At 38.1% G+C, this 57,671-nt stretch carries 52 protein-coding genes and 1 riboswitch (1 of these 53 running past the window's edge); all 52 genes read right to left on the bottom strand.

Annotated elements, in window-relative coordinates; genetic code table 11:
• Nucleotides 1-644, bottom strand: partial view of a diacylglycerol kinase gene (locus J2Z23_RS18055; protein ID WP_057985432.1) — the 5' portion only. Its footprint begins 274 nt before the window's first position; 644 of the gene's 918 nt are visible here — the first part of the coding sequence; it begins with the start codon at nt 642-644; its stop codon lies beyond the left edge, outside the window.
• Nucleotides 645-1,308: 664 nt separating this feature from the next.
• Entirely contained in the window at nt 1,309-2,925 is a 1,617-nt protein-coding gene (locus tag J2Z23_RS18050) for an extracellular solute-binding protein (RefSeq protein ID WP_057985430.1), read from the bottom strand.
• 72 nt (nt 2,926-2,997) lie between these two features.
• A complete protein-coding gene (locus J2Z23_RS18045; RefSeq protein WP_057985428.1) occupies nt 2,998-3,879 on the bottom strand; it encodes a carbohydrate ABC transporter permease in 882 nt (293 codons plus the stop codon).
• Nucleotides 3,880-3,898: 19 nt separating this feature from the next.
• Nucleotides 3,899-4,858 (bottom strand): ABC transporter permease, encoded by a 960-nt coding sequence (locus J2Z23_RS18040; RefSeq protein WP_082881328.1) that lies wholly within the window; start codon nt 4,856-4,858, stop codon nt 3,899-3,901.
• An 803-nt stretch (nt 4,859-5,661) separates the two neighbouring features.
• The gene (locus tag J2Z23_RS18035) at nt 5,662-6,678 is read right to left on the bottom strand and encodes an ABC transporter ATP-binding protein (protein WP_209974754.1); all 1,017 of its coding nucleotides are present in this window, start codon (nt 6,676-6,678) and stop codon (nt 5,662-5,664) included.
• A complete protein-coding gene (locus tag J2Z23_RS18030) occupies nt 6,675-7,667 on the bottom strand; it encodes an ABC transporter ATP-binding protein (RefSeq protein ID WP_209974752.1) in 993 nt (330 codons plus the stop codon). Before J2Z23_RS18030 ends, J2Z23_RS18035 begins: the two co-directional genes overlap by 4 nt.
• The gene (locus J2Z23_RS18025; protein ID WP_274387280.1) at nt 7,667-8,530 is read right to left on the bottom strand and encodes an ABC transporter permease; all 864 of its coding nucleotides are present in this window, start codon (nt 8,528-8,530) and stop codon (nt 7,667-7,669) included. The genes J2Z23_RS18030 and J2Z23_RS18025 overlap by 1 nt, the downstream gene beginning before the upstream one ends.
• A 10-nt stretch (nt 8,531-8,540) precedes the next feature.
• Entirely contained in the window at nt 8,541-9,539 is a 999-nt protein-coding gene (locus J2Z23_RS18020) for an ABC transporter permease (RefSeq protein WP_209974748.1), read from the bottom strand.
• 12 nt (nt 9,540-9,551) lie between these two features.
• Nucleotides 9,552-11,450 (bottom strand): ABC transporter substrate-binding protein, encoded by a 1,899-nt coding sequence (locus tag J2Z23_RS18015; RefSeq protein WP_209974746.1) that lies wholly within the window; start codon nt 11,448-11,450, stop codon nt 9,552-9,554.
• A gap of 99 nt (nt 11,451-11,549) precedes the next feature.
• Nucleotides 11,550-12,404 (bottom strand): AraC family transcriptional regulator, encoded by an 855-nt coding sequence (locus J2Z23_RS18010; RefSeq protein WP_209974743.1) that lies wholly within the window; start codon nt 12,402-12,404, stop codon nt 11,550-11,552.
• A 1,162-nt stretch (nt 12,405-13,566) separates the two neighbouring features.
• Entirely contained in the window at nt 13,567-14,085 is a 519-nt protein-coding gene (locus tag J2Z23_RS18005) for a hypothetical protein (protein ID WP_209974741.1), read from the bottom strand.
• 877 nt (nt 14,086-14,962) lie between these two features.
• Nucleotides 14,963-15,661, bottom strand: coding sequence for a class I SAM-dependent methyltransferase (locus J2Z23_RS18000; RefSeq protein ID WP_057995335.1), 699 nt, complete (start codon nt 15,659-15,661; stop codon nt 14,963-14,965).
• 32 nt (nt 15,662-15,693) lie between these two features.
• A complete protein-coding gene (locus J2Z23_RS17995) occupies nt 15,694-16,134 on the bottom strand; it encodes a GNAT family N-acetyltransferase (protein WP_209974739.1) in 441 nt (146 codons plus the stop codon).
• A gap of 512 nt (nt 16,135-16,646) precedes the next feature.
• A complete protein-coding gene (locus J2Z23_RS17990) occupies nt 16,647-17,177 on the bottom strand; it encodes a GNAT family N-acetyltransferase (protein WP_057985420.1) in 531 nt (176 codons plus the stop codon).
• Between the two features lie 111 nt (nt 17,178-17,288).
• Nucleotides 17,289-18,305 (bottom strand): aminoglycoside phosphotransferase family protein, encoded by a 1,017-nt coding sequence (locus J2Z23_RS17985; RefSeq protein ID WP_057985418.1) that lies wholly within the window; start codon nt 18,303-18,305, stop codon nt 17,289-17,291.
• Between the two features lie 207 nt (nt 18,306-18,512).
• Complete coding sequence (locus J2Z23_RS17980) at nt 18,513-18,692, bottom strand: hypothetical protein (protein ID WP_057985416.1); 180 nt, start codon at nt 18,690-18,692, stop codon at nt 18,513-18,515.
• A gap of 436 nt (nt 18,693-19,128) precedes the next feature.
• On the bottom strand, nt 19,129-19,617 hold the full coding sequence (locus tag J2Z23_RS17975; RefSeq protein WP_057995331.1) for a GNAT family N-acetyltransferase: 489 nt from the start codon (nt 19,615-19,617) through the stop codon (nt 19,129-19,131).
• 210 nt (nt 19,618-19,827) lie between these two features.
• Nucleotides 19,828-19,962 (bottom strand): hypothetical protein, encoded by a 135-nt coding sequence (locus J2Z23_RS22660; RefSeq protein WP_274380119.1) that lies wholly within the window; start codon nt 19,960-19,962, stop codon nt 19,828-19,830.
• A gap of 484 nt (nt 19,963-20,446) precedes the next feature.
• Nucleotides 20,447-21,337 carry a LiaF transmembrane domain-containing protein gene (locus J2Z23_RS17970; RefSeq protein ID WP_057985412.1) on the bottom strand — a complete coding sequence of 297 codons (891 nt, stop codon included), beginning with the start codon at nt 21,335-21,337 and terminating at the stop codon, nt 20,447-20,449.
• A complete protein-coding gene (locus J2Z23_RS17965; protein WP_064468148.1) occupies nt 21,334-22,422 on the bottom strand; it encodes a hypothetical protein in 1,089 nt (362 codons plus the stop codon). Before J2Z23_RS17965 ends, J2Z23_RS17970 begins: the two co-directional genes overlap by 4 nt.
• Complete coding sequence (locus J2Z23_RS17960) at nt 22,415-22,894, bottom strand: hypothetical protein (protein WP_057985408.1); 480 nt, start codon at nt 22,892-22,894, stop codon at nt 22,415-22,417. The genes J2Z23_RS17965 and J2Z23_RS17960 overlap by 8 nt, the downstream gene beginning before the upstream one ends.
• A complete protein-coding gene (locus J2Z23_RS17955; RefSeq protein ID WP_082881321.1) occupies nt 22,891-23,433 on the bottom strand; it encodes a sigma-70 family RNA polymerase sigma factor in 543 nt (180 codons plus the stop codon). Before J2Z23_RS17955 ends, J2Z23_RS17960 begins: the two co-directional genes overlap by 4 nt.
• A 64-nt stretch (nt 23,434-23,497) precedes the next feature.
• On the bottom strand, nt 23,498-24,370 hold the full coding sequence (locus J2Z23_RS17950) for a D-alanyl-D-alanine carboxypeptidase family protein (RefSeq protein ID WP_057985404.1): 873 nt from the start codon (nt 24,368-24,370) through the stop codon (nt 23,498-23,500).
• 250 nt (nt 24,371-24,620) lie between these two features.
• Complete coding sequence (locus tag J2Z23_RS17945; protein ID WP_057985403.1) at nt 24,621-25,418, bottom strand: endonuclease/exonuclease/phosphatase family protein; 798 nt, start codon at nt 25,416-25,418, stop codon at nt 24,621-24,623.
• Nucleotides 25,419-25,524: 106 nt separating this feature from the next.
• Nucleotides 25,525-26,325: an arylamine N-acetyltransferase gene (locus J2Z23_RS17940; protein WP_064468147.1), complete on the bottom strand. Its 801-nt coding sequence runs from the start codon at nt 26,323-26,325 to the stop codon at nt 25,525-25,527.
• 177 nt (nt 26,326-26,502) lie between these two features.
• The gene (locus J2Z23_RS17935; RefSeq protein ID WP_057995322.1) at nt 26,503-27,054 is read right to left on the bottom strand and encodes a thioredoxin family protein; all 552 of its coding nucleotides are present in this window, start codon (nt 27,052-27,054) and stop codon (nt 26,503-26,505) included.
• A 165-nt stretch (nt 27,055-27,219) separates the two neighbouring features.
• A complete protein-coding gene (gene gatB / locus J2Z23_RS17930) occupies nt 27,220-28,647 on the bottom strand; it encodes an Asp-tRNA(Asn)/Glu-tRNA(Gln) amidotransferase subunit GatB (protein ID WP_064468146.1) in 1,428 nt (475 codons plus the stop codon).
• A 12-nt stretch (nt 28,648-28,659) separates the two neighbouring features.
• Complete coding sequence (gatA, locus tag J2Z23_RS17925) at nt 28,660-30,105, bottom strand: Asp-tRNA(Asn)/Glu-tRNA(Gln) amidotransferase subunit GatA (RefSeq protein ID WP_057985395.1); 1,446 nt, start codon at nt 30,103-30,105, stop codon at nt 28,660-28,662.
• Nucleotides 30,106-30,121: 16 nt separating this feature from the next.
• Entirely contained in the window at nt 30,122-30,412 is a 291-nt protein-coding gene (gene gatC, locus J2Z23_RS17920) for an Asp-tRNA(Asn)/Glu-tRNA(Gln) amidotransferase subunit GatC (RefSeq protein WP_057985393.1), read from the bottom strand.
• A 545-nt stretch (nt 30,413-30,957) separates the two neighbouring features.
• Complete coding sequence (locus J2Z23_RS17915; protein ID WP_057985391.1) at nt 30,958-32,121, bottom strand: CamS family sex pheromone protein; 1,164 nt, start codon at nt 32,119-32,121, stop codon at nt 30,958-30,960.
• Between the two features lie 360 nt (nt 32,122-32,481).
• Nucleotides 32,482-34,491, bottom strand: a complete 2,010-nt coding sequence (ligA, locus tag J2Z23_RS17910; RefSeq protein WP_057985389.1) for an NAD-dependent DNA ligase LigA — start codon at nt 34,489-34,491, stop codon at nt 32,482-32,484.
• Between the two features lie 344 nt (nt 34,492-34,835).
• A complete protein-coding gene (gene pcrA, locus J2Z23_RS17905; protein ID WP_318249163.1) occupies nt 34,836-37,052 on the bottom strand; it encodes a DNA helicase PcrA in 2,217 nt (738 codons plus the stop codon).
• Nucleotides 37,053-37,111: 59 nt separating this feature from the next.
• Entirely contained in the window at nt 37,112-37,795 is a 684-nt protein-coding gene (gene pcrB / locus J2Z23_RS17900) for a heptaprenylglyceryl phosphate synthase (protein ID WP_209974760.1), read from the bottom strand.
• Nucleotides 37,796-38,355: 560 nt separating this feature from the next.
• Nucleotides 38,356-38,652: a YerC/YecD family TrpR-related protein gene (locus tag J2Z23_RS17895; protein WP_057985383.1), complete on the bottom strand. Its 297-nt coding sequence runs from the start codon at nt 38,650-38,652 to the stop codon at nt 38,356-38,358.
• A 270-nt stretch (nt 38,653-38,922) separates the two neighbouring features.
• The gene (locus J2Z23_RS17890; RefSeq protein ID WP_057985382.1) at nt 38,923-39,951 is read right to left on the bottom strand and encodes a DUF3048 domain-containing protein; all 1,029 of its coding nucleotides are present in this window, start codon (nt 39,949-39,951) and stop codon (nt 38,923-38,925) included.
• Nucleotides 39,952-39,995: 44 nt separating this feature from the next.
• Nucleotides 39,996-41,738, bottom strand: a complete 1,743-nt coding sequence (locus J2Z23_RS17885; RefSeq protein ID WP_064468142.1) for an adenine deaminase C-terminal domain-containing protein — start codon at nt 41,736-41,738, stop codon at nt 39,996-39,998.
• A gap of 472 nt (nt 41,739-42,210) precedes the next feature.
• On the bottom strand, nt 42,211-43,485 hold the full coding sequence (gene purD, locus J2Z23_RS17880) for a phosphoribosylamine--glycine ligase (RefSeq protein ID WP_209974737.1): 1,275 nt from the start codon (nt 43,483-43,485) through the stop codon (nt 42,211-42,213).
• A gap of 426 nt (nt 43,486-43,911) precedes the next feature.
• Nucleotides 43,912-45,444 (bottom strand): bifunctional phosphoribosylaminoimidazolecarboxamide formyltransferase/IMP cyclohydrolase, encoded by a 1,533-nt coding sequence (gene purH, locus J2Z23_RS17875; protein WP_057985378.1) that lies wholly within the window; start codon nt 45,442-45,444, stop codon nt 43,912-43,914.
• Nucleotides 45,441-46,028, bottom strand: coding sequence for a phosphoribosylglycinamide formyltransferase (gene purN, locus J2Z23_RS17870; RefSeq protein WP_057985376.1), 588 nt, complete (start codon nt 46,026-46,028; stop codon nt 45,441-45,443). Before purN ends, purH begins: the two co-directional genes overlap by 4 nt.
• On the bottom strand, nt 46,025-47,068 hold the full coding sequence (purM, locus tag J2Z23_RS17865) for a phosphoribosylformylglycinamidine cyclo-ligase (protein WP_209974735.1): 1,044 nt from the start codon (nt 47,066-47,068) through the stop codon (nt 46,025-46,027). The genes purN and purM overlap by 4 nt, the downstream gene beginning before the upstream one ends.
• Before the next feature lie 56 nt (nt 47,069-47,124).
• Nucleotides 47,125-48,549 (bottom strand): amidophosphoribosyltransferase, encoded by a 1,425-nt coding sequence (gene purF, locus J2Z23_RS17860; RefSeq protein WP_057985372.1) that lies wholly within the window; start codon nt 48,547-48,549, stop codon nt 47,125-47,127.
• Nucleotides 48,525-50,747, bottom strand: a complete 2,223-nt coding sequence (gene purL, locus J2Z23_RS17855; protein WP_209974733.1) for a phosphoribosylformylglycinamidine synthase subunit PurL — start codon at nt 50,745-50,747, stop codon at nt 48,525-48,527. Before purL ends, purF begins: the two co-directional genes overlap by 25 nt.
• Before the next feature lie 149 nt (nt 50,748-50,896).
• Nucleotides 50,897-51,559, bottom strand: coding sequence for a phosphoribosylformylglycinamidine synthase subunit PurQ (gene purQ, locus J2Z23_RS17850; protein WP_209974731.1), 663 nt, complete (start codon nt 51,557-51,559; stop codon nt 50,897-50,899).
• A complete protein-coding gene (gene purS / locus J2Z23_RS17845; RefSeq protein WP_064468137.1) occupies nt 51,556-51,813 on the bottom strand; it encodes a phosphoribosylformylglycinamidine synthase subunit PurS in 258 nt (85 codons plus the stop codon). The genes purQ and purS overlap by 4 nt, the downstream gene beginning before the upstream one ends.
• Nucleotides 51,814-51,899: 86 nt before the next feature.
• Nucleotides 51,900-53,078, bottom strand: coding sequence for a 5-(carboxyamino)imidazole ribonucleotide synthase (purK, locus tag J2Z23_RS17840; protein WP_082881326.1), 1,179 nt, complete (start codon nt 53,076-53,078; stop codon nt 51,900-51,902).
• Entirely contained in the window at nt 53,065-53,553 is a 489-nt protein-coding gene (gene purE, locus J2Z23_RS17835) for a 5-(carboxyamino)imidazole ribonucleotide mutase (RefSeq protein ID WP_057985364.1), read from the bottom strand. Before purE ends, purK begins: the two co-directional genes overlap by 14 nt.
• A gap of 175 nt (nt 53,554-53,728) precedes the next feature.
• Nucleotides 53,729-53,829, bottom strand: a riboswitch (purine riboswitch).
• Between the two features lie 75 nt (nt 53,830-53,904).
• A complete protein-coding gene (locus J2Z23_RS17830) occupies nt 53,905-54,093 on the bottom strand; it encodes an NETI motif-containing protein (RefSeq protein ID WP_057985362.1) in 189 nt (62 codons plus the stop codon).
• A complete protein-coding gene (locus J2Z23_RS17825) occupies nt 54,090-54,632 on the bottom strand; it encodes a DUF2179 domain-containing protein (protein WP_209974730.1) in 543 nt (180 codons plus the stop codon). Before J2Z23_RS17825 ends, J2Z23_RS17830 begins: the two co-directional genes overlap by 4 nt.
• A gap of 144 nt (nt 54,633-54,776) precedes the next feature.
• A complete protein-coding gene (thiW, locus tag J2Z23_RS17820; protein WP_209974728.1) occupies nt 54,777-55,277 on the bottom strand; it encodes an energy coupling factor transporter S component ThiW in 501 nt (166 codons plus the stop codon).
• The gene (gene thiE, locus J2Z23_RS17815) at nt 55,264-55,938 is read right to left on the bottom strand and encodes a thiamine phosphate synthase (protein ID WP_209974726.1); all 675 of its coding nucleotides are present in this window, start codon (nt 55,936-55,938) and stop codon (nt 55,264-55,266) included. The genes thiW and thiE overlap by 14 nt, the downstream gene beginning before the upstream one ends.
• Nucleotides 55,931-56,761, bottom strand: a complete 831-nt coding sequence (thiD, locus tag J2Z23_RS17810; protein ID WP_128738553.1) for a bifunctional hydroxymethylpyrimidine kinase/phosphomethylpyrimidine kinase — start codon at nt 56,759-56,761, stop codon at nt 55,931-55,933. The genes thiE and thiD overlap by 8 nt, the downstream gene beginning before the upstream one ends.
• Before the next feature lie 29 nt (nt 56,762-56,790).
• Complete coding sequence (thiM, locus tag J2Z23_RS17805; protein WP_064468133.1) at nt 56,791-57,546, bottom strand: hydroxyethylthiazole kinase; 756 nt, start codon at nt 57,544-57,546, stop codon at nt 56,791-56,793.
• Nucleotides 57,547-57,671 lie beyond the last annotated feature (125 nt).

The raw sequence follows: 57,671 nt of genomic DNA, 5'->3' as shown, positions 1-57,671 counted from the left end.
TCATTAATAGAGGAATCAGGTGCCAACTTTTCAAAGCCTCCAACAGAATTGGTGAGCCCCACTAAGAAAAGCATGATTTCTCCCTCGAATAGTTTCCCATCATATTCAATGGTTGCTTCTGCCGCTCGAATAGACGGAAGCATTTCAATTCCCTTCAAATAGTAGGCAAGTTGTCCAAGGACAGTCTTTAATCGGCTTGGGACTTCATATGTAAGCTCCGTCAGACGGCCTCCTCCAGCTATATTAATGAAATAATGATCATTCATTCGACCAATATCAACGGGAATAGTATCATTTTGAATGATCACATCCACAGCTGCATCAATATCTCGGGGGATATGCAAAGCTCTGGCAAAGTCATTCGTTGTTCCAGTTGGAATCACACCGAGTTTAGGACGGTATTTTTGCTCAGCTAATCCATTCACTACCTCATTAATCGTTCCATCCCCACCTGCAGCGATGACAACATCATATTCTCTTTCCACTGCAATTTTTGCCGCTTCAATCGCATCACCTTCTCCTGTTGTGGCATGACAGGAGGCTTCATAACCTGCTTTTTCTAACTTCATTAGGACATCTGCAAGACTTCGTTTGAAAATTTCTCTTCCAGAAGTCGGATTATAAATAATTCGTGCCCTTTTCAATCTCATCACCCATTCATAGAAATAGCGTAAATCCTTAATAGGAAGAACAGATAAAGGCGCAATTTATATGCGCCACTCCGTTCTGACCTATATCTTGTAGGTCTCCGATAAGTAAACATTCTAAGAAAGTAAAGACTGTCGCTTTACTTTGACTATTTTATGGAAAATCGCGGTTATATAACATTGCTGGATTCAGCCTAACAAGTTTTAAATCCACCGTAACCTACATCTGATACTTTTACACTTTAATAGGCACTCGTGTGCAATGCCTCTCTTACTTACGCATAGTATTACCATGTCTGTCGACCTTATCATACCTTTTTTAGGGAGTAAAATCCACTTTCGTGTAATTATGTTGATAAGTCGACATTCCTATTCATTTATAAGATACACAGGTTAAATATGTAAGTTTTAATTGGGAATGATAATTTTGCAATAGGTTAAAAAATTAATTGTTGCATTTTGTTTTCTACTTCTATATTACCTAGTCAAAAAAGCAAGCTTTGAACATCAAAAGAATAGGATTGGTGAGCCCCCTAAGTGTCATTAACACTAGGGGCCCACCAATCCTCCCGCGGAAAGAAACTATTTTTCCGGAACGATTTATTTGCACTGAGGACCAATTTAGTTCCAAGTCCTTCGTTCCAAACTTTTTTCTCCTAATTTACTCTGCCATATATCGTTTGTACGCTTCATTTTGTACTTCCATGTAATTGTCTAAGCCCATTTTCTTCACTTGCTCAACATACTTGTCCCAACCATCAAATGACTCTTCACCTGTGATAAACTTCGCTTCCATTTCATCCATATACGTTTGCAGGTCAGCACCTTCAGATTGCAAATATCTGTTCTCTTCATCTGTAAAGTTAAAGCTATTCCAAAGTTCCTCGATCACATAAGGACTGGCTTTTTCTCCAGCTGCCAACGAATTTGGTAGCGTCTCAGAACCATTAAACCAATCTGCCTTGACATAACCTGGGTAACTTCCACCAAGCCATGTAAAGTTTTTCGCTAAAGCTTGGTCATGGGTTAATCCATCGGGATTATCAGTAATATCCTTCGTATATTCTAATGTTCCATCCTCTAGTTTTTCATAGGTTTCTCCTTCTTTCCCCATGAAATAGAAGGTTGCTCCTTCCTCACCAAAGAAATGATCAATCCATCTTACAGTAGCTTCTGGGTATGGATTTTTATCCGTAATGACAAACGCTCCTACATGGACCATTGGCACTTTTAAATGTGTATATAACTGGTCTCCATGCGGCCCCTTTAAGGCTCCTAGCCCAATAAAATTATCATCATTCATTAATGTGCTAGGATTAGGTACAATCGTTGCTCCTAAGCGATTATCGGCTCCCTTAGCATAAAGTTGGGTACTATCTTGAGTAAACACTTCTGGGTCAATTAAATCTTCTGTATAAAGCATATTCACATATTCCAATAATTCTTTATACTTATCATCCAAACGGAAGAAACGAAGTTCATTTGTTTCTGGGTCAATATCAATATGTTTATGACCTAATCCACGATTCCCTAATCCCCAAGCACCTTTAAGCTGATCAAGAAGAGCTCCTGTCCCTGTGGCACTAAATGGAATTTCATCCTTTTCACCATTGCCATTTAAATCTGTTTCTTTTACCGCTTTTAAATACTGATAAAATTCTTCTGGTGTCGTCGGCTCTTCCATATCTAACTTTTCAATCCATTCTTCTTTAACCCACAAAGGTGTTCCAATCAACATAGGCAGAAAAGAAGGGTCATAGAAGGAAGGAAATGAATAAATATGTCCATCAGGCATTGTTAAGCCTTTTTTCACATCAGGATTTTCTTCTAAAATCTTTTTAAAATTGGGTGCATATTGATCAATTAAATCATCCAAAGGGATAAAAACACCTTGTTTGCCATATTTAGCTAAATCTGCAGATGACACTCTTGCCGAATAAAATCCATCAGGATAATCACCACCGGCTAGGGCAAGGTTTCTTTTCTCTGTTAAACTCTCAAAAGGAACTAACTCAAAATTGACATTAATTCCAGATTGCTTTGCATACTCACTCCAAACTAATGTTTCTTCAAATTTATCGCCGTTGGTTCCTGATTTTCCCGTAAAGAATGTTAAATCGATGGGCTCCTTTACAATGGGAAAACCTGATTCATTCAATATATCTTCCTTTGATACATCTTTTCCAGCTGAGCTTGTATTTTCATTATCATTACCACATGCTGTCATTATGAGTGTGAACACTATTAATAGGATTATGATTATTTTTTTCTTTCTCATCCACTTTCTCCCCTTCATTTATATTTTAGACTTCATCTATGTAGTATTGGCATCCCCTCCTCTATGGTAAGCTCAACCTTTCAATGCACCGATCATGACGCCTTTAACAAAATACTTTTGTAAAAATGGATATAATATTAACATAGGTAAACTTGCGACAATCACGACTGAATATTTAATGCCTTCAATTTGCATTAAATAGCGAGCCACCGTATCATCTGTAACTTGTGCCATATCGGACATATCCTCTTTTATTAACATGTCCCGTAAGAATAGCTGAAGAGGGAACTTGCTTTGATCTGTTAAATAAATCAATGCATCGAAGAAGGCGTTCCAATGTCCTACTCCATAGAATAAAACCATTACTGCAATAATCGGTTTTGATAAAGGGAGCAATATTTTTATTAAATATTGCATGGTTGTACAGCCATCTATTTCAGCAGATTCTCTTAATTCTTCGGGAATCGATTGGAAAAATGTTCGAATAATGATGACATTATAAACTGAAACAGCTCCTGGGATGATCACTGCCCAAATTGTGTTCAACATTCCTAAATCTTTAATCAATAAGTATGTAGGGATCATTCCTCCACTAAAAAACATGGTAAATACTAGAAAAATGGTGATAAGACTTCTCCCTGCGAAATCCCTTCTCGACAATGGATAAGCAATCATTATCGACAGCAACAAATTAATGATAACGCCGAATACGGTATAAAAGATTGTATTTCTGTATCCAATTAAAATTTTGTCATTTTGAAACACCTTAATATAGGAGTCAAACGTAAATCCTTTAGGAAATAGCCAAATTTCTCCTTTTAGAATGGCTGATGGATCACTAAAGGAAGCACTTAAAACATAAATAAGTGGATAGATTACGATAATCGCCACGATAGATAAGATTCCATAAACAAAAACTCCAAATAATCTATCACCAAAACTTTCTTTGACCATTTCATCAACCCTTTCTTAATTACCAAAGACTAGTTGAACTAGTTCTCTTTGCAAAATAATTAACCATAATTAATATGATAAAGTTTATGCCAGACTCAAACAGACCAATTGCAGTAGAATAGTCGTATTGCGCCCCTAAAATACCAGATCTATATATATGGGTAGCAATCACATCTGATGCTTCCATATTTAGGTCATTTTGCATTAAAAACACTTTCTCAAAACCAACACTTAGAACTTGGCCCGACTGTAAAATAAGCAAAATTATAATAGTTGGTAAAATTGCTGGGATGTTTACATACCAAATTCTTTCAAGTCTACTAGCACCATCTATTTTAGCTGCGTCATGAAGTTGGGGATCTACCGCCGAAAGAGCTGCTAAATAAATAATTGAACTCCATCCCATTTGTTGCCAGACCCCTGAAAAGACATATGTAGTTTTGAACCAACTGGCCTCAGTCATAAAAAATATAGGCTCTCCTCCAAATAGTTCAATTAATTTATTTACAATTCCATTTGTGGGCGATAAAAATAGAAACAACATTCCTACCAAGACGATGACAGACAAAAAATGAGGAGCATAAGTAACAGTTTGCACAAACCGTTTAAATGCACTTTTGCGTACTTCATTTATTAATAAAGCGAGAATAATTGGCACCGGAAAGCCAACCACTAATTGGTAAACACCGATACCTAATGTATTTTTAATTAGTCTCCAAAAATAATGACTGTTAAAGAATCTTTGGAAATGTTCTATTCCGATCCATTCACTACCAGTGATCCCCTTAGTCGCAATAAATTCTTTAAAAGCAATTTGAACACCATACATAGGAAAATATTTAAATACTAAAAAATAAATAATAACCGGGAAAACTAATAAATATAGAATAAAGTTTCTCTTTAAAGATCTTTTAACTCTTTTTATATTGTTTTGCAGTTTATTGATTTTAATGGGACCGTGAGTCCTGTTGGCAGTCATAACCTTTGCCAAACCATTCACCAACTCTCCTAGTATTTAATAAAATGTGTTCTCCGTAAAATAAACCTAGTATTCTTATAGTTTTACTATAATTTTACATTAACATTTCCCTCGCTCACAAACATTCATTAAATAATGAACATCGCGCAACCTGTATTCATTGATTTACTTATATTTTAAACTACTTCATTTAATTTCCAGTAAATCATTTATAAATTGTTTGTTAAGGTTCTATAAATCGAGTTTAATCTACAAAATTCGCGTTGTTTGTTAGCTGCCAGTAAATCAAATGCTATGTTTTAGAAGCAGCAACTTCATGATCTATGGTTGATTTCCATTCCTCCCTCCTGACAATTTTGAAAAGGGCTTACAATTCATAAAAAAAAGAGAATCCGAAAATGGACCTTTGGCTTAGACTCATTGCGCCAAAAATCTTTCGGGATTCTCTTCATCTCCATCCAAGTTTATGAACTTTTCTTATAAATCATAATATTACTATTGTTAAAATTTGTCAATTGATTTTAACATAACCATTAAAATATTTCCCCCGTTCCCGTACCTTTCATCCTGCCAAAAATAAAGGACAACATAATGTGAATAACTTTCTCTTAATCCTTCAGATCTTTTCCTCTTTTAACAATTCCTTCTCTTATTTATGAAACGACTAAAGATAGGTATACCACAGACAATACAAGAATTGATGACAAGTGTGACACAAACGAGTTTAAATTCAACGGTTGTAGGTTCTGTAATAAAAATAAGGAGACCACTGAAAACGGCAAGAATTACGGCAAAGTGAAAAATTAATTTGAAGAAGCTGTTAAGTGCCATTTGGGAATCCTTTCTGCATGGTGACATGCCACTAATCCATGACTCACTTTACGTAAAGTAGGGCATTCTTCACTACATGAGTTCGTTGCATATGGACAACGTGGGTGAAAAGCGCAACCACTTGGTGGATAAACAAGATTTGGCACTTCAAGACTTTTTAACGGTAATTCCCTTTTTGCTTTCGCCACGTTTGGATCAGGGATCGGCACAGCGGATAACAGCGCTTGCAAATAGGGATGTTGTGGATTGCTCATGATATCCCCTACTGAGCTCAGCTCGACAATTCTTCCCAAATACATTGCAGCAAGACGACCATTCTGGGCAATGAAGCGAGCCGTTGCTAAATCATGAGTGATATAGACAAATGCAATATTTAACTTTTTATTTAATGTAGACATTAAGTTTAGGATTGATAGTCTTAGAGAAACATCTACCATTGAAACAGGTTCATCCGCAACGATTATCTCTGGATCAAGTGAGATCGCCCGCGCCATAAGCACACGTTGTCGTTGTCCACCACTTAACTGATGGGGAAATTTTGCCAGAAATTGCTCAGCTGGCTTTAGTCCAACCGTTTCCAACAATTCGATTATTTTTAGACGGATTGCCTTTTTCCCTTTCGCTTTTTTATGCCGCATAATTGGTGCAGCTAAAGACTGCTGTATCGTTTTCGCAGGATTTAAAGCAGCATACGAATCTTGTTGAACAAGTTGAATATTTGTACGAAACTGCCTCATTCTTTTTTTATTTAATTGATTAACATCTTTCCCTTTGTAGTAATAATTACCTCCTGTTGGTTGATGCAGTCCGGAAATAACTTTACCAAGGGTCGTTTTGCCACAGCCACTTTCCCCTACCACAGCAATGACTTCCCCAGGATATACAGTTAGATCGATATTTGATAATGCCTTAATCGTTGTATTTTTTGCTTCTTTATCTTTATTGGGAAAATGCATGCTGATATTGTCTAATTGAAGCAACGGGTTCATTTTGGAGTGGTAACCTCCTTCTGTTCGGGATCAAATAAATGACAGGCAGGTCGATAACCAGCTTGCAAACGCAATAACTCAGGTTCTACCGTTTTACATTGACTCATCACATGTTCACAACGGGGATGAAAAGGACATCCCTTAGGCAATTCTAAAAGATTAGGAGAAGCCCCAGGAATAGGCTTAATCTCCTCTAAGTCATGAATAAGTGATGGAACAGCTTGAAGTAAGCCAATTGTATAGGGATGTTTGGGAGCTTCAAAAATTGTATGAATATCGTTAAACTCGACAACCTTTCCGGCGTACATTACCCCAAGATAATCGGCCACTTTTGCGACAACCGCGATATCGTGAGAGAGAAGTAATAATGTAACACCCAATTCCTTATTAATTTTCTCGAGAATGGAAAAAATATAGTCTTGAGTGATGACATCAAGAGCTGTCGTTGGTTCATCAAGAATAACAATCTTTGGCTCTAATAATAGACTAAAAGCAATCATGACTCGTTGCTTCATTCCACCACTTAATTCATGGGGAAACGAGCGTAATATTCGCTTTGGTTCTAGTTTTACATACTCGAGTAATTCAATCGCTCTTTTTTCAATCTCTACTTTTTTTGCCTCTTTTTGATGTGCACGATAGGTTTCAATAAATTGCTCCCCAATGGTCACAACAGGATTTAGTGAGTTTTGTGCTGCCTGAAATACCATGGACACTTGTGACCAGCGATAATTTCGCAGTTTTTTCTCTGACATTTTCATTACGTCCTGACCATCTACTTCGATCGAATCTGCCGATATTATGCCAGGTGCTGACACCATTCTAAGTAGAGTCGAGGCAAGAGTAGATTTCCCACTACCACTTTCACCAACAAGAGCCGTTATTTTCCCTCTTGGAATACGTAAAGAGACATCACGAACAGCCTGAACTGTACCTGCCCTCATCGGAAAAGAAACATCAACATGCTCAAATTCAATGATCGGCTCCATCAAGCATCACCTCTCGTTCTAAGCCTTGGATTTAATGCCTCATCAAGTCCATTTGCAAAAAAGATCGTTCCTAGTTGAAACAAAGCCAGGCAAACAATTGGCGATAGAACATACACATATCCGTTTGGATTAAATATTCCACCAGTTTGAGAAATAGCTAGATTTAACATTTGTCCCCAGTTGTTTGGAGAATACGGTGCTAGGCCTAACATCATAATAGCAACACTTCCAACAATAGCTCCGCGCATAATCATAATGAAATTAATGGCCAAATAGGAAACAATATTGGGCATTATCTCTTTAAATATGATATGAGAAAGACCTAAATCCATCACTTTACAAATAACAATAAAATCTCTTTCCTTTAATGAAATTACTTGTGAACGTACTGCTCTTGTAAGTCCTGGCCAACTCCACGCGCTTAGAACAAGAGCAAATGATAATGGATCTTTAATTGATAAAAAGGCCGCTAGAATGATAAATACAGGCAAAGATGGGATTGTTAAAAATAAATTTGTAATCATCATTAATGCTGTATCTAACTTACCACCAACAAGCCCTGAGACCATTCCAAGTACGGCCCCAAAAATTAATGTCACCACAGCGGCTAGTAAGCCAATTAGCAGAACTTCTTGGGAGCCATGAACAATTTGCGACCATACATCCCTACCACCATAATCAGTTCCAAGCCAGTGTTCAAAACTAGGCTTTTGATAACGATTCTGGTAATCCACCTGTGTATCTAATTTAAAAATGGACGGGCCGATCGTTGCCATTAAGATAAAAAAAATAGTCATGATTAAACCAATACAAGATCGTCGATTCGTCAATATTACTCGAAAAAAATCACTAATCCCTTGCATGGGTTCACCCCTATTCTTCGATCCGTATTCTTGGATCTAATTTGCTATAAAGTAAATCAGCAATAAAATTGGCAATGATCATTGTAATGGCAATGAAAAGGAGAATTCCTTGCATAACAATATAATCACGCTGTTTTGTCGCTTCAGCCATAAAGTAGCCAATTCCTGGATATTGAAACAAATTCTCCACAAGAATGGCGCCACCAAGCATTCCGCCTAAAAAAACAGCAAGCTGAGTGACAAGTGGGATAATGGCGTTTTTCCGCACATATTTACTTACAATCAACTTCTCAGGTAGCCCTCTTGCTTTTGCAGCTTCTATATAGTCATCACCTAGAATACTAACGGCGCTCCCTTTCATCATCAATGCCCACTGACCAATTAAAGTAAGGACATAAGTTAGAATCGGCAAGGCACCATAATAAAAGATACTGCCGATAAAAGGAAGATTAAAACCTGGTGCTAGATAGAAATCATAGGCTCCGTTAATCGGAAACCATCCTAGCCCATATGAAAAGACAATTAATAAAATAATCGCCAGAATAAAATCAGGAATGGCATTGGTCACAACTGAATAAATAGAAATAACAGGATCAAGCCACGATTTACGATTGTACGCCATTTTCACCCCGAGATAGACACCAATAATAAAGCTGACAACAAGGGCAATGCTCGAAACAAAAAGTGTCCATGGTAAAGCTTTAGCAATGATATCATTCACACGAAGCCCTTGATGCACCATGCTATAACCAAGATTTCCCTGTAACAAATTACCGACATAACGGGTAAATTGTTGGAGTATCGGTTCATTAGGATCATAATTAATCATATTGGCTACTCGTGCATAGGCTTCTTCAATGGTGATATTATATTCAATCGCATAATCCCTCGCCCATTGATCAATCGCATTACCTGGCGTAAGCCGCAATAAAACAAAGGTGATAACGATGGCAAGAAAAATGGTGATGAGGGCACTTAGCACACGTTTCAGAAATATTCCTCGCGTCAATGGAAAACCTCCTCACTCTTTCGGGCGGTATTGTCCTTCAATAAAAGGCTGTATACCAGAATTGAAAAAGTTTGTTTTTAACACTTCACGCATTTCTTCGTCAGTTTCTGGTACAGGAATATTGCGATCATATGGTTCAATCTGTGATTCAAGCGGTAAGCCATCCAAATGAGCTTGATTTAACCATGTTCCTGTTACATTCTGAAACAAATTAATGCCATATGCTTCTTCATTGTTAATCCAAGCTAATCGAGAAAACCACTCAGTATATTCTTCTTCATCCATATATGGAATCTGTTGCATGACCTCACGAACATCAAACTCAACACGATCATAACTTTTTAATCGCAAATTAATTTTTCCACGTTTCTCAGGATCCTTGTGATCATCCTCATAGCGGGGCATATGCATCATACGAGCGATATTCCCTTCATATACTTCACGGATAGATTGCCAAGGAAACATAAAGCCCCATGCAACATCTACCCAATCAAGTGACATCTCATATAGCCCTTCATCCTTAATCACATTATCGAAGTAAACGGTTCCATCAACTGCCATTAAACGAGTCGGCATTCCGAAAGCCGTTAACTGCTCTGCTACAATTTGCCCTGGCATTAGGCCGTTTTGCCACGCAGCATTAACACCAATCACAAAATTTGGACGCACTCCATCTGGATCACGCCAAACACCATCCCCATCACGACTCCAACCTAGATTTTCTAATATCTCTTCCGCCTTTTCCGGATTATACGAATAATCCCGCATATCCTCAATCACCTCTGGCTTTAGCCAGTTTTCTTTATCTGATGGCACAAGCCCTGTAATCGATGTCCTTGGTTCCCTTCCATATACATTGCCGACTTCCCTTGCTTTTGACCGGTCAATCGCATAGGTGATCGCTTGCCTGAATTCTTTCTGATCAAATGGAGGACGATCTTGATTATATAAAATACCGACTGATGCTGGATCAAGCATTTTAAAATGGACAAGATCTTTATTGGCCGCAAGTAATGATTCAAGAATATCCTGTGGAGGAGTACCATCGAAATAATCAATTTGTCCTGAACGTAATAAAGCAAAGCCTGCTGCTCCTTCAGTACCTGGATTTTTAATTGTTACCTTATCAAATTTTATTTTCTCTGCCAGGTAATAATGTGGAAACTTTTCTAGTAACATATCTGAAGATGTCACACGACTTATCGTAAAAGGTCCTGTTCCGATTGGTAATTCTGGTCCTGCAACTAGAAACTCTTGCCAATTTTCATCTAGCTTATTCTGTAAATCATCATCAATCTTCAAACCAAATTTCCCTTTTTTAAGAAGCTGTTCTTCCTCTGTGTAGGCCGATGCCTGTTCTAATAGCTCTGCAGCCCGATCCACATACTTTCTATAAATATGATATGGAATCGTTGCTTGTTTATCTTGACCTAATAAAAAGGAGAGAACGATTTCATTTGCCTGTGGTTGCAACCAGTAAATTCGTAATGTTTTCTCATCCACTAATTCAATTTCCTTCATATACTGTGTGACTTCCGCCCCGTTGTTAAGCATATAGAAAGCCCAAATATCTTTGGATGTTAATGGCTCACCATCATGCCAGACGGCATCTTCCACTAATTTCACCTCTGCATACTCATCGTAAAAATCAATCGACTCAGCTAAACGCAAATGTTGCTCATTAGAAATCCGTACATTTTGCACCAATCCCTCAAAAACGAAATTCGTTGCTTCCCCAATCCCACCATTAGCAAAATAATTCCCTTGGAATAAAGGTGGACGTGGCCAACTCCCACTCCATTGCATAACAGCCTCACCAGAATTTGCTCGTGATGAACTACAACTTGAGAGAATGATAACAGTGAGTAGAATTAGAGCTCCCACATAAATCTTCCGAATAATCGTAGCCAAGGGTACGCCTCCCTCTGTTTGGACTGTGCCCAAAAGTATAGCAGAGTTAAAATTTAAAAGTTATCGGAAACGATTACAAAAAAAATAAATACAGCTATCTTATTTTTGCTTTCGACGGCTGTTTTCCTTATTGATCTTTATATTTGAGTTTCTCCATTCCAATGGAGTCATACATGTACGTTTCAAAAAAGCTTCATGAAATCGGCTTGAGGAAGAAAAACCGACTTCGGATAAAATAAATTCAACGGGCCTATCCGTATGTTCTAGTAAATGTTTCGCCTCATTAATACGTAACTGAATAATATATTGCTTTGGTGTTACGCCTGTCCGTTCCTTAAATTTTTTTCGAAACATACTCTCTGATAGATAAAATTGGTCTGCCAATTCTTTTATCTTAATAGATTGAGTAAAGGTCTGATGAATCTTTTGTAATACGTCTTCAAAAGTGACCGTTTTCTCCTCTTCTTGCACGCTCATTTGAGATTTAAATTTTGATAAAGCCAGTAACAAAAGTGTTTCAATTCCATTCCGTTTCAAATCTACTGCCAAACTACTATTGGATGACAATTTACATGCCTTTTCAACTTGTCTAATAGCAGAATTGGCTCGTACTAATTCATCTTTACATAGAGAGACATGCACAATCATATTTTCACAAATCCGTGAGAAAAGAAAATGACAATAAGAGGGAAGCTTTTCCGTAAATAGATGAAGGGATTTTACATCCCAGGCTAACGTACATGCAAACCCGTGCTTTAGTCTAGGTGGAATCAGAAGAAGATCACCTTTATAGACGTCAATTTTCTGACTGCCTGCAGTATAAAATCCCTTGCCTTCTAACAATAATGTAATTTCAGCAGTTGGATGTGCATGAGTATGATACATAATTTCATCACCATGTCTCAAAACATCTCGAGAATCAAATGAAGTGATTCTTTCAATGAAGTCCGTCATCATAAAAAACGCACATCTCCTTATCATGATCTTGTATTATCCAGAATATTGGAATAGTGTTTCTTCCCAATATAAGGACACACCTTTTTTGTAGAATTGGTATAATGCAATTCTTAAAGCTAGAGATAGTTCTTTACGTTGATAATTTCGATATTTAAGCATGTTTTAACCTTCATCCCAAAACAACAGGGATTTGTCCTTAGTTGGCAAATCCGAAACTTCTGCTTCTATTATTTCAATCCATTGCCTCAAAATACTAAAGGTATTAAAGTAATAAGGAAATTCACCTCCCCTTCGTATTGAGGAAAATTCCTTTAGAAACTTAACTTTTTTCTTATTCACTACTTTAAATGTATAATCGCAATTACTTAATTTTATTCATTTATCCAACAGTAACGACAATAATCCCCCATACGGCGGATAAGAAGAAGGGTAGGTAGTGTGGAGTTTAGGCTATGGCATCTCTACTCTAACGATCTTATGATCTCCACCTCCTTATTTAGAATCCTGGAGGACTGTTCAGTTTCCATAATTATATGTATCTCCTTTATCATCAACAGCATTTGAAATAATAAAATCATCATCCTTGTACTTTTCCACAACTCAAGAACAAGTGAAGATGGCACTTTTTCGGTAAATATTTCTTTAATACAGATTTTAAGATCCAATCCGAACGACGTTGATTTACGCTTCAGGTGGACGCTTTCCGGGGAAGTGCGGTGAGCTTCCTGGTCGCTATATATGCTCCTGCGGGATCTCACCGATCACGCTAATCCCCCAGGAGTCGCCACCTTCTGCTCCAATCAACTGAGTTAGGGAAATTCTATTTTTCTATTGGGATTATATCCATTATTTCTTTTATTTATGTACATTGACTCTCCGTTCAACCAAGGGGCATGATCCTCTTCGTTGTGCTCAAAGTTAACATCACCAAAACTTACTTCCTCTTTTTCATTTCGGCCTTTTTTCAACTTCTTCGTCTACAAATCCTGTAATTAACACTACACTGCCATCAGAGTACATACTAGATAATTCAGCAGCACCATTTTTCGTAATGTCTTGATTTGTTTAGTGATGGCATTTTGATGTGCTGGATCAATAGCTGTTGGATTGTTTAGTTAAAGGAAGATTCAATCATTTACAATAATTCCGAGAGCTTGAATTAGAATGAGTTCGCGATTTCCATCATCGTAGACAATGGGTTATCTAATAGTCTCTCCTCAATACTTAATATATAAGTCCAATTATTTTTCTTAAACATAAAGGTAATTAGGCTCTTTCCGTCCTTTCCTGATGTTAAGTAATTGGCTTGTGTTCCGTCTTTTAGGAATACTTGAGAATCTATATCTGAAAGTAATTCCGTCTCATTTTTAGAAGGAATAACATTTATAATGTAATTAAAATGCTGCTTCTCACTTAAATATTCAATCTCAAGATTTTCATTTTCTTTATTAAATCTTCCAAAAGAATGAGTAAAATCTAATGGCGGCAACTTTTTTGGTAAACCTAAGCTTTTCTTATAATAAGATTCAGTTTCCAGTATTGCATCTGAAACAGATTTATAACTCAAATCACGATAATCCTCTTCTATACCCTTTTGCTGAATTGCTTTCGCGATAGTCCATCCACTGAAATTAAGTGTAAGCCCAAATAATAAAATAATTAGCTTCTTTTTAGTCAATTATTCTATTCTCCTTTTGTATTTATAACATATTCGAATTATTAACTTTAAAGTATATTTCGAATTTGATTTATAAATGCAGGGATAAAACAGGGGGTTTCAATCGGATTAATTTTAGAAAATGATTGTATTCCAATAAAATGCGAGGATCTTTGATTATGAAATGTAGAATATTACCGAAGGTCAATATAAATGGTGCAGCTTATTATATAAGTCCTTTTTCTTCTGTTCTACTTTCTTGATTTTTTTAAGAGTAATGATAGATAAAATCGCCAACAGAATATACTGTTCTTGGTACTTTTCACTTTTAAAATTATTTATAATATCCAAAACGGGCACTTCCTTTTTTACCCTTTTATCTTCCAGGGAATTTTGGAATATTTATGACTATAGAAAAAGTTTGTTTATCTAGTTTCTCATTTGAATAAAACAAATGTTTCGGTGTTACCAACCCATTCTACAGTTACTTTAACAACCTTTATTTTAGAGTACAAATTATTGTCTCCTGTAATTGCCGTTGCATCTATAGTACCTTTTTCTCCAATGGATGAACCGATCGAACCTCCTGATAACCTTCTTTCAGATACACTTTTGCCGACATTTAGGTTTCAAATGTACAAGTAACTACCCCTATAGAGTCCACGTCAATGGCCTCGTCTTTATATTTTAATTTCCCTTCTACGGCTACAATTCTCACTTACAATCTTTTAATCTTTGCTTCAATACCAATTGTGGATCGTCCTGCATTATAAGTTTATTTGTAATTGTCCATTTTCACCTCACTTATTGAACATATTTATTATTAATCTACAACAAGAACGTAACCTATCAGAATCTCACCAAATCTCCATAGCTTAAAACATGATTATTGTTGCTTTTAACAATTAAATTTCTGGGCGACAATGCCAAACAATGAGGGTACAGAGGATGTCGAACCTTTAGTTAATGGTTCATTTAAATGGATAATGGAAAACCCCGATTCCAACAACTTATTTAAATACTCCGATATTGGTTGATGGTATGCCCCTAAAGTAGAACGGAGTGTTCCCGAACCTTTTGATTTCCAATGCTGAGCGGAATAGGAGGAAACATTTCTTGAACCATCCTCTAGAGGGTAACTAAAAGGTGATTGGAAACACGGGTGCATTATTACACAAACAAATATTCCTTCGGGAACTAACACACGATAAGCTGATTTAAATACAGATTGAAAATCGGGAACATCCATCAACATTAGATTTGAAATAGCTACATCAAAGGAATTATCAGCTATTTGTTTAAGTTTCATAGCATCATCACATACCCATTTTATTGCCCCTGATTTATTCCGTGCCAATTCTAAAAGTTTATCACTAACATCGATTCCAGTAACTGCTGCTCCAAGTTTGCTTAATCGAAAACTAAGTTCTCCTTGACCGCAGCCGAGATCACAAATTTTTATTTTTGAAGGATCAACATATTCATATAGTTGTTCCAAAACGAATTGATAAGAAGTTTCAATTATTCCAGTTTTTTGACTAACCTCATTGTCAACAATAGAATTGTACTGTGAAGCCCATTGGTCATAATTAGACATTTGACTCTCCTCCTTATCTTATGTTTTAAAATTTATAAACTTAAATTCTTCTTAAAGACATAGCTTACTTTGTCATAATCCATTTTTCCCTCATAAAATCGGTGGGCATCTGCTCGCTGTAATCCTGATGATAAGGCAACACTTTGATAACCGTTTTCTTTAGCCCATTCATGTACATAGGATAGAAGTTTATCACCATATCCATTTGAACGTTTATTATTATCAGTAACTAAATCGCATACCCAAACAAAACGTCCGTAATAAAGGGTTATCATTGGCTTAAAACCCGTAACTGCAACAATTTCTTCTTGGTCATACAAGGCAAACAATCTGTACATATCCTTTTCTTTAGCCTCTATTACCAAATCAAGATAGGCTTTTTCATCAAGATGTGTGCGTAATTGATTTATTACTGGGAAAGCTTCAAGTATTTCCTTTTGAGATTGAAGTTCGCTGATAGTTATTGCGTCCATTGGCAATTTCCCCTTTTAATTTTATTTCGCAATCCGACCTATTGTTGAAAGGACCAAATCTTTATATCGGAATTGCGTCCCATTGCGGTATAATCCCCTTTGTTATTCAACTTTTAATAATAAAATCTGTATATGGCTTTCCATCAACTGAAACGGGAATTTTCCAAAATTCACCTTTATCAAATGCTAGCTTTGCCCCACTTTATTTGTTCTTAATATCAGCTTCATAAATTTTTACGGCTTCTTCCTCGCACCTTTTCCATTAACTTTTACAATCCAAAATTTGTTCTAAACTTCATGCAAGGTCATATTATCATTAGAAAGAGTCGGGCTTGTTTCCCAGTCACCTTTGCATTTCCTGAACATCCCGATAAAACAATCCCTATAAAAACCAATCAATAGCCTAAACCTCTCGCCATTTTCCCACTCCCTGAATAGTCTTAAATACAGATTACTACCTCACAATCTGGCCCGGTTCTAAGATTAAATAATTGGAAAACAAGTTTATCGCATCAAAAATAGCGTCTAAAATTTTTTGATTTGTATTGTCTATCGAATTCAAAATAAATGAACTCATTATCATTAGGTGACCTTCCAACTTCCTGAAATCCTAATTTTTTAAATACCTTCATGCTTATTCTATTCGTTTCATCTATCCCTGCGTAAAAAACATCTACTTTTTGACCAACAATGTTTTCTACGTTCATTAGTAGATTAGATAAAACCCTTGTGCCGAAGCCTTGATTTATAAATTTTGGGTTAATCGCTATGGGATTAATTCCAAGAACTAGTCTATTTTGATCATCCTTAAAGTAATTTAGTATTAATAATCCAATTGGCCTATGATCAATCTCCACTACCTTAAAGTAATCTGCGATGTTTGATGTCTCAAATGGATGATCCTTATACCAATTGTAGTCTTTAGAAACAGGTTCATTAAAAAATGCATATGAATTTATTAAATTAGCATTTTCACTATAAGATGATAATATCCAATCATCAATCTCCTTATCTTCATTAATGTTATAATTTCTCCATTTCAAATTAATCTCCCCATCTAATTAACGCCCAATTTAATTAATTCAAATATAAAACGGACAATACACAAACTTTTATCCAATTGTTTCATTTAATAACCCAATAATTATATGTATCTATATATCTCTCATCTCATGGATGTTTTGTAAGGTATGAAGGTGCATTGATTTATCTTCGGGCGACTTAGCGAATTTATACCACTCCACAAGCCTGTATCCGAACATGGCAAGAATTAGTTCATAGATGCAATGATCGGAGATATGGGACACATCCGCATATTTCGAAAAACCCCTGTAATACGCTGGAATGCATTTTTGGTAGTATTCAATCATATGACAGACGTCCGCTTCATCCGTTATTAAACTTGCAATATCCTCACCCATGTATCCCCATCCAGTGGTATCCCAATCGATAAGTACGATTTTACCGTCTGAAAAGAATATGTTTTCCACCCAAAAGTCTCTGTGACAAAGCACTATTGGTAGCTTTTCAATTCGATTGAATATTTCATCCGCGTTGTTATCTAAGTCTATGAGCATTTTACATAGATGCTTCGGAATCTCGCAGTCATCGGAACGTATGTAATCATACAAAACATTCCATGATCGATAACGCAGATAATTGTTTTTCGTAAACTCAACCTTGCTTAAATTGGGTAAATTCTGCAATATATCTGGTCGCTCAGTGTACAATTTCCCTTGAAATCGTCCCAATTCCTCAGCTATACATTCAAACATTTCTTTGGTTAGATTTAGGCCTGACACACCATCAATATATTCCATCCACAGTTGAATCTCATCGCCATTTATTTCGGCGTGATAACACTCCGGACAACGGAACGAATTGGATAAAACCTTTTTGAAATCTGTTGTATAAAGGTCGTATTCCCTCCTCCATGAATCCGGATCACCATAACGCTCAAATTTTTTCTGTGTTTTCAAAACCATTTTATACGGAAGGTTTTCACCATCAGAAGTTTCAACTCTACCTGTTACAAGCCGAACATCCCCAATTGTCCCGCCTTGCAACTCTTTGAGTTGATAATCTGCGCGGATTATCGTCTTGTCGAGCTTTTTACTTAAAACAAGCGCCAATATTTCAGGATTTATGAACCTTTCAACTTGATTGTTCATTTCTTGTATCCTCCTTCTTACATTTTATGTTACATAGCAATTGATCATCGGCAAAGGCAGCAAGAACTGCGCAGCCAGCCTCCGACTGATTGCGACATTATTTAAGTTGACACTGTGTGAATACTCTACATCATTAAATTCCGCGTTGAACTGGTCGTCCGCACTGAACGCCTGAGTTCAGGGATATCAGGCATATCCATATAACCCTTATTCATCTCCGAATTTTCTTATAACGAACGCAATAATAGCAATAACTGCACCCGCAAACATTAAAATAAAGGTGAAATGCTCCCAAGGCGTATTGGATAAACCATTATGTCGAATTATACCGTTAGCAATCATAGAACCTAAGCAATTTATGAAACCACACCATTCTATAAATTTCATTTTTGGTATGTCCCCCTCCAAACGCTAAAACCTAGTGCTAGGTCCATATATTTCCTAATCAAAGCATTTCCTTATGAATTATTTTGGCTAGATTAGCAATATTGGATGCAATACCTCCATTATAGTAAACCCTTTCAAAACCGAGGGAGTTTAAATCAACAACACCAATATTTTTTCAATTTTAATTTCTATCCCTGTCTTTCAAGTCTCCTTTAATAGTCTCTGATACACCCTCAAGTAATTTTAAGGCTTCCCCATTATATATGGACCCTCATTTTTATTTATTACTAAAAGTTTTAATCTCCCTATGAACACCGTATGCACCACAATTCCTATGAAAATTGGTTTATTTCTCTAGAAACTACATATTCTCCATTCCATAAAAATCCATTAAATCCAAAAGTTATTCTATAATCGCCACCATTACTTGAGGATACTAATTAATAACTTTAAATGAAAATATAGTATCTCCTTCTTCATTTTTGTTTTCTATGTAAGTACTATTTGTATATTTATAGATTACTTTTTTCCAAAACAGTTGAGCAGGTTTGTTTTCCTTTATAACAGATACTTCCCAGTTTTCAATATATTTTTCAAATAAATTTATAGCGGCTGTTCGCCCTACACCCATTTTCCTATACTTTTTCATAACAAAAAATTCAGCCAAGGAATTATAAATATCCATACTGCTATCATTCGTAATCTTTCTTACTAAAGCAAATCCAGCATATTTCCCATCAACTTTGATAAAGAACGGAAATCTGTTAGGCTCATTCCAGTAATTATCTAAATACTTATAATCATATAAACCAATCTCATTTACATCATCGTTCGTAAATTCACTGAAATCATAATTGTATAATTCGATAAGATGTCTTAAAACGGTTTTTTTCTCATAATCTACTTGCTCAATACTAATATTCATAGCGAAGAACCCCCTCCTTAAAACGAATTTTTGAGTGAACTATCATTTAAAATCCCACATAAACTTTCATAAAGCCATTTCAACCAGGTCATCTGGAGTAATTCGTTTTGTTTCCGCAATTTTATTGGAAAATACTTCAAAACTCTCAAAAGTTTCATCACTAATAATATAATTTGGCTTTCTATCGGGTTTTCGCGGAGGCAGGTTGTTTTATTCAAATTCCAAGTCTTTTTCAAAGCGTGTTCGCTGTTTATATAACATTTTTAAATATTTTATTTCCTCTTTTGTCAGTAGATCATCGGGGTGAATCCGCTTCTTTTTCAAATCATTATTAATTTTATCCATCTACTTTATCCCCTCTACTAATTAATTTCATAATGTCTCCAGCTTTTTAAAATTATAACAGGCGCTTTCAAAACGTTCTATAATCTGACCTATTGTTTGATTTTTGTCATTGTATATACAGTAACCAAGGGAAGTATTGTTTTAGCGGTACTTCTTCTATTATGCTGTATTCCAATAATATATTCGAATATTAAAGCTAGCACACACTATTATCAAGGTCATTACAAGCAGGCATAAACAAGGGAAAAACAGAATAACTGGGAAGTCTCGCTATCGGACGTGATATTGCGGGGGAATAAGATTGCTACAACTGGGAGGTTTTATGATTCAACATGAGCGGAACTTCCTTAATAAGCTGTTAAAGACCAGAAACCCGCAGAATGCAAGTTCATAGGCGTTACGTCAGACAGAAAGTACTAGTGCGGAGCGGAAAATACTAAGTTCATTCTACAACAGTGGGGATAGGAACCCCCACTGATTGAAGTCATTGTATTTGAACCTGATTGGATCCTTGGATTGTTAGCTGATGCTCGCCTTTTCCAAATTTCCTGGATGCAGATTCAATTAAATCCTCATCTGTCTTTTTTATTTTTTCCCAATCCTGCTCTTCTAGACTATCAATGTTCTCTAGGTTTAATGCTAGATTAGATGTTTTTTCTATATTTACGTGAACGAATTCTGCACCGTCAATCTTCCAATTACTAAGTAGATTTCTTGGAGTTATAGTGATAGGTTGCCAATTGCCTTTCAGCTCTAAAGCAATATTTTTCGGAACTAAGAGTGTAGCTTCTACGGCATCCATTGATCGATAAAAATGGTTATAGGGAACATCTTTCATTTTGATGTAAATTGTGTCGCCTTTTTTCTCGATCATCGCATAATCAGAGACCTTTTTAATTCTTGTCTCATCGCCAAATACATCTCCATGAAAGGTACCGAATAGGGATACTTCTTGTTGATCAGTTGCCTCAATCGTGAGGGCGAATGGTCCTGCATCTACTTGCATCCGCTCGATTCCTTTTAATTCATTTTCCTCATATTTCGGCAAATCCATTTCGCGGACTTCTGCTGAAACAATTTTTTGAGTAAATTCGAATAATCCGGAGGAGTGGAGAATGGCCATTCCAATTCCAGTTGTTCCAATGATCGCGATAAATATAATACTGATAAAATCGTATTTAACCCGGCTGTTTTCTGACTTTGCGATGAATAAGTAGAACAAAATCTCAATCCCCAAAACAATAAATAGTATTGGCCACCATGACATTAAAACAAGGGCAGGATCCCATCCTAAAAATTGCTGTAATAATAAAAATACACCAAGAAAAACTAAGGCTCCTCCCATGGAAAAGGAGCCAACACGCCATGTTCTCATTTTGCTTCCTCCTGTTTCTGATTCGACTTCTCTTTTTTCCCTGTTAATAATTTGATTCCTCCTCCAATCAGCAAGAGACAAATAAATGCCGATTGAATATATTCACGGAACCAATAAGTGATATCAATCGAGAACCATCTATGGATAAAAGGTTCAGCAACAGGTAAGATCACATTGACCCCAATATAATAGAGCCCTAGAACAATTAAGCCAATTCCTACCCATCTTTGGTGATTCAAGAAGAAGGAAATAAGTGGAACATCTTCATGTGCTAATTCCTGTTCTGATTTTCCCGCTTTTTGTAAGCCATCAAAAAAGCTAAAGAACCAAATGATCGGAACGATGAACAGAAAGATCCCTAGTCTTAGTACGTCTAAAATATAGATGGAGAATAGAAATGCTGCCATCAATTGGATACCGCGTTTTTGCAATCCTAAATAGAGATGTCCTGCTCCAGGTATAATCGCTAATAATGTTGCGATTGCTTTACTTTTTCTTCCTTCAACATTACGATTTTCAAGATCTTCCAAAATGGATTTATCCTCAAGCTCTTCCCCTCTTTGCTTTTTTTCCAACTGTTTCAAAGCGTCAAAGAAACCAAAGAACCAAATGATTGGAAGTGCAGCTAGAAAAATGAGAAACTCACTTCTTCCTGTCATTAATGTGACAAAAAAGATCATAATCCCTGCTCCGAAAAAGGCGACTAGTAATGTCATTCCCCGATAAACTAGACCAAGTTGAAAATGTCCTAATCCTGGAACAATTGAGAGGATAATGGTGAAGAAGCGTTCGGAATCATGAGGCCTTTCTTCAGATTCATTTGTTGAATTTCTATTTTCATGCTGATAAAGCTTCGATGCCGTAATAACGGTATCGACAAAATTAATGATATATAACAACAAGGCTCCAAATGAAAAGAGAAGCAAAACATCATTACCAAATATCATGGCAAGTGTTATCGTAAAAATCGGGATGATTATCACGGTTGCTGTATAGAATAGTCCTCGCAGTACTTTTCCTAGATACATTAACCCTCCGCCAGGAAAAAAGGCGAGTAAAAAGGCAATAAACGGATTTTTATTCATTTTGTTTTCCCTCCTTAAATTGAGCACCTAGTTCAAATTTATTTATAATCGAACCTCGTTGATCGAGAAAGCTTTCAACAAAGGATTCAGTGTGACGTGATTCTTTGTCTTCTACGGTATCTGACATTTTCAACAACTGGGAAAAGACCCCTGTTGACATTAAAATCATCGTCATTGCTACGGCAACAGCATAATGGATAAAAGTTTGTTTTCGCGAATGATGGATGCGACCCTTTTTCTCCACCGTCTCTGTTGGCTCGTTCATCTCATAGATTTGTTCCATTATCGAATTTGTAAAACTCTCTGTTTCAGATAAATCAAGCCCCTGGGTATCATTCGTTTCCACTGCTTGTAAATATAATTCCAAACAATGATCACAAAGATATAGATGGTTTTCATATTGAGTACGTGTTTCCTCTTCAAGTTCATCTCGCACATATTGCAGCCAATTTTCAACGCTATAGTGCTTCATGAAAAATCATCCTCCTTCCAGTGCTTTTTCATCCATTGTCTTGCTCGATATAATTTAACCTCAACTGTTTTCACCTTTAGATCCGCATCTTCCGCAATTTCTTGATACGTTTTTTCTCGTAAATAAAACTCTTCTACAATATCACGGTAATTCACTGGTAATTCTTTCAATCGTTCCCTTAACAAATGTCTGCGTTCCTTTTGGATCACAAGTAGTTCAACATTTTCCGTTGGGGGAGTATGACTGCTTTCTTCATATTCAACTTGCTGATCTTCTTTTCTTCTAACTTTCTTCCGTTTTATATCGATCGCATGATTAATGGCAATTCTTGTCATCCATGTCTTAAAACCTTGATTCTCATATTGGGGGAGAGAAGTATAGATTTTTAAGAACACTTCTTGGGTCGCATCTTCCGCATCTTTCTCATTACGAAGTACGCCATAGACAGTATGGAAGATCAAGTTTCGATATTTCTCCACAAGTATGCGAAAAGCATGATCATTTCCATTCTTTATTTTTTTGATGAGTACATCATCCAACTTCTCTCCCCCCTTCATTGCTCTCTATGTATATAAACGTCCGTTTCAAAAGTATCCCTACACTTTATGGGATTAATTTTTCAAAACCATAATCTAGTAATGCAATAGAATCTTCCCATACCCGCTCTTTCCCTGAGTCGAGTACTACGGTAATAAGGGATTGATCCTGTTCTTCCGCAGCAGATACAAGACAATAGCCAGCTTGATCTGTGAACCCTGTTTTTAATCCTGTTGCTTTTTGATAATAATAAGGGCTGTTCACATTTAATAATTGATTACGATTTTGATAGGTATGTGTTTGACTAGAATAGGTTGGCTTGGCAAGTAGCTCCGTTAAGATCTGCTCTTTTTTTACTGCAACAGCTATTTTCGCTAAATCCTTGGCCGTACTATAATGATTCGGATCATGTAGCCCATGGGGATTCACAAAATGGGATTGGTTAGCCCCTAACTCAATGGCTTTCTCATTCATTAACAGGGCAAAATATTGGATCGAGTTAAGTGCAGTACGATCTGTGTCTTTCTCCTTTTCCGCAATATACACAGCCAAAGTTCTTGCCGCATCATTACCTGATTGCATCAGCATTGCCGCCAATAAATCTTCTACTGTGAGTATTTGCCCCTCAAATAAACCGACACGAACTTCATCATCTGTCTGCAAATACACTTCATCTCCAACTGTCACTTTCTCATCAAGTTCAGCCTTCTCTAACACAACTAATGCTGTTAATAATTTTGTTAAGCTAGCTGGATAAAGTTTCTCATTTTCATTTTTCGCATAAAGAATTTCCCCTGTTTTTTCTTCTAGGACGAGTGCTGCTTCTCCCTCTATCCAAACAGGATCCATTGAAAAGACACTTTGAATTTCATATTTATAATGATAGGAAAAATACAGGATTACGATAATAATGGAGAAAAAACAACCTTTCTTCAACATTGTAAAACAAACCTCCTATTTACACATCCTCTAGTTTATAGACGTCGAAGAAAATAATGGAACTACAGTTTTTCGCTACTTTTATAAAAGCATTTAAGAGGTTATGATAGTTGAAACGAGAAGAGGGGCAAAAAAGAGCTATTTCGGTATCATTGATAGAATGTGTATAAGCTGCGAGGTATGGAGTCATTCTGCTATCCTGAGAATAAAAAACTGCGTGCAAGCCGAAAATGGTGCACGCAATTTCTTCTTAGTCATCTTTGCTAAATTGCAGATTGGCGATAAGAGGAAAATGATCACTTGGAAAGCGGCCATTCACCTGGTCATCCACAATCTGAACACTCGATGTAGTTATTTTCCCTCTATGTAAAATCCAATCAATCCTTCCATTCCCTCCAGATGGATCCTCAAAATTATTAAATGTTCCTAAATTTTCATTCGTACGTTTACTTGTATCGGCCCATGTATCAATATATTTGCCTTCTTGAAGAAAGGTTTGATGGGTTTCTGTTCCTGCTACCGTATTAAAATCACCCGTTAGGATGATCGGTAGATTCATTTGAAACTCATCTGTTTTACGAATGATTAACTTTGCCCCATTCACTCTCGCTCGTTCAGATTCATGATCTAAATGCGTATTGACATGATAGAAAGCTTGCTTAGTTTTCTTGTCAAAGAGATGTACCCATGTGGCCATCCTTGTGCAATGATTCCCCCAAGTAGCTGATCCAATTCGATCAGGTGTATCAGAAAGCCAAAAATGGTTAAATTCCATTATCTCAAAACGATTTTTCCGATAATAAATAGTCATAAATTCTCCATGACTTCCACCATCTCTTCCAATCCCCAACCAGCCATATTCAGGAAGTAAAACTTCCATATCTTTGACTTGTGGATATAGACCTTCCTGTGTACCCATAATATCTGGTTTTTCACGATGAATGAGAGACTGGATTAATCCTTTTCTTTCCTCCCAAGAGTTGGGTGGCACATCACTATTATTGCGCAAATTATAGGTCATAACTTTTAAAGTTCCATTTTCTTTCAAGTTTTTCATCTCCCCAGCACAGAAAGCGCTTTAATATTTTCGAATGACGACAAAGTCGTCAAAATGCTTTCCTTATCATATTGAATAGGTTAGAACCATATTTTTATTATTCAAATAAGATAATATTTCTCTCTTTTAGAAAATCAAGCGATTCCTTTAAGGACTCTTCCTCCACTTGATAGACATCTTGCACCTGTTTCTGCCACTTTTCTAGCGAATTTAATTGGATTTCTTGAATATTACGGAATGTCATGACTTTCATTATATTATTACGTAAATAAAAACATTGGTGCCCATTAAAGCGGACCGCTGTTATTCTTCTCATCGTAATGTTTTCATCGACATCTAGATAAGATTGGCGAATATCGTCTGCTATCTCTTCCTCAGTAAGAGACTCCCAAATAATTTGCTTCTTTACAAAGGTTTTCCCATTCGATTTTCGATCGATTTCATATAGACTATCTTGTTTTTGCGTAATCGTAATTTCCTCACCAAAACCATGCATTTTATGTTGTGGTCTTGCTTCTAAATCAACTGGCTTCATAATTGGAGATCCATAACCAACATCTACATATAATCTCTTTCCACGTATTTCAACCATGATTGCCAAATGGCCTGGTTCCACTCTCACGAATGAACAACTGAAGCCTAACTCGGTCAGAAGCCTAGCGAAGTTCATATTTAGTGTAAAGCAAGTCCCTCCCCAGCCTTTTTCTAGTAAGTTATGGACAAATAAAGGTAAAGGGGGGATAAAATCTGGTGCAAGCGCAAAATAATGAAACTTGCTAAAAGATTCATAGGGAACTAATGTTAAGTGATGCTGAATGAGGCGTTGTAAATAGTTTATCGACGGTACTTCCCGTTCCAAACGTAAAAAACGGATATATTGATCTACTGCTTGTTTCACTATTTAACACCTCTTTCATTCAAATTATTACATGTTCAAATAAGAGGTTCAAAAGGGACAATACGCCTAAAGTATCTTTAGCTTCCAGTGTCACTTTTGCCAGAGATCTATGGAGTATTGCTTAAAGACGTGGCGATTCCCAGCGTAAACTTAGCTGCTTCCCTTTTAAACATCCTCTTATTGCAATTTTAATTTAATGCTTTCATAAATATCTTTCCAAACAGAGCGATCTTCTAGATATTTTTTCATCATCTTTTCGTACATTTCCTTTTGTCGCTCTTCAAATTGTGGCTCATCCTTGGGAGGTAGTTTTGAACGCTGTTCTTCAACAAAATATTGCACAGAATCAGCTCTCGGTCCCCATACGGCATATTCATTTCCAGTTTGATCGATGAAAATAAAAATTGGTATGGCTCGTGAAGTCCCATTTGTTAAATATTGATCCATAAGTTCCAAGTTTTGATCACGTAGAATCATTCTCACTTCCATGTCCGCTTTTTCCGCAAGACGTAATAATATTGGGACATTCACCATTGCGTCCCCACACCAATCTTCGGTAATCACAATCACGCGTAAGTCTTTTTTATTTAGTTCGGAAAAAAATTCAGAATCCTGAACTGGCACCTCAAATTGTTCCAAAATATGCTTTGAGTTTTCCTGGTGATTTTCCATTGATTGAATGTATTCTTCAGATGGTATTCCCTTTTGAAACCATTGTGAAAGATTCATGATTCTTCCCCTTCCATTTTCACTTGTTTATATTATATCTGCTTCAGTAAAACTAGCCAATCTTTTCGTTTGAATTCCTTAAAACCTATCGACTGACAGTAAACTTTTTTAGGTTTAATAAGTAAAGGTGTAAGCTTATGAATAATAGCTTACACCTTTACAGCTTTATCTTTTCTCAATTTCTTGCTTTAACAACTTATTCACCATTGGTGGGTTAGCCTGACCTTTGGTTTCTTTCATAACTTGACCAACGAGGAAACCAAGTGCACGACCTTTTCCATTTTTAAAGTCTTCAATTGATTGTTCATTGGCATCTAAGATTCCAGTGATAATCGGTAAAAGGGCACTTTCGTCCGAAATCTGTACTAATCCTTTTTCTTTGACGATCTTTTCAGCTTCTCCGCCATTTTCAATCAGTTCACGGAACACTTTTTTAGCAATCTTCGAAGAAATTGTTCCATCTTGAATCAATTTGATCATACCTGCTAAGCCTTCTGGTGTTAATGCTGTATCATGAAGTTCTTTTTGCTCCGCATTAAGATAAGCCGAAACCTCACCCATTAACCAGTTTGATGCTAATTTTGCATCTGCTCCAGCTTTTAAAACTTCTTCAAAGAAATCCGACATTTCTTTTGTCAAAGTTAAGACCATAGCATCATAAGCAGGTAAGCCTAATTGTTCTACATAGCGTTTTTTACGCGCATCTGGTAATTCAGGGATCTCCGCGCGAACACGTTCTTTCCATTCCTCATCAATATATAATTGAACAAGGTCAGGCTCTGGGAAGTAGCGATAATCATCTGCTCCCTCTTTGACACGCATAAGGATAGTTTCCCCCGTGCTTTCATCGAAGCGACGCGTTTCCTGTAAAATTTCTCCACCTGAGAGGAGAACCTTTTCTTGACGCTTTTCTTCAAACTCTAACCCTTTACGAACATAGTTAAAGGAGTTCAAGTTTTTCAATTCTGTCTTCGTGCCAAACTTTTCTTGACCAATTGGTCGCAACGAGATATTAGCATCACAACGAAGTGAACCTTCTTCCATACGACAATCGGAAACACCTGTAAATTGAACGATTGACCTTAACTTTTCTAAATACGCATATGCTTCTGCAGGTGTACGAATATCTGGCTCAGAAACAATTTCAATTAATGGTGTCCCAGCACGGTTTAAGTCAACAAGTGATCCGTCTTTCGCGTGGGTCAATTTCCCAGCATCTTCCTCAAGATGCACACGTGTAATACCGATTTTCTTTTTATAGCCATCGACTTCAATCTCGATCCAGCCATGTTCCCCAATTGGTTTATCAAATTGCGAAATTTGATAAGCCTTTGGATTATCCGGATAAAAATAATTTTTACGGTCAAATTTAGTATCTGTCGCAATTTCACAGTTTAGTGCCATTGCTGCTCTCATTCCATAATCAACCGCACGTTTATTCAATACTGGTAATACTCCAGGGTATCCTAAATCAATGACAGATGTATTTGTGTTTGGTTTCGACCCAAATTGATTGGGACTAGGTGAAAAGATTTTTGATTCTGTTTTTAATTCTACGTGGACTTCAAGTCCGATTACTGTTTCAAAATTCATGATTTTCCCCCCTTACAATTGTGGTTTTTGTTTATGGAAATCTGTGGATTGTTCAAATGCATGTGCCACACGATAAACGGTTTGTTCATCGAAATGTTTTCCGATAATTTGTAATCCAAGTGGTAAACCTTCTGTAAAGCCACATGGAACAGAGATCCCTGGTAGACCTGCAAGATTAACTGGAATAGTCAAAAGATCCCGCGCATACATTGTCACCAAATCATCCAACATTTCACCAATTTTATACGCTGGAGTAGGTGTAGTTGGTCCAATCACAACATCATATTTTTCAAAGATATTATCAAAGTCTTGTTTGATTAAGGTTCTTGCCTGTTGTGCTTTTTTATAATACGCATCATAAAATCCGGAACTAAGCGCATAGGTTCCAAGCATAATTCGACGTTTTACCTCATCGCCAAATCCTTCGGAACGACTTTTCTTATAAAGTTCCATCAGATTTTCAGGGTTTGGAGTCCGGTAACCATAACGTACACCATCAAATCTAGCTAGGTTAGCAGATGCTTCGGATGAGGCTAGTAAGAAGTAGGAAGAAACGCCATATTTGGAATGCGGAAGTGATACTTCTTCCCAAGTAGCACCTAGTCCTTCCAATACTTTTAGAGCGGAAAGAACAGCTTCTCGTGATGCTTCACCAATTCCTTCACCCAAGTATTCTTTCGGAACAGCAATCTTCAATCCTTTTATATCCCCAGTGAGCCCTTCTGTATAATTAGGCACTGCTTTATCAACACTTGTTGAATCATGCTCATCTGCACCAGCAATCGCTTGTAACACATATGCATTATCTTCAACACTTCTAGTAATCGGTCCAATTTGATCAAGAGAAGAAGCGAAAGCAACCAAACCGTAGCGAGAAACACGTCCATATGTAGGTTTCATTCCAACGACACCACAGAAAGAAGCTGGTTGGCGAATGGAACCACCTGTATCAGATCCTAGTGCAAATGGTACTTGTCCAGCTGCTACTGCTGCGGCTGAACCACCAGAAGATCCTCCTGGAACATAATCAAGATTCCATGGGTTTTTGGTTACTTGAAAAGCGGATGTTTCTGTTGTTGCTCCCATAGCGAATTCATCCATATTTACTTTTCCAATCGTAATCGCTTGTGTACCATTCAATTTCTCCATAACAGTCGCATCATAGATTGGATCAAAGTTTTCAAGCATCTTACTAGCGCAAGTAGTTCTTAAATTCTTTGTAACAATATTATCCTTGATTCCAGCTGGAATCCCAGCAAGGATCGAATCACCTACTTGTCCATCGAGCGCCTTTGCTTTCTTTTGCGCATTCTCCTCATCTACTGTTATAAATGCCTTCACTTGATCATCGACTTCCTTAATTCTCTTAATCGATTGATCAACTAGATCAGAAGCAGTTATTTCTTTTTTATGTAATTGTTCATGTAATTCTTTAATGGAATGATCGAATAATGACATATTGTTGCCCCCCTCCTTAATCGATAATAGATGGCACCTTAATTTGTCCATCCTCTTCTTCTGGTACGTTTTTCAAAACATCTTCAAGTGGTAAACCTTCGACTTTCTTATCTTCACGCATCACATTTTTCTGAGCAAAAACATGGGAAGTTGGCTCAATATTATCTGTGTTTAATTCATTTAATGTATCTGCCATCGCAATGATATCAGCAAGCTGACTTGAAAAATTCTCTGCTTCTTTTTCACTCATTTCTAGTCTAGCCAAATGAGCAACATGAAGAACTTGTTCTTTAGAGATTTCCGACATACTCCTACACCTCCGAATAATAAAATAATCTTCAGTAAGGGATTAGGCATTTAAGGCGTAGTGCCTTTAATCTCTCCCTCTTTCCCTCACTGATAAAAAAAGTTGTGAATGCGACATTATAAAACGTGCACCTGCAATACTATTGATAATATCAAATAATCTTCCTAACAAGCAAGCCACTAAAGTTCCCAATGCAAAGTCTTTTCTCTGATGGCCACGTAGTTTTGTAGTGTTTTCTATCGTTTGAGTCAATTTCATCATTACTTATTAATGATCTATACACGAACGTTATTGTTATAGGAGATTAGTCAATGTTTTTTCTTAACTTAGTTGATTGGAGCGGAAGGTGGCGACTCCCTCTATAAAATACGGTAGTGACAAGGCTCCTGGGGGATTAGCGTGACAGGTGAGATCCCGCAGGAGCATATAGCGACGAGGAAGCTCACCGCACGCCCCCCCGGAAAGCGTCCACCTGAAGCGTAAATCACTGTTGTTCGGATTTGAATGCTAAAATCTCTATTATGAAATTGATTCGTTTACATGATCTATTTATAAATATGAACAAATGGCTCTTTATCGCCCGATTTTTTAGAGATCAAGGCCTCTGCTCCGTTGACCGAGGATATATTAACATTCACATTAAAATAATCAGGGAAATGATCCATCACTAAAGATGTCGCCCACTGAGTAAACCCAATGACTTCTGCCTCACCATAAAGCTGAATAGGAATATCAATCTCTAAATTAACAAATTGATCATTTTTATAAAAAGCTCGACCAATTAATCCATTATAGTTCGGAAAATATTCTTCTACATCATCTTTAAATCTCATAAAATAAGCAACATCTTCACGATGATCTTCCTCAGCCTCTGAAGACGGGAATAAATAATGCTTTTCATCAATTGCTTTCCAATCCCCTAGAGATGAACTCCCCTTTGCTGCATGGGCATAGGCGAAAAAACTACCAGGAACAACGGCGTTTTTGCTGTTTTGTTCAAACAAAGCAATCGTGATTGGAATATTGCTTAACCCTTCCATGGAACGGAGTCTTTTGAGTACTTCCTCCGCTATTTTCTTGCCTTCCTCCTCAAGCTTTGCATGCTTGATTGGCTGTTCGAATGTCGCACCATATTGCTCTTTTTGATAATAATGGACAGAGTTCAAAGCAAGTCCAATAACCATTCCACCTAGCTTTACTGTTTTTCCGTCCTTAACTAAATAATCATGTTCAAGAATATGAGCTAAATAAATCGGACTTTTTTCATTTTGCTCTTCTACAGAGCCTTTTTCATCATTGACAGGATTAAGTCCTAGATTATCTTCCGCATCTAGCTTTAATTCCTTTAATTGTGCCTTCGTATATTTCCGATTCAACCAACTACGAACCGTTTCTTGCTCTAATTTCTGCCCCTCTTGGAAGAAATATGTGTCGGTCGAAAAATTTTCTTTTGCCACACGCATTAACCCTGTTTCAAATTCATTAATATCATAAGTAGAATTTAATCTGTCAACAACCATTCCTCTTGTTTTACTAGCTTTAAAGGGAATCGTCGTACGATAAACCGAATCAGATATTTGATAACTTGGTATAATGGATGTCTCTTTTTTTTCATCCTTCTCTTGAACAACTTCATTCTCTTTGTTTATTTGCGGGGCACATCCACTCAACAAAAGGATAACCATACTGCCAACAAACCACTTTTTCATAATTAACCACCTTTTATTAAGAAAAGCGCAAGGCGCCTGTCTATCGGCGACAAGCAAATGTTCTGTGCCAAGAAAAGTCCGGTTTTGACTTTTATTGACACAGGTTATTTCGTAGAACATCGGCTAAAATCGCCACATCCTGTGGCAGGCTCAAAATGCACCCTCCTGGTGCTTCGCCTGCACTAGTACTTCCTGTACGTCGCAACGCCGATGGACCCGCATCCTGCGAGTCTCTCGCCGAATGGCGCCTGGAGCTGGACAATAACTCTTCCAGTCCAAGGCAATCTTAAGATGAATTTTATACTTTCTTATCATTTTAAAAATGTGTAAGCGCCGATCAGGCTTTAAATTCTGTCATGATTATTGTAACTGTAATTCTTCCAAAAGTCTTTGCTCATTCCATGTTTCAATACCAAGTTCTTGCGCCTTCGTTAATTTAGAGCCAGCTTCTTCACCCGCAATGACTAAATCGGTTTTTTTGCTGACACTCCCTGTCACTTTTCCACCTAGTGATTCAATCTTTTCTTTGGCTTCATTTCTAGTTAACTGCTCCATCTTACCTGTTAGGACTATTATTTTATCATAAAAATAAGAATCCTTATCGACAGTTTCACTTCTTTTTTGACCAAGATATGTCATGTTAACATTAGCTTGTTGCAATTTTGCCAGTAACTGTTCCACTTCTTGATTTTCGAAGAAGCTGACAATCGCATCAGCCATCTTTTCTCCGACCTCATCAACTTGCAATAGTTCTTCTGCTGTTGCAGATGCCAAACGATCCATTGTCTCAAAATGTTCCGCCAGAGTGGTTGCTGCTTTCGCTCCAACATGGCGAATACCTAATCCAAATAATAACTTTTCTAATGAGTTGGATTTGGAATTTTCAATGGACTGGATTAAATTGGTGCTGGATTTCTCCCCCATACGTTCCATTGAAAGGAGTTGATCTTTCGTTAAGGAATAAAGATCAGCTGGATCCTTAACGAAATCAAGCGCAAAAAGCTGACCAATGACTTTTTCACCTAGACCATCGATATTCATCGCATTCCTTGAGACAAAGTGAATCAGACCTTCTCTTCTTTGGGCAGGACATTTTGGATTCAGACAACGGAGGGCTACTTCTCCCTCTAAACGGACTAATTCACTGTTACATTCTGGACAATGTTCAGGCATTTGAAATGGAGGTTCTTCTCCAGTTCTTCTCTCTTCCAAGGCATGGACAACCTCAGGAATAATATCGCCCGCTTTTCTGATGACAACCCAATCACCGATCCGAATATCTTTTTCTTTGATTAGATCTTCATTATGAAGGGAAGCTCTTTGTACTGTCGTTCCAGCTACTTGAACAGGTTCTAAAATGGCAGTAGGTGTAATAACACCAGTTCTCCCAACACTAAGTTCAATATCCGTTAATTTTGTTACAACTTCTTCTGCCGGAAACTTAAAGGCAATCGCCCATCGCGGAGTTTTTGCTGTTTGTCCTAACTGTTCTTGTTGTTCGAGAGAATCAACCTTTATGACAATACCATCAATATCATAATCTAATTGAGGACGATCCTTTGTCCATTTCTCAATATATTCAAGCACTTCTTCGATAGAATGGCATTGTTTTCTTTCTTTATTCACTTTTAACCCTAGCGTTTCAAGCAAGTTTAAACCAGCGTTATGGGAAGTGACACCCGTTGTGCCAAAATCACCAATTCCGTAAAGAAAAACATCTAGATTACGGGCAGATGCAATCCGGGGATCAAGTTGTCTTAACGAGCCTGCTGCTGCATTACGAGGATTAGCAAAGACCATTTGTCCCTCTTCTTCTCTAAGTTCATTTAACTTGAGGAAAGATTTTTTTGGCATATACGCTTCTCCACGAACCTCTAGAGAATAGGGCTCCTTTAATCTTAGAGGGATAGATCGGATCGTTTTCAAATTTGCCGTTATATCCTCGCCAACTGTGCCATCTCCCCTTGTTGATCCTTGTACAAGCAGACCATTTTCATAGCGCAACGAAACAGCTAAACCATCAATTTTCAATTCACATACATAAGAAAAATCATCGCCAATGCCTTGCCTAACCCTGCGATCAAAATCACGCAGATCCGCTTCGGAAAAAGCATTAGCTAAGCTTAACATTGGGGTTTGATGCCGAACCTTTTCAAATTGCGATAATGCTGCTCCTCCAACCCGCTGTGTAGGTGAGTCCGGTGTAATCAATTCAGGATATTCTCTTTCTAGCTCCTTAAGTTGTTGCAGAAGCTTGTCATACTCTGCATCAGGAACAGAGGGATTATCTAGAACATAATACTCATATCCATATTTATTTAGTAATTGATGAAGTTCCTTCACCTGATTTGCTATATTTTCTTGATTCATCCACACATCAACCTTTCCAACAAAAACCGATACTTTTCATTGCCTAGCTCTAGATCTGGGAAATAGAGACCTGTAAGGTGGCATGACTATGGTTGGCGAAATTATATCTCATCCAAATGCCTTCCACTATCTCTTACCATTATGCCTCAACAACAAAGGAGCAAACGTCTAAGAATGAACGGTTAAGGACGCACCGTCCTAGCGGCAGAATTAATAAGCGGCCTGTCGCTTTGCCTGCTAGTACGTCCTGTAGTCGGCAGGCTCAAACAGCGACGTCCTGGCGCTTCGCCTGCACTAGTACGTCCTGTACGTCGCAATACCGTTCTGACCAATATTCTGTTGGCCTAGACTTTTTGAATAGGAGCAAATTGGGCAAGCAATCGTTTAATGCCAACAGGACTTGGAAAGGCAATATCCAGTTCTTTATTATCAGCATCTCCCTTTACGCTCACAACCGTACCAATTCCCCATTTTTTATGCTCAGCTTTGTCTCCAACCTTCCATTCTGAATCAGAATCAGTGGAATTTTGGATCGGCACTGGTCTTGTAACAGGCTTTCTTCGTTCTCTATTCATCACCCGACGATCCAAGCTAGCTCTTTTTTCTTTTTCTCGTTCATTAACATTTTCCAGTAGTTCAGCTGGAATTTCTGCAATAAATCTAGAAACAGGATTCATATTTGTTCGACCAAATAAGGTCCTCATTTGTGCATTTGTTAAGTATAACTCTTCTTCAGCCCGAGTAATCCCAACATAGGCAATTCTTCTCTCTTCCTCCATTTCAGCTTCTTCCATTAATGAACGATTATGTGGAAAAACGCCCTCTTCCATTCCAATTAAAAAGACGACTGGAAATTCAAGACCTTTAGCTGAATGCAAGGTCATCAATGTGACCCCTTCTTCTGGTACCCCATCTTCATCTAGACGATCAATATCCGCAACAAGCGCTAAATCCGTAAGAAAAGCTACTAAGCTTTTATCTTCACTGCCATCCTCAAAGTTTTTCGTAACAGACAGAAATTCCTCGATATTTTCTAATCTGCTTTCAGCTTCTATCGATTTTTCCGCTTTTAACATATCGCGGTATCCCGTTTTGTCAATTACTTCTTCTACTAACTCTGTCACAGGTAAATATTCTTGCATACTGACATAATTTCGAATTAAGTGATAAAATTCAGCAGCAGCATTGGCGGCTTTCCCTGTTAAGCCAATAAAATCAACCTCTGCTAAAGCCTGATATAAAGAAAGGTCTCGTTCTCTTCCATAAGCAGCGATTCGGTCTAATGAGGTTGCGCCGATTCCACGTTTTGGTACGTTAATAATACGTTGTAAGCTAATATCATCATCAGGATTGGCAATTAATCGTAAATAAGCTAGTAAATCTTTTATTTCTTTTCGATCATAGAACTTTGTACCGCCAACAATCTTATATTCAATATTTGATTTTAATAATACTTCCTCCATCGCACGTGATTGAGCATTTGTTCGATAAAGTATGACAAAATCCGAAAGTTTACGTTGTCCTGACGTACTTAGTTCCTTAATTTTCCCAGCTACATACTGAGCTTCCGTCTGTTCACTATCTGCCCGATAATAGCTAATCTTGCGCCCTTCTTGATTTTCTGTCCATAAATTTTTCGGTTTGCGACTTGGATTATTTTGAATAACTTCATTCGCCGCATCGAGAATAAACTTTGTTGAGCGATAATTTTGTTCGAGAAGAATAACTTTTGCATTTGGGTAATCTTTTTCGAAGGATAAAATATTGGCAATATCCGCTCCCCGCCATCTGTATATAGACTGGTCAGAGTCACCCACAACACATATATTTTTAAGACGTGCTGCCAGGCTTTTGACAAGGATATATTGAGCACGGTTTGTGTCTTGATATTCATCCACATGGATATATTGGAATTTTCGTTGATAAAATTCCAATATTTCGGGAACACGTTCAAATAATTGAATGGTCACCATAATTAAATCATCAAAATCTAGCGCATTATTACGGCGTAATCTCCGTTGGTACTCTGTATATATCTTGCTAATCGTTTGTGCATAAAAACCAGCCGCTGTTTTTTCATATTCTTTCGTCGTCACCAATTCATTTTTCGCACTGCTTATTGCACCGAGTGCAGCTCTTGGATCAAACTTCTTTGGATCAATATTTAAATCCTTTATAACATTCTTCACAACCGATAGTTGATCAGTCGAATCCAGAATAGTGAAATTACTGTTATAACCTAAACGACCAATATCACGCCGGAGAATTCGCACACACATGGAGTGAAATGTGGAAATCCAAACAGCTTCCGCAGAGCCGCCCATAATATTTCCAATCCGTTCCTTCATTTCCCGTGCAGCCTTATTTGTAAATGTAATCGCAAGAATATTGTATGGGTTCACTTCTTTTTCGACCATTAAATAGGCCACCCGATGTGTGAGGACTCTCGTTTTTCCACTTCCTGCTCCCGCCATAATCAACAAGGGGCCATCCGTTGTTTTAACTGCTTCTTTCTGTTCGGGGTTTAACCCTTCCAAGAGACGTGTACCCGATATTTGCACCTCTACTACCTCCCTAACTAGAAACATTTGTTCTATTATAGCTCGATTTTAAACAAAAGTCACGGAAGCACATGGACTGTTTTCAATGCTTCTTTTAAATTTTCATATATGACATTGCCGACAATAATGCAATCAGCAAATTGCTTCATTTCTTTTGCTTGTTGGGCTGTCTGAATACCGCCCCCATAAAATAGAGTGGTATTGGTTAGTTGACTACTTACTTTTTCCACCAACTTTGGATCGCCATAATTGCCACTATATTCCATATAAAAGATTGGCAACTGAAACATTTTCTCAGCCATTCTTGCATATGCTATGACATCTTCATCATCAAGTGCAGTAACAGCGTTTGTTAGTTTAGCTACTTTACAATCTGGATTTAGAATACAGTATCCTTCCACAAGAACTTCATTCCAATCCATAAGCTCTCCATATTCTTTAATCGCTTCATGGTGGAGACCTGAGAACCATTGGATCTCTTTTGTATTTAAAACTGATGGAATAAAATATAAATCAAATCCTGGTGTAAGGGATTCAAGATTACTTACCTCTAATACACACGGAACCGTGTATCTTCTTATTCTAGACATTAGATGTAGCACATTTTCCAATGTTACATTATCCGTTCCACCAACGATAATGGCGTCCGTACCCGACTCACATATTTTCTCCAAATCTTTATCGGACATAGACTTATCAGGATCAAGTTTAAAGGCATGACGCCACTCTTTCACATCGTACATATTCATTGGGTCCTCCATTTCTATTTGGCATCTATCATTATAGCATTTAGGGATGGTGACACTAAAGAGGATGAGGAAATTTTGTGGATAAAGTGAAACATCAATCAGTGGGGATTTTCTTCATCCCCCACTGATTAATGGGGTACAAAGGCTAAGGTCGCGATGTCCTGTCGCAACGCCTTCGTGACCTACATCCTGTAGGCCCGAACCAATCGGGCCGTTACTGGCAGTTGATCCCCCACTTACAATTCTTCATTTCCTTCGAATTCTTGAAGTGGGGGTCTTACTGCCAGTTACACTCCGATAAAAGAACAAATGCGCTGGCGCCTGTTCTATCGATGAATAGACCACTTCATATACAGGAACCAAAATTTGCTAGCCACTAGGTATTAGCCCGCTATTTATTCACATCTCGTAGGCCATAACACTAATTTCCCTAATGTGTCGACTGCGATCAAGTAGAAATCTTATAGTTTTCTCCAGCATAAAAAGGGTACGGCATCTTGTCGCTGTACCCAGGTTTAACTAATAAAGAGTTCCCCTTGAAAGTAATTTTCAGTTTATCTTTCCCCTTCAACACGATCAAGGACCATTTCATAAGTATCATTTCCGAAATTCAAACAGCGCTTCACCCGTGAAATTGTAGCAGTACTTGCTCCGGTCTCAGATTCGATTTTATGGTAGGTATTCCCTTCTCTTAACATTCTAGCAACTTCTAAACGTTGTGATAAAGATTGGATTTCATTGATCGTACATAAATCATCGAAGAATCGATAACATTCCTCCCGATTTTGCAATGTAAGGATCGCATCAAAAAGCTGGTCTAATTCTTTCCCTCTCAATTTTTCAATTTGCATACATCAATAATCTCCTTTTAAATGATGTTCAAAAGGTCCGGTAATAATAATCCATTACTGATTCTTGTTGTTTGCTACGAATCGAGTTAAAGCACTATACAAAAGCTGTCCATGACGATCTCCAATAGGAGTTTCCGCATATAATATATGCAGGTTAGCTGGTCGTAAATGAGTTGCCTCAAGCTTTCGTGAGCCTAATCGATTGATACCAGTGCCTTTAGCCCGTTTGATCCTATTACCTCTCTTTTTGAACATAGTTTTTTCATAGTACTATTTATTATAAGAAACGATATCTAAGCTTGGGACAATATTGATCCAAGATTTGCCTGGTACTAGCTTTGCAGGAAGTCCATCCTCATATGGTATGGGTCGACCATCTACATCTTTCCAATCTATTTCTTTAATCATGCCCTTTTGAAATAATAATGCTTTTCCGCCAGATGTCAAATCAATTGTCCGTCTACCTTCTTCATCCATTACTTGATGTTCTGCTTCCAACACAATAATATTATCCAATAAAATTGGATTATTTGTTTCAGCATCAGTAGTTTGTTCTCCATTAGAGATTCTTGCATACTTTTTATTTTCTTGATCATATTCATAGCTAGAAATGTACAAATCATTTTTACTATAAGAAACCTTTATGGGTCCTATTGGCTCTCCTTGAAAGCTTTCAATCTCTTCATCCGATAAAAAGTCCAATGATTCTGGTGGAGTGTCCAAATCATACCCCTCATTTTCGGCCCCTTTAACTATATTTCCTTGAGTAATATAAGAATTATGGGGAGCTTGACGATCAGAGGAGCGCTTAAATAACGTTCCATCATATTGAACTCCATTTAACTGATCGATCTCACCGGACAGCAATCTTTTTTTAGCACTGGGACTATAACCATGTGCAATGTAGAGACTTTGAAATCCTTTAGCAATATCTATAAAGTAATCACGAGAACTTCGGATAGGTCCTATGCGCTCAGGTAACTCACTTTGATAAATCGCTAAAAACCGTGTTATCGATCCTTCCGCTAATAATTCATAGACAATGTCTGCCTGTGATAACCCACTTTGCGGTCGTGCTTCTGGATGGTTGTTCACTGTGACAGCAATCGCCCTTTGATTAGAGGCTTTATCTGTCAGCAAACCAGTAAGTGGGTAATGTACTACTGGTTGATCCTTTTCTGTTGGAGTTTCAGGTTTCGGAACCGTTTGCTGTTCTTCCTTTCCCTTATTTCCACATGCTGTCAAGACAAGACCAATTACAAGCAAAAGTATACAAGTTCTTCTCTTCTTTGAAAACAAAAATGCCAACTCCTATATTTGTGACTAATTTTACATTTACTATTTTAACGCATTAACGTTGGAAAAAGTACCTTTTTGTTCATCACATCATACAAACCACTTTGAGTAACCCTTATATATGGCAAATGAGTAGCTGAAAAAAATAGTAAAGAATAAATCGGATCTGTAAAAGGATACCCTCTCTCCATCAACAAATCTTTTAAAGTTTCCGTTTCTTGAGCTAGATCTTCAAGTCGTAGATCTGACATTAACCCAGCAAGAGAAAGTTTCATTTCAAAGATGATTTTACCATCTTCTGCTAACACGATCCCTCCGCCAATTTCTTTCATCTTGTTAAATGCAAGTAACATATCTTCTTTTCTTTTCCCAATCAAAATAATATCGCCGGTAGAAGAAAAAGACGAAACAAAGCCAGAAAGGGACTTTGCAAAACCTTTTATCATCGTATTAACCCGCCATTTCCCCTTCCGATCCACTAACATTAGATAACTTTCATCCTGATTTTCAGGTAAGGGATCAATCGCCAAATCAACCCGAATGGTGTACGGTTTAGTAATGACATTATTAATCATTTCTATACCAAAAGGCATTGAAAACTGCAAATCATCTTGCTTAAGCTCCCATTCTAACTGAAGGGGTTCCAAATCATATTGTGGCCAATAAATATTATGATCAAATACAACCTCTTTCCCTTCTTTGCGCACCCATTGCCCCTTAGCTAAAACAGATACAGGCGTTGGATTATACTCATTTGAAAGAAAATTAATATTCGCCACTCTTCCTGTTGCAATCTGCCCATGTTCAGAGGAAAGATTGAAATGGCGAGCAATATTATAAGAAGCCATATGATACGCATCCATGGCAGGTACATCATTTTCCAATGCGAGGCGAATAAGATAATCAGCCATCCCCTGTTTGTAAAAAGCTGGTGTTGCTCCATCTGTAGTCATCATCAATGAATCATATTGCGAGAGTCCTAGTTTTTTCATTTCTTGTAATAAGATAGGCAAGTCAGGCCTGATAGATGAATGGCGGAGTGATACTGCATAGCCATGGAGCAAACGTTCATATATCTCCTCCCCCGTCATCGCTTCATGATCACCATCTACACCAAAAAGTTTCATCTTAGCAAGCGTTTTTTCTGATGCTCCAGGAAAATGACCTTCCACTTTCTTTCCTAACCGTTTCGTTTCCTGGATCCAATAAAGCATTAAATCGTCACCATCAAGAAGTCGAGGCCAACCTGTTAATTCTCCCCCTTGAACTACAGACTTATGTTCAAGCCAAGCTTTTACATCCGTATTCGTGAAAACTAGTTCTTCATCACCCATAGCAGTTTGAGCATCGTACCGACTCCACCAATACATCGTTATTGGTGACCTATTCAATTGTTCCATTAGAGTAAACGCTTTCTTTTTATTTAAATGTAAGAAGAATAAAAGATTATCATTTATCAATGTTGTTGTACCTGTTTGTGCAGCAAAGCGAGATAACGTGTGTGGGTTATATAATTGGAACGGATGAACATGGGGTTCTATATAGCCGGGGACAAGCGTCCATTTAGAACAATCCACCACTTCACAATCCTTGAGTTTCTTTGGTAATTCTTTTCCTACATAAATAATTCGATCATGTAAAATCCATATATTCGCAACTACCCATTCATGTAATGTTGAATGTAAAAAACGGGCATTTTTTAGTAAAATTGAAGGAGAAACTTTTCCATCTAAAACAGATATTTGTTCACGTATTTGCTTATTTTTCCATCTAAATCTCTGTTCTAACATCCTAATCCTCCCATCCAATTGCCTTCATTTATAATGGGTGTTCAACAAGGAGCGAGCTAACTCTACTGATGGCAGACACGAGTAGATCCTATACAGCGAAAATTCAAGCCGACTGTTTCCAACAGCTAAAAACTGGGCCAATTAACTAGGAGGTGAGTTCGACATTGATACAGATCATGCCACTATTTGGTCAAAAGTCCTCCAGCTTGTCGTGTCGTGTTATCAGACTTTGTGAACATCCTCATAAGGTCATTCTAACATACTATAACCTGTAAAGATGCTATGATCTATCCATCAATCGTACATTTTTATAAATTGTAATATAGTAGTAAACGATTTGTAATGAATGATTATTCCCCTTCATTTCTTTCGTCATTTTCTTAGCTTATTTACGATATATGTAATCTCTTGAATATTAAAGTTTATTGCTTCAGCATAATAAAAATTTGGTCAAAAAAAGATGGACGGGTATTCACCCATCCACCTTTACTAAAGCTTTGTCTGCTATGTCCTTTCGATAAAAGAACTCGTCTTCAGTTATTTTAGACATTTCTGCATAAACCTGCTTTACAGCAGCTGGGATAGAGTCCGCTTTTGCTGACATTAGCAACACTCTGCCACCATTAGAATAATACGGACCCTCGCTACTAGGTAGGCTAGTCCCTGCATGATAAAGCGATACATTTGGATCCTCTATGATCATTTCAGGTAATGGAACCCCAGTTTTATACTTTGCTGGGTAGCCTTTAGCAGCTAATACCACACCGACTACTGCTGTATTGGACCAAACTAAATGGGGATCCGTCTCATCAAGCAGATCTAGCAAAAGTTGAACAAAATCGGTTTCCAATCTTTCTAAAACTACTTGGGTTTCCGGATCTCCGAAGCGAGTATTAAATTCAATGACTTTTGTGCCTTTATTTGTACGAATTAAGCCTGCATATAGAATCCCAGTAAAATGACGATTTTCTTGTACCATCGCCTTAGCGGTGGGAACGAGAATTTTTTCTACCGCTTCCTCAACTTCTATTGAAGAGATATGTGGAACAGGTGTATAGGCTCCCATTCCACCTGTATTGGGTCCTTGATCACCGTCAAAAGCTCGTTTATGATCTTGTGCGATGACCATTGGATAGACAGCTTCCCCATTCACGAAAGCCATTAAAGAATATTCTTCTCCATCTAAATATTCTTCAATGACAACTTTGGAAGAAGAATCTCCAAACTTCGAATCTATTAACATTTCTTCTAAAGCTTGAACGGCTTCATCTACCGTCATTGCCACGACGACACCTTTTCCTGCGGCAAGTCCATCTGCTTTAATAACAATCGGTGCTCCATTCTCATGGACATATGCTTTTGCATCTTCATAAGCAGTAAAAGTCTCGTACTTGGCCGTAGGAATTTTGTATTTCTTCATAAGATCCTTCGCAAAAGTCTTACTTCCCTCAAGAATAGCTGCATTTTTTCGCGGTCCGAATATTCTTAAGCCTTCAGCCTCAAATTCATCAACAATTCCAGCAGCTAACGGAACTTCTGGCCCCACAATCGTAAGGTCGATTTTTTCTTCTTTTGCAAATTGAATTAGACTTATAAAATCCGTTTCCTGAACGGGCACTAAAATGGCATCCGTACTTATACCACCATTTCCAGGAGCACAATACACTTTAGAAACAAGCCTACTCTCTTTTACCTTTTTGCATAAGGCATGCTCTCTACCGCCACTACCAACAACTAAAATCTTCAAGGCTTTCCACCCTCTCGTAGCTTCATTTTCACGTTTCGACTCCAAACTGCTAATAAACTTTCACTACCTGCTTATAATCAGCGTCTTCTCGCCTATTCGCTTATCGCTTTTATTTAAATTCAAAAGATTGAGACGGAATTGTATTCACCAAAGAAAAGAGCAATCATTGGCTTCGGCAATATATTCCGCAAAGGTATAGATTGTTCGTCTTTAGAATTCCTATGATACGTCAACATCGGTTCATCCCTCGCCGTGTTTAGGCCCGCAGGATGCGGGTCAGAACAGCGTTGCGATGTACAGGATGTACTAGTGCAGACGAAGCGACACGATGTCGCGGTTTGAGTCTGCCGCCAGGACGGCGCGAACTTAGCTCTTCTTCCCTACTTTAAATTTGTACGTCGCTGAACAGGCGATTCCGCTTTTCTTTTAATGTTTGAAATGTCTTACTCCAGTGAATACCATGGCGATTCCGTGTTTGTCAGCTTCTTTGATTGAGTCTTCATCGCGAATGGAGCCACCTGGCTGGATGATCGCTGTAATACCTGCTTTAGCCGCTTCTTCAACTGTATCTCCCATCGGGAAGAAGGCGTCAGATCCCATCACAGCTCCTGTTGCACGCTCTCCGGCTTGTTCTAGCGCAATTTTAGCAGCACCGACACGATTCATTTGTCCTGCACCAATTCCCAGTGTCATATCATCTCCAACTACGACGATGGCATTGGATTTGACATGTTTAACCACCTTCCACGCTAGTTTTAGGGCTGCCAATTCTTCAGCTGTAGGCTCTCTTTTTGTTGGAATAGAGATATTCCCGTCCGCAAATGTATAGGCATCTTGATCTTGAAGGAGCAATCCTCCCTCTACCGAAGTTAAAACCTTTTCTTCTTTGTTTCCCTCATCAAAAGGAATAGTTAAGAGACGAATATTCTTTTTCGCTTGTAATACGTCCAGCGCTTCTTGAGAAAAGGCGGGAGCAATGATAATTTCTAAAAATATTTCATGTAGCTTTGTAGCCGTTTCACGATCCACTTCACGATTCAAAGCAATGATTCCTCCGAAAATGGAAGTAGAATCTGCTTCATAAGCCTTTTTAAATGCTTCTGAAATAGAATTTCCAATCCCGATTCCACATGGATTCATATGTTTTACAGCCACTGCCGCTGGCTCCGTAAACTCCTTCACAATTTGCAAAGCAGCATCTGCATCACGAATATTGTTGTAAGAAAGTTCTTTACCATGTAATTGCGTCGCATTGGCAATCGAAAATTTTGACCCAAGTGGATGCTGATAAAAAGCAGCCTGTTGGTGCGGATTTTCTCCATATCGTAGGCTTTGTTTTAATTCATATGTAAATGTGACACGTTCTGGCTCTTCTTCCTCGGCTAATTGTGTCATGTATTCGGCAATGAGTGCATCATAAGCTGCGGTATGGCGAAAAACTTTAGCAGCCAATTTTCGTTTAAGTGAAGAGGAAACATTACCTTGCTCTTTTAATTCCTCTATAACCGCATCATAATCCGCCGCATCGACGACAACAGTCAGATCAGCATGGTTTTTCGCAGCTGCTCTTAGCATGGATGGGCCACCAATATCAATATTTTCAATTGCTTCTGCTGGTGTTACTTCTGGGTTTTCAATCGTTTTTTGAAAAGGATATAGATTAACGCAGACCAAATCAATTGGCTGGATTCCTTGCTCTTGCAATTGTTTCATATGATCCTCTGAATCTCTTTTTGCTAGCAATCCTCCATGAATTAAAGGATGCAGTGTCTTCACTCTTCCTTCTAAAATTTCTGGGAAACCTGTGATTTCCTCTACTCCCTTGACAGGAACTTGATTCTCTTCTAGTGTCTTTTTTGTTCCACCCGTAGACAAAACCTCAAATCCTAGCTCCACAAGTTCTTTTGTAAATTCAACAATTCCCGTTTTATCGGAAACACTAATCAAAGCTCGTTTCACTTATATTCCTCCTCGTATTCTCTCAAACACAACTTTTGCAAAGTTTGTGGGTAAAAAATATGTTCGACCTGATGAATTTTTCTTTCTACATCGAAAAGAGTATCGTCTTCACTAATTTCTACAGCCTCTTGAGCAATAATTGGACCTGTATCCATGCCTTCATCAACATAATGAATCGTGATTCCCGTTATTTTCACACCAGCCTGAACCGCTTGTTTGATCGCTTCTTTTCCCGGAAAGGCTGGAAGCAAGGAGGGATGAAGATTAATGATTTTATTAGGATATGCTTGTAATAAGGTAGGCCCTATTAATCTCATATAACCTGCAAGTACAATAAAATCCACTTTTGCCTCTTGAAGTTGTTCACATATGATTGATTCAAAAATTGCTTTTGATGCAAATTCTTTCGGACTAAATGTAAAAACTGGAATATTGGTCTTTTGAGCTTTCTCTATCACTGGTGCTTCTGGCTTATCACAAATTAACAAGGCAATCGTTGCTTGGAGATTTCCTTTTTGTATGGCATCAACAATCGCTTGAAAATTACTACCTGTTCCAGAGGCGAAGATGGCAATTCTCCTCATCTTTCTCTCTCCCTATCAACGAATTGGATACCCTCTTCTTTTGTAATAACTCCAATTTTATACGCCTTTTCTCCATGCTCAATAAACGTTTTTATTGCTTGATCTGCATCTTTCGCACTCACGGCAACAACAAAGCCGATTCCCATATTAAAAATATTGAACATTTCTTCTTGATCTAGCTCACCATATTTTTCTAATGTCTGAAAGATAGGTAAAATCGGCCATGAGCCATTGCGAATAACAGCTCCCAAACCATTAGGTAGCATGCGGGGAATGTTTTCAATGAAACCTCCACCTGTTATATGAGACATTCCTTTTATTTTAACTTTATTTAATGCTGCTAAAACGGATTGAACATATATCCGAGTTGGAATAAGCAACTCTTCTTCTAAGGTATGAGATAATCCGGGTAATTGAGCATTTAATGGAAGGGAATGCTTATCAAAGAATATTTTCCTTACAAGCGAATAACCATTACTGTGAATCCCACTGGATGCTAATCCAATTAATACATCCCCCTCTTGAATCGTATCTCCAGTGATAAATGCCGATTTCTCACAGGCTCCAACAGCAAAGCCAGCTAAATCGTATTCCTCTTCCTCGTATAGACCAGGCATTTCAGCTGTTTCCCCACCAATTAAGGCACAACCTGCTTGCTCACAGCCATCAGCAATTCCACTGACTATTTGCTCAATTTTTTCCGGAATATTTTTTCCTACCGCTAAATAATCGAGAAAATAAAGTGGCTCTGCCCCTTGTACGACGATATCATTCACACACATCGCAACACAATCCACTCCAATTGTGTCATGACGATCCATCATAAATGCTAATTTTAATTTAGTGCCGACACCATCTGTGCCTGAGACCAATACAGGTTCTTTAAGTTCCAGCTGAGATAAATCAAACACACCACCAAAACCACCAAGTTGGCCAAGCACACCTAATCGATTTGTCCGCTGAACATGCTTTTTCATTCTTTCAACCGCTTCATACCCGGCTTCAATATCTACGCCGGCTTGCTGGTAGGCATTTGTCATGTCATGTGCCCCCTTATTTTATTTTCGCACTATTTAAAGATTCCTAAGCCCTTACTTTAAGAGCGGCTCATTTCTTTTTCATATGGTAATAACGTGTCTGGATATATTTCCGTTGGATATTCCCCGGTAAAACAAGCTGTACACTGTCCACAATTCTTGCCATATCCCTTTCGGCCAATTGCCTCCAACATTCCTTCCACACTCAAGAAAGTTAAAGAATCGGCGCCAATAATATCACACATTTCATCTACACTATGAGCAGATGCCATTAATTCCTCATGTGAGGATACATCAATTCCATAAAAACAAGGGTGTTTCATCGGAGGGGAGCTGATACACACATGCACTTCAGTCGCCCCAGCTTCTTTTAACATTTTTACAATCCGTTTACTTGTTGTCCCGCGAACAATTGAATCATCAACCATGACAACCCTCTTTCCCTCTACAACCTTTCGGACAGGAGAAAGTTTCATCTTGACCCCTTGTTCCCGGAGTTCTTGAGAAGGTTTTATGAAGGTTCTGCCAACATAGCGGTTTTTAATTAAGCCAATTTCATAGGGAATGCCGGTTGTTTCTGCAAAGCCGATTGCAGCTGAGATACTGGAATCTGGAACACCAGTTACCACATCGGCATCAATATTAACCTCTTTAGCTAATACTTTCCCTAGATTTTTTCTTGCTGTATGAATGTTAATTCCCTGGATATCACTATCTGGTCTTGAAAAATAAACATACTCCATTGAACACATCGCACTAGAAGTGGACAAGGAAAAAGGTTCACTATAAAGTCCTTCATCATTGATAATGATTAATTCACCTGGTTCTACATCCCGGACAAATTCCGCTCCAATTAAATCAAAGGCACAGGTTTCTGATGAAACACAGTAGGCGTCACCTATTCGTCCGATCGACAATGGTCTTAGCCCATTTGGATCAAGCGCAATAATGAGCTCCTCCTCTGTTAAAAGGGCTAAAGCATAAGCACCTTTTACCATTGAAAGAGCATTTTTCACTTTATCCTTTGTTGCTAAATAGCCACTACGTTTAATTAAATGGGCAAGTACTTCCGTATCTGAAGTAGATTGGAAAATGCTTCCTTGCATTTCTAATTGATGTTTTAAGTCAAGTGCATTTATCAAATTGCCATTTTGCGCCAAGGCAAGACTTCCACTCGAAGAATGAAAGAGAAGGGGTTGGACGTTTTCCAGTCCTCCTTTATCTGCTCCTCCATATTTTACATGGCCAATTGCATTCTGTCCTGGCAAACTGGCAAGATTCGATTTATTGAAGACATCATTTACTAGTCCTTCTCCACGAATTCCTTTTAGGCTGTTTCCATCTGTCGCTACAATTCCTGCTCCTTCTTGTCCTCGATGTTGAAGACTGTGCAATCCATAATACGTGATTTGAACGGCGTCCGGATGTCCCCAAATTCCAAAAACACCACATTCTTCATTTAATCCTTTGATGTCAGCAAACATGGAATAGCTCCTCTCCAGGCATCTTCCAATATTTTCACTTCTGTTTGAATCAATGGTTGCTTATCAAGTTGAACTACAAACTCAGGTTGGTCTTTGACTTTTCCAATCAATTTAGCATCTTCGACAATCTCCTCAAATGCTGTCTGATCTGCCGCTTTGACAGAAACAATGAAACGTGATTGTGTTTCTGAGAAAAGAGCGGCAACAGGATGACCAGCTAGCTCCACCTCTGCTCCCAAATTAGTCCCAAACAGGGATTCAGCAATAGCTACTGCTGCTCCACCTTCTGAAATATCATGAGCGGAAGCAACTTTTCCGCTGCGAATGGCCGTTAATAACTGTTTCTGTCTTTTCACTTCTACGATTAGATCGATTTCAGGCGCTTTCCCGAAAAATTCCCCGTGTACAAGCTTTTGTAATTCACTTCCACCAAACTCTTCCTTTGTCTCACCAATTATATAAATCAGATCACCAGCGGATTGAAAGCTTTGTGTTGTCACATGCGCCAAGTCCTTTATTAGGCCGACCATTCCAATAATCGGTGTTGGATAAATCGCTTTTCCACCTTTTTCATTGAATAAAGAGACATTCCCACTGATCACGGGGCTATTTAAAGCAAGACAAGCTTCGCGAATACCTGCTGCTGATTTTTCAAGTTGCCAATAAATTTCCGGTTTTTCAGGACTACCAAAATTTAATCCATCTGTAATAGCTAATGGCTCCGCACCAGAGCAAACAACATTTCTAGCTGCTTCAGCTACAGCAATTTTTCCACCTGTTTCTGGATCCAAATAAATATATCGTGCATTACAATCTGTTGTAATCGCAATGGCCTTTTGTGTATTTTTAATGCGAACAACAGCGGCATCTGAGCCTGGCTTGACAATTGTTTGATTACCAACCTGTTGATCAAATTGACTATAGACCCATTCCTTACTAGCAATGGTTGGCTGCTGTAATAAGCTTTTAAGTGTTTCGGTATAATCTGATACTTCTGGAATCTCAGGAGACATTACTTGAAATTCACGGAAATATTCTGGTTCCTTAGATGGCTTGTGGTACACAGGAGCATCTTCTGCCAACGCGTCTGCCGGAACCTCTGCCACCACTTTTCCCTGATGGAACAAACGGAACATTTTATCATCTGTTACAACTCCACAAGCTACCGCTTCTAAATCATGACGAACAAAAAGATCTATTACTTCTTGTTCTCTGCCCTTTTTAACAACAAGGAGCATTCGTTCTTGTGACTCGGATAACATCATTTCATACGGTGTCATATTGGCTTCTCTTTGTGGAACAAGATCTAGATTCATTTCTAAACCCGATCCCGCTTTACTGGCCATTTCGGCTGCAGAGCTTGTAAGTCCAGCCGCTCCCATATCTTGGATGCCAATCAAGGCATCGGATTTCACTAGTTCCAAGCAAGCGTCCATAAGAAGTTTTTCGGTAAATGGATCTCCCGCTTGTACAGCTGCTCGTTCTTGTTCATCCGCATCCTCTGCCAATTCGGAAGATGAAAAGGTAGCCCCATGAATTCCATCTCGTCCTGTTGGGGATCCGGCATACATAACTGTATTTCCGACACCCTTCGCTTGCCCTTTTTGCATATCTTGATGATCAATTAGCCCAACGACCATGGCATTCACAAGCGGATTCGCCTCATAGGCGGAATCAAATTGGATTTCTCCCCCTACTGTAGGAACTCCAAGCTTATTTCCATAATCACCAATTCCTTCTACTGCTTTTTCAAGCAAGTACCGAACTCTCGGAGAATCCAACTCACCAAATCTTAAGGAATTTAACGATGCAATCGGTTTAGCTCCCATGGAAAACACGTCACGTATAATTCCCCCAACACCCGTGGCTGCTCCTTCATAAGGCTCAACCGCGGAAGGGGAATTATGACTTTCAATTTTGAACACGACTGCTTGGTTATCACCTATATCTACAATCCCAGCTCCTTCTCCAGGCCCCTGTAAAACTTGAGCACCTTCAGTTGGGAATGTTTTTAAAATTGCTTTTGAATTTTTATAACTACAATGTTCAGACCACATCACAGAAAACAAACCTGTTTCTGTATAGTTTGGCGTTCGTCCTAACATTTTTTCCGCTAAAACAAACTCTTCATCAGTCATACCCATTTCACGATAAATTTGCTTTTCTTTAATTTGTGCTGGTGTTGGTTCATGCGTCATGTGATTGCCTCCCATTTAACATTGTTATTGCTCTGAATTACAAGATGATTCGTATCGTCTAACCTTAGCTAATTTGCCCACTTTGCAATTTGCTTTCATTAAGGGATGGCGAAAGAGACCTCAGAAGATTTCTTGATCATCCCTTACGCTTATGCTTTTATTTTCAGCGCTTGGAACAGTTTGATTCCATCTACACTACCTAAGATTTCCTCTACTGCTCGCTCGGGGTGTGGCATCATCCCAACAACATTACCAGCTTGGTTGGAAATACCTGCAATGGACTCTGTACTACCATTTGGATTTTCCTCAGCGTAGGTAAAAATGATTTGACGATTGTCTTTTAATGATTGTAATGTTTCTGAATCACAATGATAACGGCCATATCCATGAGCGATTGGGATAGATATCTTTTCATTTTGCTCATAATTCTTTGACCATAAAGTTTCATTATTCTGAACAACTAGTTTCATAGGTACACATTTAAATTTCAGTCGGTCATTTTTTAATAAAACACCTGGTAGTAATCCCGCTTCTGTGAGAATCTGGAAGCCATTCCCTATACCAAGCACTGGTTTACCTGCCTCTACCGTTCTCTTTATCGCACTCATTACAGGCTGTAGGGCAGCAATCGCTCCTGGTCGTATCGCATCCCCGTATGAGGCACCACCTGGAAGCAAAATGGCATCATAATCATCTAAATTCGCTTCATTTTCACGGACGTAAACTGCTTCTAATTTCAACTGATTAGAACAGACAGTATACATTTCCTCTCCACAGCTTGTTCCTGGAAAAACAACGATAGCAACTTTCACTGAGCTGCAACCTCCTCGATTTCAAAACTATAGTCTTCCACTTCTTGGTTTACAAGGAGCTTTTTACAAATATCATCTATTGTCGCAGAAAGATCTCCATCTATTTCTTCCACTTGTAATTCAATCAATTTTCCTACCCTTACTTCTTTTATAGAGGTATATCCCATTTTTTGGATTGCCTTTGTTGCTGCAGCTCCTTGAGGATCGATAACACTTTCTTTCAGAGTGACAAATACTTTTACTTTATAAGCCATTTTAAATCTCTCCTTTTATTTGGAAGAATATGAATCTATTTTCATCAATGGAAATTCGAAATGTTTGGTTTTTTGACCAGTTAGCGCTAGATCATTTTTCCGCTTGTTTGCAATAGAGTTTCTCTCTCATCCGCTTCTGACCATATGTTTGTCGATTTTAGCTCTTGGCTGGTCTCTTTGATATTATCTGTTAACACTGTTATATGGCCCATTTTCCGATTAAGTTTTGCTTCTTCTTTTCCATACAAATGGACTGACCAACTTGATCTTTTAGGGATTTCTTCTATAAGTGGTTGAACATGTTGCCCTAAAATATTAATCATAATCGCTGGACACAGCAGTTGAATTTTCTGTAAAGGCCAACCACAAATCGCTCTTATATGCTGACCAAATTGAGAAATATTGCAAGCTTCAATCGTATAATGCCCAGAATTATGCGGTCTTGGTGCTAACTCATTCACAAAGATGTCTTGTTTATCCGTTAAAAATAATTCAACGGCTAATGTTCCAACCAAATCTAGGTGATCAGCAATTTGCTTTGCCATTTGATGAACCTTTTCTTCAATCTCTCCAGAAATTCTTGCCGGTGCAATGGTCTTATGGAGAATATTTTGAATATGAAGGTTCTCCCCTATTGGAAAACATGTCAGCTCATTCGTTACTCCTTTTGTTATTACAACTGAGATTTCTTTTTCAAAGGGAACCCATGCCTCCAACACACATGGCCCATGTTCTAGTAATTCTGCTGCTTTTTCTATTTCTTCTTTTGTTTTTATAACGAATTGGCCTTTGCCATCATAGCCACCACGGGCTGTTTTTAGAACGGCTGGATAGCCGATCGTTTGAATCCCTTGTTCAAGATCTATCCTCTCGCGGATAACGAGATAAGGAGCGACATTTACTCCTGCTTCTGTTAAAGCCTGCTTCTCTAAAATTCGATCTTGAGTAATTTTAATTAATTCTGCTCCTTGCGGAATATATGCTTTCTCGGAAAGCCATTTTAAAGATTGATAATCAATATTTTCAAATTCATAAGTAATGACATCACTTTTTCGCGCGAGTTCGGATAAAGCATTTCGATCATGATAGGATGCTACAATCTCTTCATCTGCTACTTGACCGGCAGGCGATTGTTTAGAGGGTTCTAGAACAATTACTTTAAAACCAGCTTCTTTCGCTGATAATGCCATCATTCTTCCTAATTGACCACCACCGATAATTCCAATGGTCTGCCCTGGTTTAATAAATGAACTAGACAAGCTGATCACTGCTTTCTAAAACTTTTTCTTTTAAAGTTTCTCTTCTTTCAATTAGACGCTGTTGAATTGTTTCACATTCAGCCCCTAAAATTTGTGCTGCCAACAGGCCGGCATTGATTGCCCCTGCTTTTCCAATCGCAACTGTTGCAACTGGTACTCCTCCAGGCATTTGCACAATCGATAGTAGAGAATCCATTCCTTTTAAAGCTTTGGATTCTACCGGCACTCCAATAACTGGTAATACCGTTTTCGCTGCGAGCATTCCTGGCAGATGTGCTGCTCCACCCGCACCCGCAATGATCACCTTTATCCCTCTTTCAATCGCTGTTTCCGCATATTCAAACATATAATCAGGTGTTCTATGTGCCGAAACAACTCTCTTTTCATAGGGGATACCGATCTCATCTAAGACTGTACAAGCATGTTTCATTGTTTCCCAATCAGATGTACTTCCCATCACAATTCCTATCTTCACATCCATGTTGATCCCTCCATCTTTTTCTAAAGGACTGTACAGTACGTACTAGCACCGCCTGATGTGACGCTTTACTCGATAAGCGTGTAGAACGAAATTTTTCCCTTGAAATACAAATAGGATAGTCCGCATTCTATGATAGAAAGCAGACTATCCGGGAGTAAAAAGATATGTATATTCTCCCCAAGTTCCACTTCCTCATAGTCTGATCATTTACGGTGATCAGGTAGAAACTTATGGGCCATATCCCCATTATATATGAGGCCTTTCTTGTTAAGTTCATCTTAACAAATCCAAGAAGAGAATGTCAAACTAAAATCGAACATTTTATAATTAACTTTATTTATCGTTCGTGTTTTACTTAGTCTTTACTCCTTTAAAAACAATTTTTCTTAAATGCGGAACATATTCAACTTTTCCATTACGTTTTTCTTCCTTAAAAATCGGCTTTTCGCTTCTTTTAATAGGGGTATAGCCCTCTTTTTCCATTCTTTGCAAACATTCTTCAATACTCTCATTTTCCAATACTTCGAAATCCTTCTTCATCGATGTAATCTACCTTTCCTTACTGCTTTTACCCAAAATCCACCATAAATTGTTTTCGGTTCGTATGCAATGATAAAAGCCTTTGAATCTAACTCTTTTATCGTTTGATATAATTTTAATTCCATTTTACGTGGTGTCAATACTTGTAGAGCCATTCGGTCTCCTTCCAGCCCTTGTGCTGCCCAACTTGTTACACCATAACCTGCGTCCCGTAATTGTTTTGGTAAATCACGGTCATATTCTTTTGTGATTACATTGACTGTAATATAACCGAGTGCCATTTTCTCCTCTATCTTTGTTCCGACTAACACCCCAAGCCCATAGCCGACTGCATAAGCAATCAGATTTTGAATTTCATTTAAATTATCCAATACTAAACCTAAACCAACAACATAAATAACAACTTCAACCATGCTGATCAACGCAGCCATATAACGATAGCCTTTTAAAGTTAAAATCATTCTAATTGTAAAAAAAGAAACATATACGATATTTATGACTAAAATAATGATGACCATGATAAACCCATTTTGAAGCATAACTTACCTCCATCTAAGATTTGCTCTCATTATAACATTGTCATTCCCCATACCTATCTATATACATTTACCCGTTTCGAGAGGAAACATTCTAAAGCATGAAGAAAACCTATCCCATAATCTTTATTAGGAATAGGTTTTATATTATACCAAGAGCTGGTTGATTCTTTTTATAACACCATTTCTTTGCAAACGTGCAGCTAAAATAATGCCAATCAACATTCCACTGCCACTAGAAATAAAGAAAGAGGGAAAGAAAAAGAAAGCTGTTGTTGTTGTTCCCATTAAAATTTTTGCATAGGGGACAGCTAAGAGAGAAGCGATTAATCCAGTGCCAACTAATTCTCCCATCCCAGCTAGCCAAATCTTTCCAAATTTTTTATACAGTAGGCCTGCAAGACAAGCACCGATTATCCCACCTGGAAAAGCTAGTAAAGAACCTGTACCCGTTAGAATCCGGATCAGCGCTGTTAAAAAGGCTACGATAGCAGCTCCGGCTGGACCTAGAGTAACAGCAGCCACAACATTGACTGCATGTTGAATCGGATAAGCCCGTGCAATTCCAGTAGGAAATGAGATGAAAATTGATCCAGCAACAGCAATTGCTACAAACATTGTCATCACAATCATTTTACGGGTGTTCACTTAGTGGACTCTCCCTTTCCAAAATACGGTCAATCTTTGCTCGTAATTGCCTTGCTTGATGTTGTGGATTTTCCGCTGAAGCAATCGCTGAAATTAAAGCAACACCAGCACCTCCAGCCTTAAACACTGGTGCTAGATTTTCTTTTGTGAGACCGCCAATCCCCACTATCGGTAGATAAGGATATTGGAATGCAACTTGTTCCATTACCTTCGTTCCAGCCGGAGTTCTTGCATCCTCTTTGGATGAAGTTGCATAGACAGGTCCAACTCCAACATAATCAGCACCAGCCTTCTGCGCTAAAAAAGCTTCTTCCTCATTATGTACGGAAACACCTAAGATTTTATCTTTGCCTATTTTCTCTCGCACTTGTGATGCGATTTCGTCATCTTGGCCAATATGAACTCCATCCGCATTAAGAGCTAGCGCTAAATCAACATCATCATTTACAATAAAGGGTACTTTGTATGTTCGACAGAGCTTCATACATTTTTCAGCGAACAGAAACTTTTCCTGCCCTTGTTTCGATGCTACGCCTTTTTCCCGAAATTGAAAGCAAGTGATTCCCCCTTGTAAGGCTAATTCTAATACTTCTATAGGATCATTTTGTTTCGTATTCATGCTTCCCATAATGAAATACAGTCGCAGGATATTATTAATCAAGCAAAACCACTTCCTTTATGCTTCCTTTGTAAGATTGGTATGCCCAATGGTTTGTTGGTCCATGGCCATTCCCAAGATGTAAGCCTTCTTTAATAGCAACATGAATATAATCTTTGGCAATCATAACCGCTTCCTCCATACTTTTTCCCTTTGCCATCGATGCCGTAATAGCCGCTGAAAAAGTACAACCAGTTCCATGTGTATCTTTTGTATGAATCCGCTCAGATCTTAATTTAAATTTTCTTCCATTTGATGACATAAATAGATCTTCCGCAAAATCTTGATTGTCTAAATGACCTCCCTTCATTACCACAGCATCTACCCCAGTTTCTAATAAAATTTCGGCTGCTCGCTCAATATCGTGAGCTGTCGTAATTTTCATTCCAGCTAGTAACTCGGCTTCAGGAATATTGGGTGTAATAATAGAAGCTAATGGTAAAAGCTCTTCTTTCAAGGCTTGGATAGCTTCATTTTGTAAAAGGGAAGCACCTCCCTTTGCGATCATCACCGGGTCAATAATTAGAGCTTGTGCTTGATAATGCTTTAATGTATGAACAACCTTACGAATAATGTCGACTGAGAATAACATGCCCGTCTTTATAGCTGTTACGGGAAAATCATCCATAACTGCACAAATTTGTTTCTCCACTTCCGAAGCTTTCAGTGGATACACTCCGTGAACACCAAGCGTATTTTGAGCCGTAACTGCCGTCAAAGCAGAAGTTCCATATACCCCAAGTTCTTGAAATGTCTTAAGATCTGCCTGAATTCCCGCTCCCCCACCACTATCAGATCCAGCAATTGTTAATGCTACAAATGTCATTTGAATTTTCCCCTTTCAAGATTACTAGATTACCACTCACGATGGAGCTCATCTAAAATGTATGCAGCAAAATGGCCGGGTTGCTCCGATTTTTCTGCAGCCCTCTCCCCTGCTTTCTTATAGAAAGATAAAGCTTCATACGTTGCAGCAAAGTTCTCTCCACTACATACGGACAGATACGCACCGACAATCGCACTTAATAAACAACCCGATCCTGTGATTTTAGACATGAGTCGATGACCACCGGAGATTTCCTTTACTTCTATTCCATCACTCACGATATCTGTCACACCTGTCACAGCCACTATGCAATTGAAACGTTTGGCTGTTTCCATAGCCATTTTCTGTAAATCCATCTCACCTTCACCAGCATCCACACCACGTGCATGCCATTTAACACCTGCAATTGTCGCTAATTCACCAGCATTACAGCGAATAAGTGAAATTTTCACCTCTTCTAAAATTCGCAAGACAGTTGCTTTTCGAAACTGGGTCGCTCCTGCACCTACAGGATCAAGAACAACAGGTACATTATGCTCGTTAGCACTTTTTCCCGCAATTATCATTGCCTCAATTGTTTCTTTATTTAATGTCCCTATATTTAAGACCGTACAATTCGCTGCTGCAGCTATTTCAGCAGCTTCCTCTACTGCATCAGCCATAACTGGAGATGCTCCCAAAGCTAATAATCCATTCGCCTGAAAATTAGCTACAACAATATTGGTGATGCAATGCACTAAAGGTGTTTTGGCTCTTACTCTTTGCAGAAAATATTGCTCCTTCATCCTCAATCCCCCTTAATCTCCACTTTATTTAAAATCGAGTAGGAGGCTAATCATTAATTGATTAGCCGACCTCTCACACCACCGTACATACGGTTCTCGTATACGGCGGTTCAATAACTTAAGTA

The organism is Lederbergia galactosidilytica, assembly GCF_017873565.1.
In the GTDB taxonomy this organism is placed as follows: Bacteria; Bacillota; Bacilli; order Bacillales; family Bacillaceae_C; genus Lederbergia; species Lederbergia galactosidilytica.
The sequence above is the reverse complement of the archived record's forward strand: the minus strand, read 5'-3'. Positions and strand labels throughout refer to the sequence as shown.

Bases quoted from the DNA above. Each gene is read 5' to 3' on its own strand.
- J2Z23_RS18040 (WP_082881328.1), bottom strand. From the start codon at position 4,858: ATGACTGCCAACAGGACTCACGGTCCCATTAAAATCAATAAACTGCAA.
- purL (WP_209974733.1), bottom strand. From the start codon at position 50,747: ATGACGCATGAACCAACACCAGCACAAATTAAAGAAAAGCAAATTTAT.
- J2Z23_RS18025 (WP_274387280.1), bottom strand. From the start codon at position 8,530: ATGCAAGGGATTAGTGATTTTTTTCGAGTAATATTGACGAATCGACGA.
- purS (WP_064468137.1), bottom strand. From the start codon at position 51,813: ATGGCTTATAAAGTAAAAGTATTTGTCACTCTGAAAGAAAGTGTTATC.
- J2Z23_RS17825 (WP_209974730.1), bottom strand. From the start codon at position 54,632: ATGCTTCAAAATGGGTTTATCATGGTCATCATTATTTTAGTCATAAAT.
- J2Z23_RS22660 (WP_274380119.1), bottom strand. From the start codon at position 19,962: ATGGATAAAATTAATAATGATTTGAAAAAGAAGCGGATTCACCCCGAT.
- gatB (WP_064468146.1), bottom strand. From the start codon at position 28,647: ATGAATTTTGAAACAGTAATCGGACTTGAAGTCCACGTAGAATTAAAA.
- J2Z23_RS17830 (WP_057985362.1), bottom strand. From the start codon at position 54,093: ATGAAGAAGGATTTCGAAGTATTGGAAAATGAGAGTATTGAAGAATGT.
- J2Z23_RS17960 (WP_057985408.1), bottom strand. From the start codon at position 22,894: ATGAAGCACTATAGCGTTGAAAATTGGCTGCAATATGTGCGAGATGAA.
- J2Z23_RS17995 (WP_209974739.1), bottom strand. From the start codon at position 16,134: ATGGACGCAATAACTATCAGCGAACTTCAATCTCAAAAGGAAATACTT.
- J2Z23_RS17985 (WP_057985418.1), bottom strand. From the start codon at position 18,305: ATGAACAATCAAGTTGAAAGGTTCATAAATCCTGAAATATTGGCGCTT.
- ligA (WP_057985389.1), bottom strand. From the start codon at position 34,491: ATGAATCAAGAAAATATAGCAAATCAGGTGAAGGAACTTCATCAATTA.
- J2Z23_RS17950 (WP_057985404.1), bottom strand. From the start codon at position 24,370: ATGTTGAAGAAAGGTTGTTTTTTCTCCATTATTATCGTAATCCTGTAT.
- J2Z23_RS17970 (WP_057985412.1), bottom strand. From the start codon at position 21,337: ATGAGAACATGGCGTGTTGGCTCCTTTTCCATGGGAGGAGCCTTAGTT.
- J2Z23_RS18045 (WP_057985428.1), bottom strand. From the start codon at position 3,879: ATGGTCAAAGAAAGTTTTGGTGATAGATTATTTGGAGTTTTTGTTTAT.
- gatA (WP_057985395.1), bottom strand. From the start codon at position 30,105: ATGTCATTATTCGATCATTCCATTAAAGAATTACATGAACAATTACAT.
- J2Z23_RS18050 (WP_057985430.1), bottom strand. From the start codon at position 2,925: ATGAGAAAGAAAAAAATAATCATAATCCTATTAATAGTGTTCACACTC.
- J2Z23_RS17935 (WP_057995322.1), bottom strand. From the start codon at position 27,054: ATGAATCTTTCACAATGGTTTCAAAAGGGAATACCATCTGAAGAATAC.
- purN (WP_057985376.1), bottom strand. From the start codon at position 46,028: ATGAGGAGAATTGCCATCTTCGCCTCTGGAACAGGTAGTAATTTTCAA.
- gatC (WP_057985393.1), bottom strand. From the start codon at position 30,412: ATGTCGGAAATCTCTAAAGAACAAGTTCTTCATGTTGCTCATTTGGCT.
- J2Z23_RS17885 (WP_064468142.1), bottom strand. From the start codon at position 41,738: ATGTTAGAACAGAGATTTAGATGGAAAAATAAGCAAATACGTGAACAA.
- thiD (WP_128738553.1), bottom strand. From the start codon at position 56,761: ATGACATTTGTAGCATTAACAATTGCTGGATCTGATAGTGGTGGGGGA.
- J2Z23_RS17895 (WP_057985383.1), bottom strand. From the start codon at position 38,652: ATGCAAATTGAAAAATTGAGAGGGAAAGAATTAGACCAGCTTTTTGAT.
- J2Z23_RS17980 (WP_057985416.1), bottom strand. From the start codon at position 18,692: ATGAAATTTATAGAATGGTGTGGTTTCATAAATTGCTTAGGTTCTATG.
- purM (WP_209974735.1), bottom strand. From the start codon at position 47,068: ATGACAAATGCCTACCAGCAAGCCGGCGTAGATATTGAAGCCGGGTAT.
- J2Z23_RS18010 (WP_209974743.1), bottom strand. From the start codon at position 12,404: ATGACGGACTTCATTGAAAGAATCACTTCATTTGATTCTCGAGATGTT.
- J2Z23_RS18000 (WP_057995335.1), bottom strand. From the start codon at position 15,661: ATGTCTAATTATGACCAATGGGCTTCACAGTACAATTCTATTGTTGAC.
- J2Z23_RS18035 (WP_209974754.1), bottom strand. From the start codon at position 6,678: ATGAACCCGTTGCTTCAATTAGACAATATCAGCATGCATTTTCCCAAT.
- J2Z23_RS17965 (WP_064468148.1), bottom strand. From the start codon at position 22,422: ATGAATAAAAATCCGTTTATTGCCTTTTTACTCGCCTTTTTTCCTGGC.
- thiM (WP_064468133.1), bottom strand. From the start codon at position 57,546: ATGAAGGAGCAATATTTTCTGCAAAGAGTAAGAGCCAAAACACCTTTA.
- purF (WP_057985372.1), bottom strand. From the start codon at position 48,549: ATGTTTGCTGACATCAAAGGATTAAATGAAGAATGTGGTGTTTTTGGA.
- pcrB (WP_209974760.1), bottom strand. From the start codon at position 37,795: ATGTACGATGTGAAAGAGTGGCGTCATGCCTTTAAACTTGATCCTGAT.
- J2Z23_RS17915 (WP_057985391.1), bottom strand. From the start codon at position 32,121: ATGAAAAAGTGGTTTGTTGGCAGTATGGTTATCCTTTTGTTGAGTGGA.
- J2Z23_RS17975 (WP_057995331.1), bottom strand. From the start codon at position 19,617: ATGAATATTAGTATTGAGCAAGTAGATTATGAGAAAAAAACCGTTTTA.
- J2Z23_RS18030 (WP_209974752.1), bottom strand. From the start codon at position 7,667: ATGGAGCCGATCATTGAATTTGAGCATGTTGATGTTTCTTTTCCGATG.
- purE (WP_057985364.1), bottom strand. From the start codon at position 53,553: ATGGATGTGAAGATAGGAATTGTGATGGGAAGTACATCTGATTGGGAA.